The 47,968-nt window shown below is 72.7% G+C and carries 40 protein-coding genes; 17 read left to right on the forward strand and 23 right to left on the reverse strand.

The features are described 5' to 3' along the window. The first annotated feature begins 167 nt into the window (after positions 1–167). Positions 168–2,645, forward strand: coding sequence for a tetratricopeptide repeat protein (locus ACZ4IF_RS43215; RefSeq protein ID WP_467574372.1), 2,478 nt, complete (start codon positions 168–170; stop codon positions 2,643–2,645). Positions 2,646–2,820: 175 nt separating this feature from the next. On the opposite strand, the gene ACZ4IF_RS43220 is transcribed toward ACZ4IF_RS43215, so the two are convergent. The 7 genes from ACZ4IF_RS43220 to ltnD all read right to left on the reverse strand — a co-directional run bounded on the left by ACZ4IF_RS43220 (position 2,821) and on the right by ltnD (position 9,767). Continuing rightward, the gene (locus ACZ4IF_RS43220) at positions 2,821–3,573 is read right to left on the reverse strand and encodes a FadR/GntR family transcriptional regulator (RefSeq protein WP_467574375.1); all 753 of its coding nucleotides are present in this window, start codon (positions 3,571–3,573) and stop codon (positions 2,821–2,823) included. 10 nt (positions 3,574–3,583) lie between these two features. Beyond that, positions 3,584–4,630, reverse strand: a complete 1,047-nt coding sequence (gene denD, locus ACZ4IF_RS43225; RefSeq protein ID WP_467574378.1) for a D-erythronate dehydrogenase — start codon at positions 4,628–4,630, stop codon at positions 3,584–3,586. Beyond that, the gene (otnI, locus tag ACZ4IF_RS43230; RefSeq protein ID WP_467574381.1) at positions 4,627–5,430 is read right to left on the reverse strand and encodes a 2-oxo-tetronate isomerase; all 804 of its coding nucleotides are present in this window, start codon (positions 5,428–5,430) and stop codon (positions 4,627–4,629) included. The genes denD and otnI overlap by 4 nt, the downstream gene beginning before the upstream one ends. A 62-nt stretch (positions 5,431–5,492) precedes the next feature. Further along, positions 5,493–6,800 (reverse strand): MFS transporter, encoded by a 1,308-nt coding sequence (locus ACZ4IF_RS43235; protein WP_467574384.1) that lies wholly within the window; start codon positions 6,798–6,800, stop codon positions 5,493–5,495. Between the two features lie 60 nt (positions 6,801–6,860). Continuing rightward, a complete protein-coding gene (locus ACZ4IF_RS43240; RefSeq protein WP_467574386.1) occupies positions 6,861–7,559 on the reverse strand; it encodes a class II aldolase/adducin family protein in 699 nt (232 codons plus the stop codon). Then, the gene (gene otnK / locus ACZ4IF_RS43245) at positions 7,556–8,848 is read right to left on the reverse strand and encodes a 3-oxo-tetronate kinase (RefSeq protein ID WP_467574389.1); all 1,293 of its coding nucleotides are present in this window, start codon (positions 8,846–8,848) and stop codon (positions 7,556–7,558) included. Before otnK ends, ACZ4IF_RS43240 begins: the two co-directional genes overlap by 4 nt. 1 nt (position 8,849) lies before the next feature. Then, complete coding sequence (gene ltnD, locus ACZ4IF_RS43250) at positions 8,850–9,767, reverse strand: L-threonate dehydrogenase (RefSeq protein WP_467574391.1); 918 nt, start codon at positions 9,765–9,767, stop codon at positions 8,850–8,852. 460 nt (positions 9,768–10,227) lie between these two features. Here ltnD and ACZ4IF_RS43255 point away from each other — a divergent pair, with 460 nt between their 5' ends. Genes ACZ4IF_RS43255 through ACZ4IF_RS43270 form a run of 4 tightly spaced genes read left to right on the forward strand, consistent with a single transcriptional unit; the run spans position 10,228 to position 14,243 of the window. Continuing rightward, entirely contained in the window at positions 10,228–11,289 is a 1,062-nt protein-coding gene (locus ACZ4IF_RS43255; protein ID WP_467574394.1) for an ABC transporter substrate-binding protein, read from the forward strand. Positions 11,290–11,311: 22 nt separating this feature from the next. Continuing rightward, positions 11,312–12,316, forward strand: a complete 1,005-nt coding sequence (locus ACZ4IF_RS43260; protein ID WP_467574397.1) for a FecCD family ABC transporter permease — start codon at positions 11,312–11,314, stop codon at positions 12,314–12,316. Then, the gene (locus ACZ4IF_RS43265; RefSeq protein ID WP_467574400.1) at positions 12,313–13,395 is read left to right on the forward strand and encodes a FecCD family ABC transporter permease; all 1,083 of its coding nucleotides are present in this window, start codon (positions 12,313–12,315) and stop codon (positions 13,393–13,395) included. Before ACZ4IF_RS43260 ends, ACZ4IF_RS43265 begins: the two co-directional genes overlap by 4 nt. Continuing rightward, positions 13,392–14,243: an ABC transporter ATP-binding protein gene (locus ACZ4IF_RS43270; protein ID WP_467574403.1), complete on the forward strand. Its 852-nt coding sequence runs from the start codon at positions 13,392–13,394 to the stop codon at positions 14,241–14,243. The genes ACZ4IF_RS43265 and ACZ4IF_RS43270 overlap by 4 nt, the downstream gene beginning before the upstream one ends. Here ACZ4IF_RS43270 and ACZ4IF_RS43275 read toward each other — a convergent pair. Further along, positions 14,149–14,757: an SMI1/KNR4 family protein gene (locus ACZ4IF_RS43275; protein ID WP_467574405.1), complete on the reverse strand. Its 609-nt coding sequence runs from the start codon at positions 14,755–14,757 to the stop codon at positions 14,149–14,151. The two genes, ACZ4IF_RS43270 and ACZ4IF_RS43275, sit on opposite strands and share 95 nt — an antisense overlap. Positions 14,758–15,067: 310 nt before the next feature. Here ACZ4IF_RS43275 and ACZ4IF_RS43280 point away from each other — a divergent pair, with 310 nt between their 5' ends. Together ACZ4IF_RS43280 and ACZ4IF_RS43285 are read left to right on the forward strand one after the other, a co-directional pair. Further along, on the forward strand, positions 15,068–15,607 hold the full coding sequence (locus tag ACZ4IF_RS43280) for a DoxX family protein (RefSeq protein ID WP_467574408.1): 540 nt from the start codon (positions 15,068–15,070) through the stop codon (positions 15,605–15,607). A 179-nt stretch (positions 15,608–15,786) separates the two neighbouring features. Next, positions 15,787–16,209 carry a hypothetical protein gene (locus ACZ4IF_RS43285; RefSeq protein ID WP_467574411.1) on the forward strand — a complete coding sequence of 141 codons (423 nt, stop codon included), beginning with the start codon at positions 15,787–15,789 and terminating at the stop codon, positions 16,207–16,209. A 145-nt stretch (positions 16,210–16,354) separates the two neighbouring features. On the opposite strand, the gene ACZ4IF_RS43290 is transcribed toward ACZ4IF_RS43285, so the two are convergent. Continuing rightward, positions 16,355–17,344, reverse strand: coding sequence for a GlxA family transcriptional regulator (locus ACZ4IF_RS43290; RefSeq protein WP_467574414.1), 990 nt, complete (start codon positions 17,342–17,344; stop codon positions 16,355–16,357). Positions 17,345–17,445: 101 nt separating this feature from the next. Here ACZ4IF_RS43290 and ACZ4IF_RS43295 point away from each other — a divergent pair, with 101 nt between their 5' ends. After that, on the forward strand, positions 17,446–18,270 hold the full coding sequence (locus ACZ4IF_RS43295; RefSeq protein WP_467574418.1) for a dienelactone hydrolase family protein: 825 nt from the start codon (positions 17,446–17,448) through the stop codon (positions 18,268–18,270). An 82-nt stretch (positions 18,271–18,352) separates the two neighbouring features. After that, positions 18,353–18,946 carry a DinB family protein gene (locus ACZ4IF_RS43300; protein ID WP_467574421.1) on the forward strand — a complete coding sequence of 198 codons (594 nt, stop codon included), beginning with the start codon at positions 18,353–18,355 and terminating at the stop codon, positions 18,944–18,946. Positions 18,947–18,998: 52 nt separating this feature from the next. On the opposite strand, the gene ACZ4IF_RS43305 is transcribed toward ACZ4IF_RS43300, so the two are convergent. Both ACZ4IF_RS43305 and ACZ4IF_RS43310 read right to left on the reverse strand, forming a co-directional pair. Beyond that, positions 18,999–20,384 carry a Fic family protein gene (locus ACZ4IF_RS43305; protein ID WP_467574423.1) on the reverse strand — a complete coding sequence of 462 codons (1,386 nt, stop codon included), beginning with the start codon at positions 20,382–20,384 and terminating at the stop codon, positions 18,999–19,001. Positions 20,385–20,705: 321 nt separating this feature from the next. Beyond that, complete coding sequence (locus ACZ4IF_RS43310; protein WP_467574426.1) at positions 20,706–21,053, reverse strand: DUF6479 family protein; 348 nt, start codon at positions 21,051–21,053, stop codon at positions 20,706–20,708. Between the two features lie 325 nt (positions 21,054–21,378). On the opposite strand from ACZ4IF_RS43310, the gene ACZ4IF_RS43315 reads away from it, so the two are divergent. After that, entirely contained in the window at positions 21,379–21,705 is a 327-nt protein-coding gene (locus ACZ4IF_RS43315; RefSeq protein ID WP_467574431.1) for a plasmid stabilization protein, read from the forward strand. 100 nt (positions 21,706–21,805) lie between these two features. On the opposite strand, the gene ACZ4IF_RS43320 is transcribed toward ACZ4IF_RS43315, so the two are convergent. After that, positions 21,806–22,369 (reverse strand): hemerythrin domain-containing protein, encoded by a 564-nt coding sequence (locus ACZ4IF_RS43320; protein ID WP_467574434.1) that lies wholly within the window; start codon positions 22,367–22,369, stop codon positions 21,806–21,808. Between the two features lie 286 nt (positions 22,370–22,655). Between ACZ4IF_RS43320 and ACZ4IF_RS43325 the strand changes: the two genes are divergently transcribed. From ACZ4IF_RS43325 to ACZ4IF_RS43335, 3 genes are read left to right on the forward strand one after another with little or no spacing between them, the layout of a single operon-like run. Further along, positions 22,656–23,327: a HemK2/MTQ2 family protein methyltransferase gene (locus tag ACZ4IF_RS43325; protein WP_467574436.1), complete on the forward strand. Its 672-nt coding sequence runs from the start codon at positions 22,656–22,658 to the stop codon at positions 23,325–23,327. Between the two features lie 37 nt (positions 23,328–23,364). Beyond that, positions 23,365–23,547, forward strand: coding sequence for a CDGSH iron-sulfur domain-containing protein (locus ACZ4IF_RS43330; RefSeq protein WP_467574519.1), 183 nt, complete (start codon positions 23,365–23,367; stop codon positions 23,545–23,547). Then, complete coding sequence (locus ACZ4IF_RS43335) at positions 23,544–24,542, forward strand: iron-containing redox enzyme family protein (RefSeq protein ID WP_467574439.1); 999 nt, start codon at positions 23,544–23,546, stop codon at positions 24,540–24,542. The genes ACZ4IF_RS43330 and ACZ4IF_RS43335 overlap by 4 nt, the downstream gene beginning before the upstream one ends. A gap of 35 nt (positions 24,543–24,577) precedes the next feature. Here ACZ4IF_RS43335 and ACZ4IF_RS43340 read toward each other — a convergent pair whose 3' ends face one another. Continuing rightward, positions 24,578–25,093 carry a DUF6328 family protein gene (locus ACZ4IF_RS43340; RefSeq protein ID WP_467574441.1) on the reverse strand — a complete coding sequence of 172 codons (516 nt, stop codon included), beginning with the start codon at positions 25,091–25,093 and terminating at the stop codon, positions 24,578–24,580. A gap of 552 nt (positions 25,094–25,645) precedes the next feature. On the opposite strand from ACZ4IF_RS43340, the gene ACZ4IF_RS43345 reads away from it, so the two are divergent. Then, positions 25,646–28,285, forward strand: a complete 2,640-nt coding sequence (locus ACZ4IF_RS43345; RefSeq protein WP_467574444.1) for an alpha-L-rhamnosidase-related protein — start codon at positions 25,646–25,648, stop codon at positions 28,283–28,285. Between the two features lie 108 nt (positions 28,286–28,393). Here the strand turns inward: ACZ4IF_RS43345 and ACZ4IF_RS43350 are convergent, their stop codons facing one another. Further along, positions 28,394–29,734 carry an amidohydrolase gene (locus ACZ4IF_RS43350; RefSeq protein ID WP_467574447.1) on the reverse strand — a complete coding sequence of 447 codons (1,341 nt, stop codon included), beginning with the start codon at positions 29,732–29,734 and terminating at the stop codon, positions 28,394–28,396. Positions 29,735–29,919: 185 nt separating this feature from the next. On the opposite strand from ACZ4IF_RS43350, the gene ACZ4IF_RS43355 reads away from it, so the two are divergent. Then, complete coding sequence (locus ACZ4IF_RS43355; RefSeq protein ID WP_028801243.1) at positions 29,920–30,093, forward strand: thiazolylpeptide-type bacteriocin; 174 nt, start codon at positions 29,920–29,922, stop codon at positions 30,091–30,093. Between the two features lie 125 nt (positions 30,094–30,218). Here ACZ4IF_RS43355 and ACZ4IF_RS43360 read toward each other — a convergent pair whose 3' ends face one another. The 9 genes from ACZ4IF_RS43360 to ACZ4IF_RS43400 form a co-directional block, all read right to left on the reverse strand. Next, positions 30,219–32,177: a TOMM precursor leader peptide-binding protein gene (locus tag ACZ4IF_RS43360; RefSeq protein ID WP_467574452.1), complete on the reverse strand. Its 1,959-nt coding sequence runs from the start codon at positions 32,175–32,177 to the stop codon at positions 30,219–30,221. Continuing rightward, complete coding sequence (locus ACZ4IF_RS43365) at positions 32,174–32,926, reverse strand: ABC transporter permease (RefSeq protein WP_467574455.1); 753 nt, start codon at positions 32,924–32,926, stop codon at positions 32,174–32,176. The genes ACZ4IF_RS43360 and ACZ4IF_RS43365 overlap by 4 nt, the downstream gene beginning before the upstream one ends. After that, entirely contained in the window at positions 32,923–33,879 is a 957-nt protein-coding gene (locus ACZ4IF_RS43370; RefSeq protein WP_467574522.1) for an ABC transporter ATP-binding protein, read from the reverse strand. Before ACZ4IF_RS43370 ends, ACZ4IF_RS43365 begins: the two co-directional genes overlap by 4 nt. Before the next feature lie 1,361 nt (positions 33,880–35,240). Continuing rightward, complete coding sequence (locus ACZ4IF_RS43375) at positions 35,241–36,320, reverse strand: lantibiotic dehydratase C-terminal domain-containing protein (RefSeq protein WP_467574458.1); 1,080 nt, start codon at positions 36,318–36,320, stop codon at positions 35,241–35,243. Further along, positions 36,317–39,217: a lantibiotic dehydratase gene (locus tag ACZ4IF_RS43380; RefSeq protein WP_467574463.1), complete on the reverse strand. Its 2,901-nt coding sequence runs from the start codon at positions 39,215–39,217 to the stop codon at positions 36,317–36,319. The genes ACZ4IF_RS43375 and ACZ4IF_RS43380 overlap by 4 nt, the downstream gene beginning before the upstream one ends. Positions 39,218–39,299: 82 nt before the next feature. Then, a complete protein-coding gene (locus ACZ4IF_RS43385; protein ID WP_467574468.1) occupies positions 39,300–40,889 on the reverse strand; it encodes a SagB/ThcOx family dehydrogenase in 1,590 nt (529 codons plus the stop codon). A 158-nt stretch (positions 40,890–41,047) separates the two neighbouring features. Then, on the reverse strand, positions 41,048–43,000 hold the full coding sequence (locus ACZ4IF_RS43390) for a TOMM precursor leader peptide-binding protein (protein ID WP_467574470.1): 1,953 nt from the start codon (positions 42,998–43,000) through the stop codon (positions 41,048–41,050). Continuing rightward, positions 42,990–45,266 (reverse strand): TOMM precursor leader peptide-binding protein, encoded by a 2,277-nt coding sequence (locus ACZ4IF_RS43395; RefSeq protein WP_467574473.1) that lies wholly within the window; start codon positions 45,264–45,266, stop codon positions 42,990–42,992. Before ACZ4IF_RS43395 ends, ACZ4IF_RS43390 begins: the two co-directional genes overlap by 11 nt. A 33-nt stretch (positions 45,267–45,299) precedes the next feature. Then, positions 45,300–46,379, reverse strand: coding sequence for an AfsR/SARP family transcriptional regulator (locus ACZ4IF_RS43400; RefSeq protein ID WP_467574476.1), 1,080 nt, complete (start codon positions 46,377–46,379; stop codon positions 45,300–45,302). Between the two features lie 278 nt (positions 46,380–46,657). On the opposite strand from ACZ4IF_RS43400, the gene ACZ4IF_RS43405 reads away from it, so the two are divergent. Both ACZ4IF_RS43405 and ACZ4IF_RS43410 read left to right on the forward strand, forming a co-directional pair. Then, positions 46,658–46,858 carry a hypothetical protein gene (locus ACZ4IF_RS43405; protein WP_467574479.1) on the forward strand — a complete coding sequence of 67 codons (201 nt, stop codon included), beginning with the start codon at positions 46,658–46,660 and terminating at the stop codon, positions 46,856–46,858. A 73-nt stretch (positions 46,859–46,931) separates the two neighbouring features. Continuing rightward, the gene (locus ACZ4IF_RS43410) at positions 46,932–47,786 is read left to right on the forward strand and encodes a maleylpyruvate isomerase family mycothiol-dependent enzyme (RefSeq protein ID WP_467574482.1); all 855 of its coding nucleotides are present in this window, start codon (positions 46,932–46,934) and stop codon (positions 47,784–47,786) included. Positions 47,787–47,968: the final 182 nt, after the last annotated feature.

Raw genomic sequence — 47,968 nt, forward strand, 5'->3', positions numbered from 1 at the left:
ACCGGTGGTGCCCCGTTCGCCCGGGGCGTGACTCCATGACAGCCGTACGGGCTTGCCATGACGACGCCCGTGGGACACCGTGGGACAGCCGAAACGGCTTTCGACAGCGACGACTCGGCCCGGGATTCTCTGCCGGGACGGGACAGTGAGGCGGGGGACGGGTGGTTGTGGAACAGCGGGCGGCGAAGGCCGACGCACCGGACGAGTTGGCGGCCAGACTGCGGCTGCTCCAGGAGCTGTCCGGGCGCGGCGTACGGGCTCTCGCGCGGGACACGGGCCTCAGCTCGTCGTCCCTGTCGCGCTACCTCGGCGGGCAGACGGTGCCGCCGTGGCCCGCGGTGATCGCGCTCTGCCGTCTCGTCAAGCGCGACCCCCGCCCGCTGCGCCCGCTGTGGGAGCGGGCCTCGAACCCCCTGCCGGCGCCGCCGAAGTCGAGCCGTCAGGTCCAGCCCCCGTCGCCGCCCGCCGGCGCCCCGCGCCCGCCCCGCAACGATCTGCCGCGCGACATGCCGGACTTCACGGGGCGGGAGGCCGAACTGACCGCCGTACTCGCGGGTGTGCGCAGCAGTCGGGTGGTCGCCGTCGACGGCATGGCCGGCGTCGGCAAGACCTGTCTCGCGGTGCACGCCGCGCACCGGCTCGCCGACGACTACCCGGACGCCCAGCTCTATGTGGACCTGCACGGGTTCACCGACGGGCGCCGGCCGCTGGATCCGGACCCCGCGCTGCGCACACTGCTGGCCGCGCTCGACGTCCCCTCCGAGAAGGTCCCGCAGGACGGCGGTGTCGAGCAGCTGGCCGCCTGCTGGCGCTCGGAACTGGCCCACCGCCGGGCCGTCGTGGTCCTCGACAACGCGGCCGACGCCGACCAGGTCCGCCCGCTGCTGCCCGGCGCCGGTCCCTCCGTCGCCCTGATCACCAGCCGCAACCGGCTGCTGGGCCTCGACGAGGTGCCCCCGGTGTCGCTGGACGTGCTGACTCCCGAGGAGAGTGCGGAGCTGCTGGTCCGTGCCAGCGGCGACCCCCGCGGGCCCGACGGGCGGCTGGCCCGCGACCCGGAGTCCGCGGCGGAGGTGCTCCGGCTGTGCGGTCATCTGCCGCTGGCCCTGCGGCTGGCCGCGGCCCGGTTGCGGCACCGGCCGGGCTGGACCGTGGGCATCCTCGTGGAACGGATGGCGGAGGGCGTGGACGAGTTCGACACCGCGTTCGCCATGTCCGTGCGGCAGTTGGACCGAAACCAGCGGCGCCTGTTCCGGCTGCTCGGTCTGCTGCCGGGGTCGTCCTTCGACGAGTACGTCGCGGCGGGCCTCGCCGACATGCCGCTGCGCAGCGCCCGCACGATGCTGGAGGATCTGTTCGACGCGCATCTCGTCCAGCAGCCGGCGGCCGGCCGTTACCGGTTGCACGACCTGGTCCACCAGCACGCGCGCCGTGCCTGCGTGGAGCAGGACGCACCTGTGGAACAGGAGCGGGCACTCGGCCGGGTGCTCGACTACTACGTGCACGCGGCGGCCGCCGCGGACGCCGCGATGCCGTTCGTGTCGCCCGGCCGGGCGGCCTCCGCGGGCCGGGCTCCGGCGGAGTTGCCGCGGTTCACCGACAAGAACGCGGCCCTCGGCTGGTTCGTCACGGAGTACGCGAACCTGATGGCGGTCTTCGAGGCCGCGGTGGCCGCGGGGGCGGACGCGCATGTGTGCGAACTGCCGCGCTTCATGCGGACGTTCTTCGCGCGGCGCTGCGGCACGACACATCTGAACGCTCTCTTCGAGAGGTCCCTCGCGGCGGCGGAGCGTCTCGGTGATCCGCTGCAACTGGCCGAGGCACACAGCGACTTGGGCTTCGCGCGCTACAACGCGGGACGGATGCCGGAGGCAGGCGCGGCCTACGAGGCGGCGGCACCGCTGGTATCGCGGGCGGGGGACACCCGGTCGGAGGCCGAACTGACCATGCGGCGCGGCTATTTGAGGTGGGACGAGGGATACGTCGAGGAGCCGTTGGAGTTCTTCCGGCTGGCCGGGAAACTCTACGAGAAGGCCGACTGCCCGATGGGCGCGGCCCACGCGGTCGGCTACGAGGCCTGGGCGATGCTGCAACTGGGACACCGTGAGGAGGCGGCGCGACTGGCCCGTCAGGCGCTCGACGTCCCGCACGCCGACCCCGCGTGGCCGCCCACGCTGACGGCCCGGATCACGCTCGGCGTGGCCATCGCGGGGGAGGAACCCGACGAGGCCGCCGAGCATCTGCGGCAGGCGCTGGAGCTGGCCCGTGAGGACGGGCACAAGCACAACGAGGCATGGTGCCTGAACTGCCTGGGGGTCGCGCTGCGGACGATGGGCCGGTACGAGGAGGCCCTGGACAGCCACCGGCAGGCCTTCGCCCTGCTGGACGAACTGTTCGAGGAGCACTGGAAGATCCATTTCCTCAACGGCTACGCGGAGACCTGCCGGCTGGCGGGCCTGCCCGAGGAGGCCCTGCGGCTGCACCGTGAGGCACTGGAGCTGGCGCCGAGACTGGGGTACCGGTACGCGGAGGTGCTGGCCCACGAGGGCATCGCGGCGGTGCTCGACCAGACGGATCCGCCGGCGGCGGCCGAGCACCGCGCTGCGGGGCAGGCCGTGCTGGAGGAACTCAGGCCGGGGGCCTGACCGGGCGCCACCTCCGGGCACGGCCCGCCGCCGACGGCGCCACCCGCAGGACAGCGCGCGACCAGGTCACCATCGGTCGGGCGAGCGACAGTTGTCTCCACGGGAGAGCCCCCCGAGACAGGCATCTGGGGGAGCGCGCCCGACGGGCCCTGCCCCGCGCGGTCGTGACCGTACGTCAGGTGGCCGTGCCGAGGTCCACGTCGAGGTCCTCGGTCTCGTTCCAGAACCTGTCGTCGGCGTCCTGGAGACGGGACGCCGCATGCTTCATGTGGCGGCGGGCGGCGGCGTGGGCCGCCTCGCCGTCGCCCGCCTCGATGGCGGCCAGGATGGCGTGGTGCTCCTGGTGCACCGCCTCGATGAAGTCGCCGCGACGGGCTTCGTTGGCCCGGGTGACGCGGATGCCGCCGCGCGCCACCTCGCCGAGGTACCCCACGGTCGAGACCAGCACGGCGTTCCCGGTCGACTCGGCGATCGACCGGTGGAAGGCGAGATCCTCGTCCACGCCGTCGCCGCCGGACGAGACCGCCGCGTCGATCGCGTCCAGGGCCTGACGCATCCCGGCGAGGGCGGCAGGCGTGGCGCGGGTGGCCGCGAGGGCGGCCGCCTCGCCCTCCAGGGCGGAGCGGACCTCCACGATCTGCAGCACCTTGGCCTTGGTGCGTGCGGACTCGGCCTCAAGGTCGAGCGGCCGCGCGCGCCTGGGGAGGACGAACACGCCACGGCCCTGCCGCGGTTCGACCAGGCCCGCGTTGCGGAGCCGTGACACGGCCTCGCGCACGACGGTGCGGCTCACCCCGAGCTGCTTGACCAGCTCCACCTCGGTCGGAAGCTTGTCGCCCTCGGCCAGCCGCCCGGACTCGATCTCCTCCGCGAGAATCGCGGCGACCCGGTCCGCGAGCCGCACGGGACCGCTCACCTTGGAAAACATGTTCTTCAGTCTATCGGCCCGAGTCCGGCCGTCCCGCTGCGAGCCGGGTGCCGGCCGCGCCCGCTTCGGCATGATCGCCGAGGAAGTCGCGTACCACCGACGCGAAGGTCGGGTCGGGTTCCAGACCGAGCGCGGCGGCTCGTGCGTTGTCGAAGGCCGCGGGCCAGGAACCCACGATGGCCTCGACGGCGGGGTCCGGTGTGATCGTCACCAGATCGGCGACGGCGTCCCCGGCCAGCTGCCGCAGGGTGTCCAGCATCTCGGCGACCGAGACCGTGAGGGCCGGAAGGTTGACCGGGATCAGGCCGTCGAGGCAGCCCGGCCCGGTGCCCCGGTCGAGCTCCGCGACACGGAGGATGCCCTCGACCGTGCGCCGCGGCGAGGCCAGCGCCACCCGGAGGCCGGGGTCGACGGGGCAGACGGCCGGCAGACCGGCCAGCGGCTCGCGGACGATGCCGGACAGGAAGCCGGACGCGGCGGCGTTCGGCTTGCCCGGACGGACCGACACCGTCATCAGACGGGCCACGCGCCCGTCCACGAAGCCTCGGCGGGTGTACTCCGCGACCAGCTGTTCGCAGACGAACTTCTCGGCGCCGTAGCTCGACCGGGGCGTGGGCAGAGTCGCCTCGCTCACCACGGCCGGCAGCGGCAGCGCCGGGTCGGAGCCGTAGACCGCGACACTGCTGGAGAACAGCAGCCGCGCCGTCGGCCCGCCGGCGGCGGACTGGGCCCGAGCCGCTTCGAGCAGCGCGCGGGTGGTGTCCACGTTCGCGCTCATGCCGAGGTCGAAGTCGGCCTCGCACTCGGCCGAGACCGCCGAGGCGAGGTGGATCACCACGTCGACCGGCGTCGCGAACAGTTCGTCGAGCCGTTCGGTCAGGTCGCCGCGCACGATGTCCACGAGCGGGTCGCGCGCCACCTCCGGCTCGTCGGGCACGAACCGGTCGGCGAGCGCCAGCCGGTCGATCGGCGTACCGCGGAACGTCCGCGTCGTCAGCAGCCGGTCGGCGACCTGCCGGCCGAGGAAGCCGAAGCCACCGGTGATGACGATCCTCATGCGTGTACTCCTCGACAGTCGTTCAGCCAGCCGAGACCTTCGCTCGTGCCGGCGCGCGGGTGGTATTCGCAGCCGATCCATCCGTCGAAGCCGAGTACGTCGACGACGTCGAACAGGTGCCGGACGTGGAGCTCGCCCTCGTCCGGTTCGTGGCGGTCGGGTACGCCCGCGATCTGCAGATGGCCGACCCGGCCGGTCGGCAGGTCGCGGCGCAGTGTGGTGGTGAGGTCGCCCTCGACGATCTGGCAGTGGTAGAGGTCGAGCTGGACCTTGAGGTTCGCGGCGCCCACCTCCCGGACGACCTCGTGCGCTTCGGCCTGCCGGCTCAGGAAGTAGCCCGGCATGTCACGCTGGTTGATGGGTTCGACGAGGATGTCGACGCCCGCCGCGGCGGCCCGTTCCGCGGCCCAGGAGAGGTTGGCCAGGTAGGTGTCGCGGTACCGGGCCCGGTCGGAGGGCGTCGTGGCCGTAGGCGTCAGCCCTGCCATCACATGGACCCGTGGACAGCCCAGCGCCGCGGCGTACTCGAGCGCCAGGTCGATGCCCGTGCGCGTCTCCGTCTCGCGTCCGGGCAGCGCGGCGATCCCGCGCTCTCCCGAGTCCCACGCCCCGGGAGGCGCGTTGAACAGCACCTGCCGCAGGCCGTGGTCGTCGAGCCGGCGACGCAGCCCGGAGGCGTCGTGGTCGTAGGGGAAGAGGTACTCGACGGCTTCGAAGCCGTCCGCCGAGGCCGCGGCGAAGCGGTCGAGGAAGTCGTGTTCCGTGTACATCATGGACAGGTTCGCTGCGAACCTCGGCATGGTGGCTCCTGTGATTCCGGTGATTCCTGTGTTCGGTCCGGGCCCGGATCCGGCGGATCCGGTCAGCGGTTGACGACGCTCTTCTTCGTGGTGAGCACCGCGGCGGCGCCGACGACGAGGCTGAGCGCGAGGACGTACATCGGTATGGCCGTCGAGCCCGTGGCGTCCTTGAGCGCGCCGATCATGTACGGGCTGACGAAGCCCGCGAGATTGCCCACGGAGTTGATCGCGGCGAGGCCCGCCGCGGCAGCGGTGCCGCCGAGGAACGCGGTGGGCAGCGACCAGAACAGCGGTGCGCAGGTCAGCACGCCGGCCGCGGCGAAGGACAGCGCGATCAGGGACAGCGCGGTCGAGCCGGACCAGGCGGCGGCCAGCGAGAAGCCGACAGCGCCCATGAGACTCGGGACGACCAGGTGCCAGCGGCGCTCACGGCGCTTGTCCGCCGAGCGTCCGAACAGGTTCATCGCGACCAGGGCGGCGACGAACGGCACGGCGCTGAGCACCCCGATCGCGAGGTTGCCCTTGATGCCGGTGGACTCGACGAACGTGGGCATCCAGAAGGTCAGCGCGTACTGGCCCATCACGAAGCAGAAGTAGACGAGGCACATCAGCCATACCTTCGGGTCGCGGAAGGCGTCCAGGACCCGGCCGTGCACCGTCTGGTGCACGGTGTCCTCGGCGATGGCCCGCTCGACGACGCTCTTCTCCTCGTCGGTGAGCCACTTCGCGTCGCGCACGCCGTTGTCGAGGTAGAACAGGGTCGCCACGCCGACGGCCAGGGCCGGGATCGCCTCCAGCAGGAACATCCACTGCCAGCCCTGCCATCCGCTCACCCCGTGGAACCGGTCCAGGATCCAGCCGGAGAGCGGGTTGCCGAAGATGCCGGCGACGGGGATGGCCGACATGAACAGCGCGATGACGCGGGCACGGCGGTGCGAGGGGAACCAGTACGTGCAGTAGAGGATCACCCCGGGGTAGAAGCCGGCTTCCGCGGCGCCGAGGAGGAAGCGGAGCACGTAGAACGTCGCCTCGTCGGTGACGAAGACGAACGCGGCCGAGACCAGGCCCCAGCTGATCATGATCCGGGCGATCCAGGTGCGGGCTCCGACCCGCTGCAGCATCAGGTTCGAGGGGACCTCGAAGAGGAAGTAGCCGATGAAGAACAGACCGGCGCCGAGGCCGTAGGCGGCCTCACTGAACCCGAGCTCCTCGGACATCTGCAGCTTGGCGAAGCCGACGTTGACCCGGTCGAGGTAGGAGACGATGTAGCACAGGACGAGGAAGGGGACGATGCGGCGTACGACCTTGCGGAAGACGGCGTTCTCGCGGACGAGGCCGTGGACCTCGGGGGTGACTACGGGTGTGGACATGGCGAATCCTTTGAGCGGCTCAGGGGGATTCTCTGACAGGGACGAGCGGGGACGTGCAGGTCACCACGCCGCGCCGAACGAGGACCGCAGTTCGGCGAGGGCGGGAGCGGGAAGCGGCTCGGGACGACGGTCGGTCAGGAGCCAGAGACGTGCCGTCTCCTCGAGTTCTTCGAGGACGGCGAGGGCGGAGGCCGCGTCGGGCCCCCAGACCACAGGGCCGAGCCGGTCGAGCAGGACGGCCCTGATCGGCGTCCCGCCCGCCGCGCGGTCGGCGATGCGGGCGGTCACCAGGTCGGCCACGCGCGGGTCGCCGGGCCGGTGGTACGGGATGAGCGGGACGTGCCCCACCTTCATCACGTAGTACGGGGTGATGGGCGGCAGCACGTCGTCCCGGCTCCACACGCCGGCCAGGGTCAGGCCGACCAGGTGTGTGGAGTGGGTGTGCACGACGAACCGGGCCGTGGGGTCGGCCTGGTAGATACGTCGGTGGAGGGTGAGGGTCTTGCTGGCGCGGTCGCCCGCGCGCCGCTCGCCCCGGGCGTCGACGAGCGCGAGCCGTTCGGGGTCGAGGAAGCCGAGGGCGGCGTCGGTGGGCGTGATCAGATGACGGTCGCCGATCCGGGCGCTGATGTTGCCGGCGCCGGCGTGCACATAGCCCCGGGCGAACAGACTCGTCCCCACCCGGACGATCTCCCGGCGTGCCGCGTCGACGGCCTCGTCGCACTCCGCGCCGGGCGCGATGTCCGTGTGTCCGGTCATGCGGACGCCTCGTCGAGCACGGCGAACGAGGAGGCGAAGAAGTCGGGGCCGCCGAAGTTGCCGGACTTCAGAGTGATGTGCAGGGTCTCCCCGCCGGGGAGGACGGCGGCGCACCACGGCACTCCGGGGTCGATCTGCGGTCCGATCCGCAGTCCGGTGATGCCGAGCGCCTGGACGACCGCGCCGGAGGTCTCGCCACCCGCGACGACGAGTTGCCGCACACCGCGTGCCACGAGTCCCTGCGCGACGCGGGCGAGGGTCCGCTCCACAAGCGCACCGGCCTCGGCGGCGCCGAGCCGGCCCTGGACGGTCTGGACGGCGTCGGGCGACTCGGTGGAGTAGACGAGGACCGGACCGTCGTCCAGGTGCGCCTCGGCGAAGGCCAGTGCCTCGGCGGCCACGTCCGCGCCGTCCGCGATGCGCAGCGGATCCACGCTGAACGCGGGCCGCCCGCCGCGCAGGAACTCCCGCACCTGGCCGTTCGTGGCGACGGACACCGACCCGGACACGACGGCCCGACGTCCGGTGGGCGACGGCAGCCGGGCGGCGGCCGGGGACGGCTCGAACCCCCAGTTCGCGGGCAGACCGATCGCCAGACCGGATCCCGCGGTCACCAGCGGGAGCCCGCTGACCGCGTCGCCCAGGCGCACGAGATCGTCGTTGGAGACCGCGTCGGCGACGGCGATGCCGAAGCCCTGCGCGCGCAACTCGTCGATACGGGCGCGGACGGCGTCGGCACCGGCGGCGACGACCCGGTGGTCGATGAGCCCGACCGGGCGCTTGCTCTGCGCGCCGAGGACGGAGACCAGATCGGGATCGGTCATCGGTGTGAGCGGGTGGTGGCGCATGCCGCTCTCGCTGAGCAGTACGTCGCCGACGAAGAGGTGTCCCTTGAAGACCGTGCGTCCGTTGTCGGGGAAAGCCGGGGTCGCGATCGTGAAGTCGGTGCCCAGCGCGTCCATCAGTGCCTCGGCGACCGGGCCGATGTTGCCGGCGGGCGTCGAGTCGAAGGTCGAGCAGTACTTGAAGTAGATCTGCTCGGCGCCCGTCGACCCGAGCCAGGCCAGCGCCCGCAGCGACACCTCGACGGCCTCGGCGGCCGGCACGGTACGCGACTTGAGCGCGATCACCACGGCGTCCGCGTCGGCGGCCTGCTCGGCCGCCTGCCGGTCGTCGTGCGTGGGGACGTCGATCAGCTGGACCACGCGCATGCCCGCGCGCACCAGGTTGTTCGCCAGGTCCGTGGCGCCGGTGAAGTCGTCGGCGATGCAGCCGAGTCGGATGCCCATGTCAGCCCTCCACCGGCTGCGGAAGGTCGATCCCCGGGAAGATCTTGATGACCGCGCTGTCGTCCTCGGCGCCCAGGCCGGACGCCGACGCCTGAAGGAACATCTGGTGCGCGGTTGCGGCGAGGGGCAGCGGGAACCGCTCCGGCCGGGCGGAGTCGAGCACGAGCCCCAGGTCCTTGACGAAGATGTCGACGGCGGACAGCGGCGTGTAGTCACCGGCCAGCACATGTGCCATGCGGTTCTCGAACATCCACGAATTGCCCGCGCTGTGCGTGATCACCTCGTACAGCGCCTCGGCCGGTACGCCGGCCCTGATGCCCAGGGCCATCGCCTCGGCCGCCGCGGCGATGTGCACGCCCGCGAGCAGCTGATTGACGATCTTGACCTTGGAGCCGAGTCCGGCCTTCTCGCCCAGGCGGTAGACCGTGCTGCTCATGGCGTCGAGCACCGGGTCGGCGACTGCGTACGCGGCGGCCGGGCCCGAGGTCATCATGGTGAGCCCGCCTGCCGCCGCACGTGCGGCGCCGCCGGAGATGGGGGCGTCCAGGTACAGCACGCCCCGCTCGGCCAGCCGCCCTTCCAGCCGGGCCGACCAACTCGGGTCGGCGGTGGAGCACATGACGAAGACGGCACCCGGGCGGAGTCCCTCGGCGGCGCCGTCGGCGCCGAACAGGACGGACTCGACCTGGGCCGCGTTGACCACCACGCACACCAGAACGTCCGCGTCGGCCGCCAGTTCGGCGGGGGAGGCGAAGGCGGTGCCGCCGTCACGGGCGAAGCCGGCGGCCACATCCGGCCGCAGGTCGTGCACCCCTACGTCGTACCCCGCGGCCCGCAGACTGCGGGCCATGCCGAGACCCATGGCTCCAAGCCCCACCACGCCCACGCGGGGCCGGGCGGACCGGTCCTGGTCGTTCATGCGCAACATCCTTGTCTCGCTGTGCTGTTCGGGGGCCGAGCGCGGCTCGGGTCGCACGCCTTCCCGTCAGTGGTCAGGTCATATGATGACCTGAGGACTCCGCATCATTCACTGTGATGTCGGTCACGTTGTGGCCGGGTGAATTCCCGCGACGGGTTCGCGTCGACGGCCGGCCGTGAGGCGAGTCGCCGCGCGCGGTGGTGCGGTCGACGTGGGGTGGACCCCAACGCCCATGCGCATACGGCGACTTGGGCTCGCGTCTCGACGGGGGAAGTTCCCGCGTGGCCGTGACCGCCCGGAGGGATGGGGTGCCGATGGGCGACGCATGAGTGCGGTCCGGCGGGAGGTGATCGGTGCATTCGGGCCGCCGGCTGGGCCCGCTTGCACTCTGCACACAGTCAGCGCATAAGGTAAGCCTCACCTAATGGTTCAAAGGTAAAGCACAGCTAGGAGCCGTCCTATGTCCCTTCGGCGCCGCGGCACGGCCGCAGTCGCTCTCGCCGTCGCCGCAGCACTGTCCCTCGCGGCGTGCGGCAGTGACTCCTCCGGAAACGGCAAGGAGGGCACCGGCGTCTCCGCCGACAGCGGGCCGGGCGCGAAGGACTCCAAGTCGGTGGCGAAGGGCGGAGCGGGCTTCGCGGACGCCGCGAAGAAGACGGCCGCGCTCGGCACGGACGCCGAGCCGGGCCAGTGGCCGCGCACGATCAAGCATGCGATGGGCAGCACCGAGATCAAGTCGCAGCCCAAGCGCGTGGTCGTGCTCGACGTCGGCGAGCTCGATAACGTTGTCTCCCTCGGAGTGAAGCCGGTCGGTCTGGCCCCGACCGAGGGCTCGCCGGAGCTGCCGTCCTACCTGAAGAAGGACGCGGGCACGCCGAAGAACGTCGGCACCATCAACAGCCTCAACCTGGAGGCGATCGCCGCCCTCAAGCCGGACCTGATCCTGGGCAGCCAGCTGCGCGCCGCCGCCTCGTACGACGAGCTGTCGCAGATCGCGCCGACCGTCTTCTCGATCCGCCCGGGCTTCACGTGGAAGGAGAACTACCTCCTCAACGCGGCCGCGCTGGACAGGACCGCGCAGGCCAAGGCGAACCTCGCCGCGTACGAGAAGCGGGCGAAGGACCTCGGCACGAAGCTCGGCGACCACAAGCCGACCGTGTCCATGGTCCGTTACCTGCCCGACGGCCTCATCCGGCTCTACGCCAACGACTCCTTCATCGGCACGATCCTCAAGGACGTCGGCATCCCGCGCCCGAAGAACCAGGACATCGCGGACCTGGCCGCCGAGATCAGCGCCGAGAACATCGACCAGGCGGACGCCGACTGGATCTTCACCGGCGTCTACGGCGACCCGAAGGCCACGGACAAGACCAAGGCCCAGAGCAACCCGCTGTGGAAGAACCTCAAGGCGGTCAAGGACGGCCACGCCTACGACGTGCCGGACGAGACCTGGTACCTGGGGCTCGGCGTCACCGCCGCCGACGCGGTGCTTGACGACCTCCAGAAGCACCTGGCCGCCTGAGAAGAGGGAACGAGTGCGGCACATGTCGCCACCCACCCGCCGACGGGCCGGCTGGTTGCTGGCCGGCACGGCGATGCTGCTGATCGCCGTTCTGCTGAGCCTCGCCGTGGGCAGCCGGCAGATCGCGCCGGGCGAGGTCGTCCAGGCACTGGTGCACGGCGGCACCAGTGACGACGCCCAGGTGGTGCGGGCGCTGCGGGTCCCGCGCACCGTCATCGGTGTGCTGGCCGGCGCCGCCCTGGCACTCGCCGGGACCGTGATGCAGGGCATCACCCGCAACCCCATCGCGGAGCCGGGGATCCTCGGGGTCAGCCAGGGCGCGTCGGTGGGCGTGGTGTGCGCGATCGCGTTCTGCGGCGTGCACACGCTGAACGGCTACGTGTGGTTCGCGTTCGCGGGCGCGGCGCTGGCCGCGGTCGGCGTGTACGCCGTCGCCAGCGGCGGCCGCGGCGGGGCGTCGCCGGTCAAGCTCGCGCTCGCGGGCGCCGCCACCAACGCCTTCCTGGCCTCGCTCGTCTCCGGCATCACCACCGTCAACGCCCGTGCCCTGGACGAGTTCCGCTTCTGGCAGGTCGGCTCGATCGGCGGGCGCGACAGCGAGATCATCGGCGAGATAGCCCCCTTCCTGCTGGCCGGCCTGGTGCTGGTCGCGGCGATGGCGCGAGGGCTGGACGCGCTCGCGCTCGGCGACGACGCGGCCAGGGGGCTCGGGCACAACGTCGGCCTGCTGCGTGTGATCGGCGCGCTCGGCGCGACCGTGCTGACGGGTGCCGCGGTGGCCGCGGTCGGCCCGATCGCCTTCACCGGCCTCGCCGTCCCGCACATCGCCCGCGCCCTGGTCGGCACCGCGCACCGCTGGGTCCTGCCGCTGGCCGCCCTCCTCGGACCGGTGATGATCCTCGGCTCCGACGTGCTCGGCCGCATCGTCTTCCCGCCCTCGGAGGTCCCGGTGGCCGTCATGACCGCCCTGATCGGTGTGCCGTTCCTGATCGCGCTCGTCCGGCGCCGGACGGTGGTGGCCGCATGAGCCGCACCACGGCCGACGTCCCCCGGCCGGTCCTCCGCCCGGCCGGTCACACCGTCCTGCGCGGGGGCCGCGCCAGCTTCCTCGTGCACCGGAGAACCGTCGTCGTGGCGGCGGTGCTCGCGGTGCTGCTGGCCTGCGCGGTGGTGGCATACCTGTGCGTCGGCGAGTCCTTCGTCCCGCCGACGGAGGTCGTCCGCGTGCTGCTGGGCCGCCCCAGCGCCGACGAGCTGGTGGTGGGCACGCTGCGTCTGCCCCGGCTGGTCGTCGGGCTCCTGGCAGGTGCGGCGTTCGGCGTCGCCGGCGCGCTGGTGCAGACCGTCGCCCGCAACCCGCTGGCCAGCCCCGACGTCATCGGCGTCACACACGGCGCGGGCGCGGCCACGGTCGCCGCGCTCAGCTTCGACGCGGTGGCCCAGGACACGCTGCCGTACGTGTCCGTCGCCGGAGGCCTCGCCGCGGCCCTGCTGGTCTACCTCTTCGCATGGCGGGGCGGGCTGCGGTCCTCCCGCTTCGTGCTGATCGGCATCGGCGTGTCCGTCGCACTCGGCTCGCTGACCCAGTTGCTCCTCACCAAGGGCGACTACCTGGTGGCCCAGCAGGCGAAGGTCTGGCTGACCGGCTCCCTCAACGGCCGCGGCTACGAGGAGGCCGGCCCCCTCGCGCTCGTACTGCTGATCGGCGTCCCGGCGACCCTGTGGGCAGCACGGGCCCAGCGCAGCGCGGCCTTCGACGACGACACCGCGACCGCCCTCGGCGTGCCCCTGGACCGGGTCCGGCTCGGTCTGACCGTGCTGGGCGTGGTGCTGGCGTCGGTGGCGACCGGCGCCGCCGGCCCCGTCGACTTCGTGGCGCTGCTCGCGCCACAGATCGCACGCCGGCTCACGCGCACCGCGCAGACTCCGCTGCTGTCCTCGGCGTTGACCGGCGCGCTGGTCGTCGTCGTCGCGGACCTGCTGGCCCGCCGTCTGTTCTCCCCGATCGAGCTGCCGGTCGGCGTCCTCACCGCCGCGGTGGGCGCCCCCTACCTGATGTGGCTCATCGTCCGCACCCGCAGCCGCTCCGGAGGAATCTCCTCATGAACCGTCCGCCCACCGGTCGCCTCTCGGCGCGGGACCTCACCCTGGCCTACGAGGACCGCACCATCGTCGAGGGCCTGGACCTGGAGATCCCCGACGGGCAGGTCACCGTCGTCGTCGGCCCCAACGCCTGCGGCAAGTCGACCCTCCTGCGGGCGCTGGGGCGCCTCCTCAAGCCGCGCCGTGGCGCGGTACTGCTGGACGGCACCGAACTCGCCCGCGTCCCGGGCCGGCAGATCGCCCGGACCATCGGCGTCCTGCCGCAGTCGCCCACACCACCGGACGGGATCACCGTCGCCGACCTCGTCGCCCGTGGCCGTCAGCCGCACCAGAAGTGGTGGCAGCAGTGGTCCGAGGCCGACGAACGGGCCGTCACCGAGGCGCTGGAGCACACCGACACCGCCGATCTCGCCGACCGGCCGGTGGACGAGCTGTCCGGCGGCCAGCGCCAGCGGGTGTGGATCGCCATGGCGCTGGCCCAGGACACGGACCTGCTCCTTCTCGACGAGCCCACGACCTACCTGGACGTCGCCCACCAGGTGGAGGTCCTGGACCTGGTCCGCCGGCTCAACCACGAACGAGGCCGCACGGTCGTCGCCGTCCTCCACGACCTCAACCAGGCCGCTCGCTACGGCGATCACCTGGTCGCCATGAAGGCCGGCCGTATCGTCGCCCAGGGCCCGCCGCGGCAGATCGTCACCGCCGAGCTCGTCCACGACGTGTTCGGCCTCTCCGCCGTGGTCATTCCCGACCCCGTCACCGGTGGCCCGCTCGTCGTCCCCGCAGGGGCCTGGCGGCCGGCCTCCGTGGAGGAGGACCGGCTCGGCCGGGCGCCCTCGCCCAGGCCTTGACGGGCGGCGTGATCCGCGACCGGTTCAGCTCGCCGGTGTCCGACCCGATGTCCGGTCGACGGCGGTACCCGGCGGACGGTGTCCCGCGCTCGGCCCGCTCCAGCCAGTCGCGGTACCAGCGCCCGAAGGTCACCGGCTGTCCCTCGCCGTCGAGCAGCGGCGTCAGGTCCTGCTCGTCGACCCGGTCGTCGGACCAGATCCGTCCCCGCTCCGGGCCGCTGATGATCAGCCACTGCCGCAGCGCGCAGCCGAGGTGATTGATCACGACCGCGCCGACCGTGCGCTCGGGCGCCCACATCAGCGCCTCCCACCGTGCGTCCCAGGCCTCCATGGCGTCGTCGAAGTCGTCGATCTCCTCGAAGTCCTCCTCCGGATGTTCGGACAGGAGCGCTTCGACGTCCTTGGGGTCGGGGCCCCGTCGGGGGAACGGCCCGGCGAGCCCGGAGAGTTCGGCGAGGTCGGCCCCGTCCCCTTCCCACAGCCAGAGGCCCTCGGACGGTCCCGCCGACCGCACCGCGTGTCCCGGTTCGGTGACGCGTCAACGGGTCGACACGAAAATCCACGACGCGGAGATATCGAGAGTGGCATCGAACCGTCCCATCCCGGTTGTCGGCGCCGGGGCAGGTCGCTCCCGTGGCGGCCATGTGGCTCGTGGGGGCGCCGATGTGCGAGTCCGCTCGTGTTGCGGAAGTATCTGTATGGGTGGTACGTGCCCAGTGTCGAAGCGAGGGCCCCTGTCGCCCACTGGACCCAGCCCTTCGCGGGCAGGGGGCGGCGCACCAACCGGTGCACCCTGCCGGACCGTTCGGATGGCGCAGCACAGCATGCATTCCTCTCAGACCTCCACGCGACCGGAGACGAGACAGTCCCCATGGACGGGAGTGACCGCCGGTGACGTGGGACTCCTGCTGGTCAGGCTGACCTTCGGGCTGTTCATGGCAGGGCATGGTGCACAGAAGGTCTTCGGGCTGTTCGGTGGACCGGGCTTGACCGCCACCGGCAAGGGATTCGAGTCCCTGGGCTACCGCCCGGGCAAGGTCTTCGCCGTGATCGGCGGTCTCTCCGAGTTCCTCGGCGGTCTCGGACTCGCCGCCGGACTGCTCACCCCTCTCGCGGCCGCCGCCCTGATCGGCGTGATGATCAACGCCATGGCGACGGTCACCGGAGCCCACGGGCTGTGGGAGTCGGACGGCGGAGTGGAGTACAACGTCGCCGTCACCGTCATCGCCATCGCCGTCGCGGCCCTCGGTCCGGGCCGGCTGGCCCTCGACCGGCTCTTCCCCTGGGGCAACGGAGGCTGGGCCGAAGCCGCCCTCGCCCTCGGCCTGGGCGGCATCGGTGCCGCGATCGCACTGACCCTGTGAGATGAGGTCCGTCCTGGCGCAGGGCCCCTCGGTGACCGGGCCCTCACATCCTGCACGCGGGCGCACGAACCGTGGTTCCGCGTGTTCGCCGGGTACGGTCGCCCCGCAGGGCCGGACTGTCAGTGGCATCTCCTACGCTGCCTCCACATCGATCGGACAACAGAGGGAGAGGCGTACCCATGGGCGGCAACGGCTGGATGCACACGGGCCCCTACCAGCGGGATCTGGCGGCGGCGTTCCGCCAGGCGCAGGGGGAGCAACTGGCCGAGGACGATCACGGTTTCCCCGGCCGGACGATCGACGAACTGTGGGAGGACCCCGCCTGGCACGAGTACATCTTCACCGGCGGTACGGGGACGGTCCTGGACCAGCCCATGCTCATCGAGGCCACGAACCCCGACGACGGCCCCTACATGCGCCCGCTGACGGACGAGGAGGTCAGGGTCTGGGCCCCCGACGGCCGCCCCACCTACGACGACTGGGACGCGGCCCTGGACTCGGAGCAACTGGACTTCCCCGACCGCGCACAGGGCAGATGCACCGTGCTCTACACCGACGGGCAGCCGACACAGATCGGCTACTGGGGCGTCACCGCCGACTGACGACCGGCTCGCCACGACACCTGGGGCAGGGGTGACGACAGGTACTTCCTCACCGGCAACGCCCAGGCGCTCGCACCACGTCTCGGCGGCAGGCCCGCGGTCGGATTCGAACTCTTCACCCGCTGAGACCCGGCGGGCACCCCACTCACCCGGCGGTCGCGCCGCGACGGCGGAACATCGCCCGGTACTCCCTCGGCCGACGACCGGTGTGCCTGGCGAAGACGCCGCTGAACGTCCCGGGATCGCGGTACCCGACCTCGGCGGCGATGCTCGCGACGGTCCTGTCGGTCGTCTCCAGCAGGTGCTCGGCGCGACGCACCCGCGCCGTCTGCAGGTACGCGAGGGGCGTCTCGCCCGTCTCGTCTCCGAAGCGGCGGAGCATGGTTCTCGTGCTCACGTGGAACTCCCGGGCGAGGGTGGGCAGTTCGTAGCGCGAGGTGAGGTTCTGGTCGAGCCATCGCTTGACGGCGAGCGAGAACTCCCGGCCCACGGTGGGGACGAGTCGTGAGTCGACATAGGGGGCCTGGGTGGAACGCGCGTCGTCGACGAGCGCGATCCGGGCGGTGCTCCGGGCGACACGTGGGCCGTCGTGCTGCCGGATGAACTGCAGCGCGAAGTCGTACATGGCGCTGAAGGCCGCAGTGGTCGTGACCCCTCCGTCGGTCACGACCAGGCTGTCCGGACGCAGGCGTACGTCGGCGTACCGGCGGGCGAACCGATCCGCGAACAACCAGGACGTGGTGGCCTCGTGTCCGGCGAGCAGGCCGGCCTCGGCGACCAGGAAGGCACCCACGCAGATCGACACGACGGCGGTCCCCGCGGCGGACTGCGTCCGGATCGTGGCGACTTCCGGGCCGAGGCCCGCGAGGGTCGCGTCGAGATCGAGGGAGGGGGAGAGTTCGAAACCCGGCACGATCAGGACGTCCACCGGGCGCACGGCCGAGACGTCCAGGGCCGTGCCGCCGGACGCGATCACGCGTCGGCGGGGCGAGACGACCGAGGTCTCATAGGCCGGCGGGCCGGACCGCTGCGCCGCGGCGACGTGCGTGGACATCGCCAGGAGGTCGGGGACCCCGTACACCTCCGACGCGAAGCACCCGGGATAGGCCAGCACACCGATGCGCAGCGGACTCATGCGGCCCCCTCCGGCGGCTCTCAACGGGTGGCGATATTACCGGGATTCATGGCGATGTCGCCGCTTCCGGGAAGGGCGGGCCGCTCGGCATCATCCCGGTCATGACCATCGAGCGAGGACAGAGCGACCCCCTGGACGACTTCTCACGCAGAACCGTCGGGGTCGACGACGTCGACAAGACCGTCTACGTCACCGGGTCGGGACCCGCCGTCGTCCTGATGCCGGAGATGCCGGGCATCAGCCCGGACGTGGCGCGGTTCGCGCGGTGGGTGCGGGACGCCGGCTTCTCCGTGTACCTGCCTTCCCTCTTCGGCGTCGACGGCGCCTATCCGCTCGCCGAGGCACGGGACACCGTCGTCCGACGCGCCTGCGTCAGCGCCGAGTTCAGGGCGTTCGCCGGGGGCGGCACCAGCCCCGTCGTCACCTGGCTGCGCGGCCTCGCCCGCCTGGCGCACGCCGAGTGCGGCGGACCCGGCGTCGGCGCCGTCGGCCTGTGCTTCACCGGCAACTTCGCCCTGACCATGGCGCTGGAACCCGCTGTCGTCGCACCCGTGGTCAACCATCCGTCACTCCCGCTGGACGACCCCGCAGGTCTGGAGATCGGTGACGAGGACGCCGCCGCCGTGGCCGAACGCGTGGCGCGCGACGGCCTGAAGGTGCTGGCCTACCGCTTCGAGAACGACGCGTGGTGCACCGGCCGGCGGTTCGCGGCCTACCGGGCGTTGCTCGGCGACGCGTTCGACGGCCGAGTCCTCGAAGCGGAGTCGGCGAACGCGAACCCTCCGCCCTTCTTCCGTGACGTCGTCGGCTGCGCCCACAGCGTCGTCACGGCGCACCTCGTCGATCAGGAGGGCCACCCCACCGTGCGGGCACGGGACGAGATCATCGCCTTCCTGAGCGAGCGGCTCCGGACGGCGTCTTTGTGAGTCGGTGAGTGCCGCCGCGGCGGGAGCGGGAGCGTGGACCGAAGCGGGTGGACAAGGACCGCATCGGCGGCAGACTGATCCCATGACCGAAAAGGATCTGAAGGCTGATCTCCACCGCTACCTGCAGTCCGCCCGCGACGCCGTGCTGTGGAAGCTCGAAGGCCTGTCGGAGTACGACGTCCGCCGCCCGATGACACCGACCGGCACCAACCTCCTGGGCTTGGTCAAGCATCTGGCCGGAGTCGAACTGGGCTACCTCGGCGACACGTTCGGACGTCCGTCCGGCGAGGACCTGCCCTGGTTCGACGAGGCCGGCGAGACCAACGGGGACATGTGGGCGACCGCGGAAGAGTCACGCGAGTACGTCACAGGGCTCTACCGCCGGGCGTGGGCACACTCGGACGCGACGATCGACGCGCTGGCGCTGGACACCGTCGGCAAGGTGCCGTGGTGGCCCGACGGCAAGGACGAGGTCACGCTGCATCACGCCGTGGTGCGCGTGACCGCGGACACGCAGCGCCATGCCGGGCAGGCCGACATCCTCCGGGAACTCATGGACGGGGCCGTCGGCATGACCAAGGACAACGACAGCGTGATGCCCGGCGACGCGGCCTGGTGGGAGGCCTACCGCGCCCGGCTGGAGCACGCGGCCCGGGAAGCCGAACGAGGCGTGTGACCGCGGCTCCCCGGGGGCCTGCGTCGCGTGAAGGGGACGCCCGCGGCACGTCCTACGAACCGGCGGAGCAGGACCTGCGCCGGGTCTCCGCCAGATGGACGGTCACGAACCGGGCGAGGGCCAGAGCGTCCTTCGGGTCGTCCGCCCGGAACGTGACACGGCGCAGCAGGGTCACCGCGTCGAGCGCGACACCCTCGCGGGCGAGGACGAAGACGAGGGTGAGGAACGCGGAACGGGCGTTGCCGTCGTCGAAGGGGTGGAAGAAGCACACGTCGAGATACGCGCGTGCGGCACGGACGTTCAAGGGGAGACGTCGTCCGGCATCCGCCGAGCTCTCGGCCAGGCAGGCGTCGAGGCGGCCGCGGGTCTCCGGGCCGATGCCGTAGCGTTCCCTGCCCTCCTTGGCGAAGGCGGGGAGACTGCGGAAGGGCGGCAGCCGCGACGTGTTCAGGACGTGCTGCTGCCAGCCTCGCAGCAGTTCGAAGTCGAGCGGGGCACCGCGCGCAGCGTCGGCCCGCACCCGCTCCAGGGCGGCGAGCAGGCCCTCGGCACGAGCGGAGTCCACGGCGCCGTCGAAGGCGAGGATGTCGTCCGCCGCGCCGTCACGCGACGGGATCACCGGTCCGTCCACGCCACCGTCGGGGTCGCCGTCCGCGAGGTCCTGCCACGGCACGGTCCCGCGCACGGCGAGCCAGTGCTGGAGGTGGTCCGGCGCGGGTCCGGCGGGCGGCTGCGCACGGTCGCCGGGCCGCAGCGACAGCGCGAGCCGTTCCGCGACATCGTCCACCAGCACCCTGTCGGGACCGGTCCAGCTCCGGAACCGGCCGCCGATCGCCTGGTCGACCAGTTCCTCCGCGGCATCGGGTGCGACTCCCCAGCGGCTCAGGAACCAGGTCAGCACCTGACGGCAGTGCCCCTGCCATCCGCTGCCGCAGCCGGTGCGGTCGGTCACCTGCTGGATCAGATGGCGGGCGGCGCACTCCCACAGGACGCGCTGGTCCTCGACGGCGGCAAGGTCCAGCGGATGCGCCTCGAACCGTCCGGCGAGGCTCTCCAGCCACTCGCGCCACTCGCACAGCGCCGCGACGACCCGGGGGAGCGTCTCCTCGGAGGTGGTGATCGAGTCCCGCGGGCAGCACCAGTTCCCGACCGGCCCGCCGTCGAAGTCCCCTTCGTCGTGCGACCAACGCCAGCCGACGACCCAGCGTCCGTAGTGCCGGACGAGCGCGTCCGACATGGCGTCGGCCCAGGGATCGGCCTCGTGCCGACTCCAGGCGTTCATCGCCGGGTCGGCGAAGGGGACGTCGGGGCGGCGCGGCACATGTCGGGCCGGCCCGAGAGAACGCACCACCTGCGGCGCCGACGCGCTGTCGAAGGGATGACGGGCGGGATCCACCTGGTCCCAGTCGAGCTGGCCGGGGGACAGGTCGAAATTCACCGCGTCAGCCTGCCACGCCCACCCGGCCCGAGTCCAAGTGGATTTCCGCGGGCCGCCCGGCGTCGTCGTGCCGTCGGGGCCCGGCGTACGGCGTCCGGCACACGCTCGCCGCACTCGGCGGGCTTTCCAGGCATCCCGGGCTTCCGCGAGAAGGCCCCGAGTGCCCTGTGCCCTACGCGCTGTGAGCCGTTCCTGTGGTCACGTGCGCCGCGTCGAGGACGCTCACGCGTGGGGCGCCGCGCCTGTCCGGTCGCGCCGCTCGCGCTGGGGGACCACCGTGTACCGGGGGTCTCGCGCGGAGGCGATGCCGGCGGCGAACTGTCACGAGTCGGACCGCTCCCCGCCGGATCCCGAATCCCACCGGGGGCGCCTCTGGTCGTCGCTTCGCCGGCTTGCGGAGTGCCTGAGCTCGTGCGGAGTGAGCCGCTCGCCCTCGCCGTGCGCGCGCGGCACTTCGTTCGCCTCGCGCATTTCCCTGGATTCGTGGACGGGCCCGGACTCCGGCAGCGTCGGATGCTGTCCCCGCCGGGGCACCGCCGATTCACTGCGGCGCACCTTGATCCCGAACCGTACGGCCCAGATCAGCGCGCCGACGACGATCAGGCCACCGACGAGCACGGCGAGCGCGCCGGCGGTGGCCGCCGACGCCGTCGTTTCCGTGGAGATCATGTACATCGTCCCCGGGTACCCACCGCGCGGCCTTCTCCACCCGGGCGCGGGACGTCGGCGTCGAGGCGGCCACCCGTCGAAGGTCCCGGATGCGATCAGTGCCCCACCGGGGTCCGATGGAGTCCTCGTCGGCCCCGCACACGCTGTACCGGGCCGACGAGGACCGGGACCCCGGCGAGGAGATCGGCTCACCGCCGGGCAAGCGCCGGGCGTGCGACCTGCTCCCGCTTCCGGCGTGCATGCCGTGGCTTGCGGGTCCTGTGGGGTACCCGACGGGTTGTCCGGTCGACGCACCACTCGACCACCTGAAGGAAGGCGGCGCATCATGCCGGCAGGATCGAGCAAGAAGCGTGAGCGGCAGTACGAGCACATCAAGGAGAGCGCGGAGGAACGCGGCGAGTCGACCAGCCGGGCCAAGGAGATCGCGGCACGCACGGTGAACAAGGAGCGGGCACGGGCCGGCGAGTCGAAGACGGCGAGCAGGACGTCCCTCCGGGACCCCAAGTCCGCACCGGAGCGCGGTGGACAGCGGTCACACTCCGGGGCACAGGGGCCGACCAAGGATCAGCTGTACGAGGAGGCCAGGAAGCGCGAGGTGCACGGCCGCTCGTCGATGAGCAAGCAGCAGCTGAAGAACGCACTCGGGCGCTGACGCGGAGCGTCTGCGGCCACGGGCCGAGCAGGGCCGACGCGCCTCCGCCGCGGGGCGAAGCGCGGGAGGCGCGTCGACATTCGCTGTCGGTCGTGCTCGGTCAGTCGTGCTTGCCGCGGCCCGTCAGCGTGTCGCGCAACCGGTCGACCAGCCCGAGGCCCGGCGCGACGAGCTTGTCGGCCGGGGGAGTGTCCGGAGCGGACGGGTGGGGCCGGGTCGGCGCCACCTTCTTGGCCCGACGGACCTTGTCGCCGAGCTCGTCGAGAGTCTCCGGGGAGCAGGCACTGCGCAGCATCGGGAAGAGAATCTCCTCCTCCTCGGCCATGTGGGCGCGGATCTCGCGCATCAACGCGCCGATGAGCCGGTCGAATTCGGGATCGTCCGCGTCGTGGCTCTCCAGGTCCTTCATGATCTGCTCGGCCTCGGAGTGGTCCTCGATCTCCTTGTCGGCCAGTTCGTCACCGTGCGCCAGATGCTCGCGCACGGCCGGGTAGAGGTAGGCCTCCTCGGCGACCGAGTGCCGTACGAGCTCCATCGTCGCCTGGTCGGCGTAGATCTTGCGGTCCTTCTCGCCTTTGGGGCAGGCCTCGATGCGTCCGAAGAACTCCTCGACCTCACGATGGTCGGTCATCAGTTCGTCCAGGACGTTTCCGCCATGGCCCATGTCCTTCACCTCCGGTGGAGTGACGTTGTGATCGGTCGGTCCTCGCCTCCGGGTGCCCGTCGACCCCTGTTCGACACGACGATGTGCGGCACGCGCCAGGAGGCCGGTGAAACGGCTGCGCCGGACGGCGCGCGGACCGCCGGACCGGTCACATCTCGGCTTGTCTTCCGAGCCGGATCCGGTCTCAGGGATCACGTGTGAACCTCCTGCCACGGGGGACCCAGAACCACGGGATCGCAAAATGGGAAGTTCTCTGACAAACCGATACCTCGACGGGAGGTGGCACATGGGTAGGTTCGGCGGCAGCCCGCTCGTGACACCTCCGGGTGTGTACGCGCCTCAGCAGGACACGGAGCTGCTGGTCCGTGCCTTGCTGCGGGAAGAGATCAGCGTCCGCACGGACGTGCTCGACCTGGGGACGGGGAGTGGCGTCCTGGCCCTGAAGGCCGCCCGCCTGGGAGCACGCGTCACAGCGGTCGACATCGACTGGCGCTCCGTGCTCACCACCCGCGTGAACGCCCTGCTCGCCCGCCGTCGCGTGACCGTCCGCCACGGCGACCTGACCGCTGCCGTGGCGGGCCGGGCGTACGACCTCGTGGTGAGCAATCCGCCCTACGTGCCCTCGCCCACCCCACGGCTGCCCCGCAGGGGCCCCGCACGCGCCTGGGACGCCGGACTCGACGGCCGGGCGGTGCTGGACCGTCTGTGCGACGAAGTTCCTGCCGCCCTGCGGCCCCGGGGTGTCCTGCTGATCGTGCACTCCGCGCTCTGCGGGACCCGGCGGACACTGGAGCGGCTCGCCGGCGCCGGACTCGACGCCTCGGTCAGCGACCGTGCCGTCATTCCCTTCGGCCCCGTCCTGCGTGCGCGCCGGTCGTGGCTGAGCCGACAGGGCCTGCTGAGCGAGGAGAACCCCGACAGGGAAGAGCTGGTGGTCATCCGTGCCCGACACACCTGAGCGACCGCGCCGCATCTGGGTGGACCGCACCGGACCGATGCTCGTCGAGGGCCCGGTCGAAGTCGTTCTCGAAGACGGCACCACGGTCGTCTCACGGCGCTTCGCGGCAGCGATCTGCACGTGCCGGCGCAGCCGTACGTATCCCTGGTGCGACACCAGCCACCGTCGGCGGACCTGCGAGACCAGCCACCGCCGGCCGACCGGGGGAGACGCGACATGACCGGCCCTTCTCTCCCCGCGCCGCGAGGTGACGTGTCGCGGTCCCTCGCCTCGACCCTGCGCTACTCGACGCCCCTGGCTGTCTCGCCCCGCGCCGGAGAAGAGGCCGACCCCTACGGCGACGATCTTCAGCTCGCTCTGTACATGCTGTACGAGCTCCACTACCGGGGGTTCGTCGAAGCGGCCGACGAACGGGAGTGGGACCCCGGGCTGCTCGCTCTGCGCCGCTCGTTGGAAGCCCGCTTCGCACAGGCCCTGCGGCGGGACGTACCTGCCGACCTGAGCGCCGCCGACGCGCTGGAAGCCGCCGTGCTCGAACCCGTCGGCCACGTCGACTCGAGTGTCAGCCACCACCTCCAGCGCGACGGCGAGCTGTGGCAGATCCGGGAATACGCGGCACTCCGCTCGCTGTACCACCTCAAGGAGGCCGATCCGCACGCCTGGGTCATCCCCCGTCTGTCCGGCCGGGCCAAGGCCGCGATGGTCGCCGTCGAATTCGACGAGTTCGGAGCCGGCCGTGAGGACGAGATCCACGCCAGGCTCTTCGCGGACCTGATGGCCGATCTGGGACTGCGCACCGAATACGGCTACTACGTCGACGCGGCGCCCGCCGAAGCGCTCGCCACCGTCAATCTGATGTCCTTGCTCGGACTGCACCGTGCCTTGCGCGGAGCCCTCGTCGGGCACTTCGCCGCCGTCGAGGTCACCTCCTCCCCGGGCTCCCGGCGGCTGGCCGAGGCCATGCGCCGGGTCGGGGCGGGAGCCGCCGCGCAACGGTTCTACGACGAGCACGTGGAGGCGGACGCCGTGCACGAACAGGTGGTACGCCGCGACGTCGTCGGTGGTCTGCTCGAAAGCGAACCGGAACTCGACGCCGACGTCGCTTTCGGCGTGCAGGTCACCGGCTTCCTGGAGGACCGGCTCGCGGCGAGGCTGCTGTCCGCCTGGCGACAGCACCGCAGTGCGTTGCGGTCCCCGCTCGGGCCGGCCGGCTGAACCTGCGGCGAGGCGGCACCGGCATTCGAGTCGCCTCAGCCCTCCGGTCCGTCGCGGCCGCGCGAGTCCCGCCGGACGCGGCAGGCGGCGGGGATGACGAACCACCACAGGACGTACAGCGCCGCGACACCGGCCACGATCCACGGGACGTAGCTGTCGTCCTGCGTGGCGACGCGCAGCACGAGCAGAAGCGACGCGGCCATGGTGACCAGCAGGAGGAAGAGGCCCAGCACGGTCAGCCGGGAGGCCCACACGACGGCCCGGGGCTTGATGAGGCGGCCGGAGACGATGCGGTGGAACGACACCGGTGCCACCAACGCGCCCGTGGCGGTGGCACCCAGGACGATGATGACCACGTAGAGCGTCCGATCCGCATCCGAGAGCTGCCGGAACGTCGGCTGGAACACCACCGTGAGCAGGAATCCGAAGAGGATCTGGACTCCGGTCTGGGCGACCCGGATTTCCTGGAGGAGGTCGTTCCACATACGGTCCGCGCGCTCCGAGGGGGACTCGTTGCGTCCGGTCACGTCTTCCTGGCTGCCGCGCTCCATCGAAACGCTTTCCTTTCCGGGCGCGCGATCCCGTGCCGGTCGGCGCCTCGAAGCCATCTGTGACAGACATGTACCCGGTGGCATCGTTCCTTCACGCGAACGTGGCTCTCGTGCGTGCTCCGCACGCCCCGGTCTCCTGCCGGCGTGTCCGCCGCCACCCGCAGGTCAGAGACGAGACCGGCACGGCGGCAGCTCTCCGGATCCCGGAAGTCCGGCCCGACGGCTCGGCAGGTACGGGGTGGTGTCGTAGCCTCGCCCCCGTTCCTCGGATCCAGTGCCCACGGGCCGTCAGCTCCCGCCGTCACCAGGCCGGCTGATGCCCGGCCGCCTGTCACCTCATGCCACCCTGCGGCCCGGCCGCGGGTGGCGCAATGCGGCGCGGGGAGGCCTCCCGCGGGCCACGAAAACCCGGCAGCCATCCGTTCCGCGCGCGGCGGCCGGCGCTCCGAATTCTCCTGTCCGAACCCTGTACGGGCCGCGGGTGTTCGGGATAACTTCTCCTCGCCGTCGCGACTTGAAACGATTCAATCCATTGTTGCCCAGGGAGGCACCATGACGTCGAGCGACACACCGGACAAGAGCATCGGCATTCCCAGGCGAACCCTCGTCACCACGGCAGGCGCCCTCGGACTCTCGGCGGCTTCCCTCTCCGCCGGACTTCCCGCGGCGGCGGCACCCGCGGCCCGGGAGGCGGGCGCCGCCGCCACCGGCGCCCCGGCGCGTCGCGCCAACGGGTGGCACCCCTACGTCCAGGCACCCTCCTCGCGCACGGTCCGCCCCGTGCGCGTCGTCGAGACGAACGGGGACGTGCGGCGTCCCGACGCGCTGCTCGAACCCGGCGGTGCCAGAACGCTCCTGCGTCGCCCGCGCCCCGAGGCGGCGCCCCGCTGGCCCGACGGCACCAAGGCCGAGGCCTCGTCCACGCATGCCGGCAACAACGGCAACGACGGGCGCCCGCGCACGTATGACGCCGCCAACGCCATCGACGGCGACCCCGACACCTTCTGGAACGACGACACCCAGGGTGCGTTCCCCGACGTCCTCACCGTCACCCTGCCGCAGCCTGCGCGACTGCCCGGCATCACGGTGATCTCCAACAGCGACGGCGTACCGACCGACTTCACCGTCGACGTGTGGCGCGACGGCGCGTGGACCACGGCCGCCACGGTCTCCGACAACGATGTCATCCAGAAAGCGGTCCCCTTCCCGGAAGACATCACCACGGACCGTGTACGCATCACCGTGACCGGTGTGCAGGACACTCCGCACGGTGCCTTCACGCGCGTCAACGAAGTGTGGCCCGCGCCGGTCGAGCCCATACCCGCGCCCAGCGTCACCGTGGACTTCGGCAAGGTCGTCGTCGGATACCCGCGGATCCGGTTCACCTCCGCCTCGGACAACGCCCCCGGCGTCCGTCTCGCGTTCTCCGAGACCCGTCAATTCCTCACGAACCGCTCGGACTTCACCCGTTCCGACCAGGCGGGTGGCGCCGGGCAGGGCACCGACCAGTTCGCCGTGCCGGCGCGCGGTGCCGACTGGACCGACCACAAGGGCTTCCAGTCGGGCGACAAGGTGTTCGCCGACGGACTGCACGGATTCCGCTACGTCAAGATCACACTGGACGCCCTGGCCTCGGACGCGCCCGCCGCCCAGCCCTGGGGAGAGGTGGAAATCGACTCCGTCGCCCTGCAGTTCACCGGCTATCTCGGCACGCCGGGCACCTACCGGGGCTGGTTCCTGTGCTCCGACGACGAGTTGAACCGCTACTGGTACGGCGCCTCGTACACCAACGAGATCGTCACCGACACCTTCCGTCAGGACGACGTGGATCCCCGCGGCGCGTGGTCCGCCTCCCTGGAAGGGAAGTTGGTCCTGCACGACGGAGCCAAGCGCGACCGGGACCCGTACGTCGGCGACCTCGCCGTCTCCGCGCGCACCCTGTACCTGACGCACGACGACGCGGCCGAGGCGGCCCGCAACGTACTGGCCGACCTGGCGGAGCACCAGCGCGCCGACGGCTGGATCCCGCCCGCCTCCATCTCGGGCTACACCCTGCCTCTCTTCGACTATCCGCTCTACTGGGTCACCTGCAGCTGGGACTACGTCCTGTACACCGGCGACCGCGCCTACGCCGCCCGGTATCACCCCCATCTGGTCAAGGTGCTCGACACCTGGTACCCCAGCGTCACCGACGACGTGGGGCTGCTCAGCAAGGGCCTCAACGGCACCGGCGGATACGGCGACTACGCGTTCCTGGGCCGTACGGGCCGGGTCACCTACTACAACGCCCTCTACGTCCAGGCCCTGCGCGACGGAGCCCGGCTCGCCCGCCTGCTGGGCCGTGGCGCCGACGCCACGCGCTGGCAGGCCAGGGCGGACAAGGTCGGGCAGGCCGTCAACTCGCTGTTGTGGGACGCCGACGCCGGCGCCTACCTGGACTCCGCGACCGGCCCCGTGCGGCACGCCCAGGACGGCAACGCCCTCGCCGTCGTCACCGGCATCGCCGACGCGGACCGCGCGGCATCGGCGCTCACCCACCTCGACACGACCACGAAGCGGGCGTACGGCAACGCCTTCATGGACAACGACACCCTCTTCGACCAGGCCTCGCAGCGGGTCTACGCCTTCACGTCCTACCCGGAGATCCAGGCCCGCTTCCTGACGGGCGGCGCCGCGTCGGCGCTCGACCAGATCCGCCGCACCTACGTATGGATGGACCGGCACGACCCCGGCATCACCCACTGGGAGGGCATCGGCCCCGACGGGTCCCTGTACGAGGACGCCTACACGAGCATGGCGCACGGCTGGTCCACCGGGGTGCTGCCGGCGCTGACCCACCACCTGCTGGGTGCCCGGCCGACGTCACCCGGGTACGCCACCTGGGAGGTGGCTCCACAGCCCGGCGACGTCGACTGGGCGACGGGCCAACTGCCGACACCGCACGGGCCGTTGCGGGTCGAGTGGGAGAACGGCGCTCATGAGTTCCGGCTCGCCGTCCATGTCCCGGACGGCACCCGGGGCTCGGTGGCCGTCCCCGGTGACGCGCGCCGACTGCGCGTGCGTGCGGGCGGCCGGACGCTCTGGGACGGCAGGCGCGCGGCCACCCGTGACGTGACCGTGGCCGACCGGACCGTCACCGTGTCGAACCTGGGGCCCGGCAGCCACAGTCTCGTCTGCGAGCGACAGGCATGAGGCACGCACCTGCGTGACCGGCAGGGCCGGCAGGCCGGCCTTCCGGCACCCGGCTCTGCGTGAAAGCGGGGTGCGGGCGGGCGGCACAAGTGTGCCCGCCCGCACCCTTCACCCCTCGGCCGTCCCCAGCCGGGCCAAGGCCGCCGTCACCAGGGCCGCCGTGCCGGTCTCCAGGGTGAGGCGGACACTGGGCAGGTAACGGGGCGAGTGATTGGCGGGCAGGACGCGGAGCTTCTCGGCGGCCCCGCTGCCGGGCGCCGCCGCCCACTGGGCGGGACCGGTCGCGCCGAGCATCCAGTAACCCCCGCGAATGCCGGGCCGACCGTGCAGAGCGGCGCCCGCACCGGTGAGGAGCGGGAAGTCCTCGGTGGCCGTGGCACCCGGCCACCCCGTGACACGAGCGGCACCGAACTGCCCCTCGTGGGCGGCGCGGACGGCCGCGGTGACCTCCGGATCGGCGAGAGTGACACCGGAACGGGACAGGACCGTCACGGTCACGCGGGGCGGACGTGCGGCGGCAGCGGCCTCGGCCCGGACGACGCGCTCCACCGCGGTGACGGCACGATCGAGGGCGGGCTCGGAGAAGGCGCGGACGGTGACATGGAGCACCGCCGTCGAGGCGATCACGTTCCCGGTGCTCCCCGTGTCGCCCGCCCGCAGGGAAGACGCGGTGACGACGAGCCGCTCGGCCGGATCGGACTCGCGGGCCGCGACGGCGGAGAGCCGTACCACGGAACCGGCCGCTGCCAACAGGGGGTCGGCGGTCAGATGAGGCGTGGCGGCATGACCTCCTTCGCCTTCGAAGCGCGCCTCCAGGAGGACACTGCCGGCCATCACCGGCCCGTCCGCGTGCGCCACCATGCCCGCGGGGAACGGCGCCGTGTGCTGCGCGAGGACGTCGTCCGGCGGGGTGATCCGCTCGTACAGACCGTCCTCCAGCATGGCGCGGGCACCGCTGAGGGTCTCCTCGGCCGGCTGGCCCACGACGAGGAGGGTGCCGCGCCACAGTTCGCGACGGGCGGCGAGCCACCGGGCGGCCGCCGCCGCACAGGCCAGATGGGCGTCGTGACCACAGGCGTGCATCACCGGCACGGGCCGTCCGTCCGGTCCCGGAGCGGTGGCCGTGCTGGCGTAGGGCGCGCCGGTGTCCTCGGCCACCGGCAGGGCGTCGAGTTCGGCGCGCAGGAGGACGGCGGGACCGTCGCCGTTGCGGAGTTCGGCGGCCACGCCGTGACCGCCGATCCCGCGCAGCACACGGAAGCCGTCGGCGTCGAGCCAGCCGGCGAACCGGGCGGCGGTACGGCGTTCGTCGCCGGAGAGCTCGGGATGGCGGTGCAGGTCCAGATACAGCTCTGCGGTGGGCACCGACAGGGCGTCCAGACCGGGCAGGGCGGGAGCGGGCCGGTCGTGGCGCGTGGTGGTGCCCGGTCTGCGGCTACGGGTGCTCATGGGCGGGACTCCTGGGGGCGGGTGTCAGTGAGGTGACAGCGGACGGCAAGGGCGGTGACGGAGGCGCCGCGTAGAAAGGGAGGTGCCGAAGGCCCGGAACACTTCGGCAGGTTCAGCACACGCACCACCGGACGGGACTGTGCTGCCCCGTCCGGGTCCATGTCCTCGGACCAGAAGGAGTCGTCATGGCCGACAGCCCCCTTGCCTCTCTCGCCCAGGAGATCCTGGACCTGGAGTCGGAGACCTTCGAGATCACCGACTACTCGGACGCCAGCGAGGTCATGCTCGGCTCGTCCACGAGCTGTTCGTCGACCAGCACGTGTTCCAGCACCACCAGCACCACCTCCTGCACCGCCTGACGTCCGTCGTCGGCATCGAAGGCCCCCGGCACGCGCGTAGGCGCCGGGGGCCTTCGGCGCGCACGGGCCGGACGCGCGGGGTCTGCGGGGTGCACCCTGCGCGTCCGGGCGGGACCCGTCGCCGGTCACGGGAACGGATGGGGCACGCGTCGCAGGTCCTCTTCCCGCAGCGGTGCCGGGACCAGCCCGGCACGGTACGGCGCGGTCCGCAACCGCCGCATGGTCAGGGCGCGTTGCCGCGACCAGCCGAAGTCGATCGGCAGCATCCCGGGCGCCAGCGTGGCCACCGTACGCAGCCCCATCCGGCGCTGTTCCGGGGTGGTCTGGTCGACGGCGATGACATCGCATCCCGCGCCGGCGATCAGGTCGCGCAGCAGCATCACGTCGTCGCGGAGGTCCCCGGTGCGGGGACGGAGCTCCTCCCATCCGGCGAACAGCTCGGCCGAAGGGGCGACCCGGGAGGGGGTGAGGTAGCCGTGCGCGTGGCGGCGCATCGCCGGCAGACCGAACAGTGCCGCGTGGTCCGGCAGCCGCTCGACGAGGCCGAAGTCGTCGACCATGGCGGTGAGTTGGGCCGGACGTTCGGCGACCTGGCGGGGCAGGTGCGGAATGTAGGTGAGGATCTCGGAGATCGCGGACTCCACCGCCGTCTCCGGGTCGAACGACGCGCCCGCGGCGAACGCCAGCGTGCCGAGCCCGTCGTCGCGGCGCACGGCGAGGCCGGTGACGACGGGCAACGGAAGGTCCACCCGGTTGTCGAAGACATGGACGTCGTAGCCCTGGAGGGCGGCGCGGGCCACCATTGCCCGCACCTGTGGTGCACGCACCGAGTCCAGGTCGATCTCCGGCAGGGTCAGACCGCCGTACCAGCCCAGCAGGAAGGCGTCCCGCTCGACGAGCTCCATCAGGCCGAACAGGACGGCCTCCTCCGGACTGCCGCCGGTGGCACAGCCGTTGGAGCATTCGAAGACGAAGTTGTCCTCCCGGGTGCCCGCGCTGTAGTACACGAGCCGGGCCGGGACGAGGACCGGGCGCTCGTCGCGCAGCGACCATCCGGTGACCCACGGGATGGGCCTGGCCGGATCGAACGGCGCGACCATCGGGTCCTCCGCGTACGTACGCGGCGCGTAGAGCCCGCAGTCACGCGGGTCCAGGGCACGGTCGCCCAGCTCGTCGAGGGAGGCCGTGACGACGGGTGCGCGATGACGGCGGTGCGTGCCCGCATAGCGTTCCAGCCCCTCCAGGAACGCCAGATCGCGGCTCCGGGCGAAGGAGTTGGCCTGGCCGCTCCATGTGACGTCGGTCAGCCCGGCGTATCCGCGCATGAAGACGCTGCCCGCGACCGGCGCGGTGGTGGGCGAGGTGACATCGATCCAGGTGCCGCCGCCGAGCACCCCGCACACCGGATTGGCGAGACCCTTCACCGGCAGCGGGTGGTCGGCGGGGCTGCACAGCCGGTAGGCGTCGGGACGCGGCTTGGGCCGGGACACCGGTGCCGTCAGGGCGGACTCCACGGCGGCCCGGCGTGTGGCTTCCTCCGTGAACGGCCGGCAGTGCGGGCACATCGGCTCCGGCACCAGTGGGAAGGTGCGCACCCGCAGTGATTCCAGGTCGAGTTCCGTGACCCGGGGCAGGACGGCGTCGGCGTCCTTTGCGGCGTGGCGGGCGGCCCCCGAGGCGATGAGGCGGTGCAGGGACCACACGGCGTCCACCGCGTGGTCGGGCAACGCGGGCCAGCGGCCCGCCGCGGTGGTCTCGACGCCCGTCTCCAGCGCCTCGCGCTCGGTGCGGGTACGCAGCCGCTGGCGCCGCATGGCCAGACAGGTGCCGCACGCGGGCCCGGCACCGGGGGAGCCGCCCCACGGGCCCAACAGCACGGCCTGGGCGGTGAGATGGACGGCCGTCTCGTGCGGGGACACGGACTGCCCGGGCGTCTCGCCGAGGACATTGACGTCGCCGATCCGGGAGACGGCAGGAGCGGGCAGGCGGGCCGCGGCGGCCCGGACCGCCAGGCGGTCCTGGAGATCCGCGCGGGCCGCCTCCAGGGGCGACGTGGCCGGTGCGGGCGCGGTGACGGTGGTCATGGCCGGTTGCTCCAGCGGAAGTTCCGGACGGCGACGAGTCCGAAGACCAGGGCGAACACGACGAGCCCCACACAGTCCACGGCGATGTCGCCGAGGTCTCCGCGGCCGCCCATGGCGTCGGTCAGCCCGTCGTTGAGGTAGTGCAGCGGCAGCACCTTGGCGACCGTGCGCAGCCAGCCCGGCATGAGGTCGTCGGGGAAGAACGAGCCGGAGAGGAAGGCCATCGGCACCATCACGATGTTGGCGATGGCCGCGACCGCCTCCGGGGTGTCGGCGACACTGCCGACGACCAGACCCATGGCGAGGAACGCCGTGACGCCCAGCGCGAGCAACGGCAGTGCCGTCCACCACGGCCCGTCCAGGCGCAGGCCGAAGAACGGCAGCAGGGCGACGGCGGTGAAGAGGACCGTCTGCACACCGGCGACGCCCAGCGCCACGGTCCAGCGGGAGGCGAGCAGGGTGCGCAGGGGGGTCGGCGTACGCCAGATGAGACGCAGCAGGTCGTCCCGGCGCCACTGCATGAGGGCGAAGCCGACGGAGAACACGGCGGCGTTGCCCACACCCCACGAGAGCACGCCGGGGGCGATGTAGTTGATGGACGACAGCCCGCCGTCGACCTCCTGGTCGTGGAAGATGAGGCCGAAGAGGACGAGGAAGGCCAGCGGAAAGGCGAAGGTGAAGAACAGGGTCGTCTTGTCGCGCACGCTCGCGACGTAGGTGGCCCTGGTCAGTGCGGAGTAGGCGCTCAACGGAGGTGTTCCTTTCCGGTACCGGTCAGGGACAGGTAGGCGTCCTCCAGCGTGGCGGTGCGCACGGTGACCGACTCGATGTCGACGAGGTCGCCGAGCGCGGTGAGGACGCGGTTGGCGGCGGTCGTCTCGATGACGAGTTCGTCGCCTTCGACGGTGGCCCGGTCCACTCCCTCCAGGGCGAGGGCGGCCTTGGGGGAGAGTCCGGCGGCGGGGAGCAGCAGCCGGGCGGGGGCGGCGAGGGAGCGGATGAGGTTGCGGGGTGTGTCGAGTGCGACGACGCGTCCGCGGGCGATGATCGCCACCCGGTCGCAGAGGGCTTCGGCCTCGTCCAGGTAGTGGGTGGTGCAGATGATGGTGCGGCCTTCGGAGCGCAACGAGCGCAGCAGTTCCCACAGTTCGCGCCGGGCCTCGGGATCGAGCGCGGCGGTCGGTTCGTCGAGGAAGATGAGTTCGGGTTCGTGGAGCAGGGCGGTGGCGACGGCGAGGCGCTGGCGCTGGCCACCGGACAGGTGGTCGACGCGGGCGTTCTCCTTGTCCGTCAGGCCGACGCGTTCCAGGGCCGTGCGCGCCGTGGCCTCGTCCATCCCGTAGAGCGCGGCGACGGTGCGCAGGTGTTCGCCTGCGGTGAGGCGGGCGAAGAAGGCCGAGGCCTGGGTCTGTACGCCGATCCGCGCCAGCAGGTCGGTGTCGCGCGGCCAGGGGCTCCGGCCGAGGACGGTGACCGTACCGGAATCGGCCTCGCGCAGACCCTCGACGATCTCCACGAGGGTGGTCTTGCCGGCGCCGTTGGGGCCGAGGATGCCGAAGAACTCTCCCCGGCGTACGTCGAGGCCGACGCCGTCGAGGGCCGTCACCTCCCCGTACCGTTTGGTCACGCCGTCCAGGGCGACGACCGTCTCGGACGCGGCGCGGACCTGGGCCACGCGTGTCTCGCTGTCTGGTGCGCTCATCTCGCCTTTCCTTGTCTGAGCCGACGGGTCCGGGACCTGCCCGGGTCCCGTCCCCGCGCGGGAGAGGTGCCCCGCCGGATCGATGGGGGGTGTGACCGGCGGGCGTTCCGGGGCAGTGGCCGACGGCGTTGCGGGAGCCGCCTCCTGGCGTCGTGCGCGCAGGGAGCGGCCGAGCACGCCGAGCGCCCACAGCAGCAGGACGGCGGCCAGGGTCGCGGGCGGCAGCCACCAGGACAGGGCCGCCAGGTCGTCCGGAAGGACAGCGCGCAGCGTGGCGCCCGCCGCCACGAGCAGGGCGACGCTCTGCACGGCCGTCAGCAGGGCGAAACCGCCGTACACGAGTCGCAGCCGGGGCGGGTACGCGGCGAGGCCCGGGCCGCGGCGGAAGGCCGCTCGGGCGGCGAGCGCCACGAACGTACGGCTGCCGTCCGCGAGGCCCGTGACGCCGACGGCGTGGCCGAGTGCCTTGTAGCCGTCCAGGGGCGGCAGCGGCAGGAGGTTGGCGATCGCGCAGACGGTTCCGAGGAGCAGCAGCGCGCCGAGTGCGGGGCGGGCCTGGGCGTCGGACGGGAGCAGCGCCCACACCGGGTAGAAGGGCACCAGGAACAGGAGGTTGGCGAAGGCCCCGGCGCAGGCGGTGGCGACCTTGCGGGCCCGGCTGCCGAGGAACTGGACGTCCTCGACCCGGCAGTAGAGGTAGCTGGCGCCGAGCACCCAGCGGAGCCCGATCTCCGTGACACGGCCGCCCCAGGCACGCGCGAACAGGCCGTGGGCCAGTTCGTGGAGCGCGAGGCTGCACCACAGGACGCAGCCGACGGCGAGCAGCACCACGGGCCGCCCGGTGGTCTGCCCGGTCTGCCGCCACAGTGTGCCCGCCTGTACGGCGACGGCGGCGAGCAGCGCGACGGCCAGTGCGCTGAGCAGCGTCAGCGCGACGGGCCGGCGGACGGGGGCGGTGGCGCGGTGCAGGCGGTCCATGAGGGCCGGTGCGTCGGCGACCAGCCTGGTGCGGCCGGCGAGGATGCCGCTGGGCCGGTCCTGCGGCACGGCGGCGGGCGGTGCGGCGGGTTCGGGGCCGCCGTCGAGAAGGCTGCGACTGTGCAGCAGCCCGAGCATCTGCCCCCACTGGGCCTCTCCGAGGCGGGTGCCGAACTCACCCGTGTACTCCCTGCCGATCTCGGCGAGGGTGCGCGTGCCGTCCAGCCGCGTGATCAGGAAGTGCTCCTTGGGGCCGACCTCCAGCCGGCTCCCGGTGCGCGGGTCCTTGAGCAGGTGGATGCGGGCGGCGCCGCGCACGAGGCTCGGGCCGAGGACCACGTCGGCCCGCACGCGCGGCCGGGCGGCGAGGAAGGCGTCCGCGGTCACTCCGCCTCCCGCGGTGCGCCGTCACGGAGGGCGCGGGCGAGGACGTAGGAGAGGAAGGCTTCGTCGCGGATCGTCATGCTCAGCCGGTTGTTGGTCATGTGCATGTACGGGGAGAGCAGCATGGGCAGGGCGTGTGCGGGATCGGTGGCGTGGATGTCGCGGGTGCCGTCCCAGGCACGGAAGGTGAGTTCGCCGCGGCGGGCCAGGTCCCCGGCCCGGTCGCGGAGTTCGGCGCAGTGGGCCGCCCAGCCGCGCAGGAAGGCGGGCAGCCGTTCCGGCTCGCCCTTGGCCACCGCGTCCCGGATGTGCCGAAAGCGTGCGGGGAGGCTGGCGCCCATGGCGTCGTAGGCGCGTTCGTAGCCCTTGTCGGCGGTGTAGTCGGTGCCGCTGAAGGCCGCGTTCCAGAAGGCGTGGTAGCGGTCGAGGAAGGCGAGCAGTGCCTCGTCGTCGGAGAGGAAGGTGCCCGACATGACCATCATCAGCTGCGCGGACAGGCCGAGGAGCACCGTGCGCAGGTGCAGGTTCATGCTCCGGTTCGCCTCGACCACCAGGTCGCTGGAGTGCTGGAAGTGCCACTCGGCGAGTTCGATCCCGGCGGCCCCGCCGTACTTGCCGTACTCGGGTTCGTAAGGGCGGTCCTCGAAGGTGTTGTTGGGGCGCAGCCGCATGCGTCCGTCGGGGCCGAGCAGCCGGGCGCGCTCCTCCTCCGAGTACTCCAGGGTGAAGAGGGTCTCGTAGAGGTCGGCGAGGAAGCCCTCCTTGACCTCGTAGAGCGCGGGGCGTTCGCGCAGGAACGCGGTGAGCGCCGCGTGCGTCCGCTCGCGGACGGCGGGTGCGTCCGCGGCCCGGGCGGGTTTGAGGCGCAGCCGCAGATGAGGGCCTTCCAGCCAGTAGTTGATGAAGAAGTACCCGGCAAGCAGGCCTTCTTCGGTGAGCGCGTCCACCAGGGGTTCGACGCACTGGAGGAGCAGCGGGCGGGGGCTGGCCGCATAGAAGACGTGGACGGCCTGCCACGCGCCGGTGGCGTCGTCGGGCGGCTCTGCGGGGACGGCGGAGGGCGCGGTGGGTGCGGTCACTGTGTTCCGTCCTCTTCGGGCAGGCGGGCTTCGGGCAGCGCGGTCGCGGACAGGGGAGCTTCGGGCAGGCCGGTCGTGGGCAGGGGAGGTTCGGTCGGGCCGCCCCCGGGTGTGCGGGCCTCGGCGCGGTCGCCTTCTGGGCGGTCGGCTGCCGGCGTGCTCACCGGACCGGGCAGCATCTCGACAGCCAGTTCGGCGACGTGCCGGCCGCGAGGCGAGGTGACGTGGAGTTCCTCCTCCCCAGGGAGCATCTCCTCGAAGACCGTGCGGGCGCGGGCACCGGCGAGGAGTCCTTCGAGGGCCATGAGCGACAGCGGGCTGTCGAAGTCGACGTACTGGGGCTTGGAGCCGCCGAACAGGCCGCTGTCCCCGCCGTCCGCGGTCAGGTGACGGACCGTCGCGAAGACCCGCGCGGGCAGGTGGTGCCGGGTGCGCCAGCGCTGCCAGCCGAGGTACCAGTCGCCGTCGCCGGTGTTCGGGGCGCGCAGCGGGAGGCTGCCGTCGGCGGCCGTCCACGAGCGCCGTTGGAGGACGAGGGCGTGGTGGCGGACACGGGGCCGGGCGGTGACGCCCTGGTCCTCTGGCCCGGCGGGGACGCCGCGCCACACGTCCAGCACGGAGCGGGCGGTGGGGGAGAACAGCAGGAGGGTCCGCGGGATCTCGGGCAGCACCATGGGGACGAGGTAGCCGAGGTAGAGCGGGACGACCTCGCGGGCGAGGCGGGCGGAGCGCAGGACGAGCCGGTCCGTGGCGACATCGTGCACGGCGTGCAGGTCGTCGAGGTGGATCCGGGCCTCCTCGGGGGCGGTGCTGTGCTCGCCGGGGCAGACGATCTCGTAGTCCGTGAGCCGGCCGTGGAGGTTGAGGTTGGTGGTGGCGGCACCGGCGGTGATCTCGGCGAACACCGCGCCGGGCGGCAGCAGTCCGCGCAGGTCCTCGCGCAGCGCGGTGGTGAGGTCGGTCCCGTCCTCGCCGTCGAAGCAGTGGGTGAAGCGGGTGAAGGGGAAGCAGAGGCCGCCGAAGGAGTTGTTGAGGACGACGAGGGGGTCGCCGTCGCGGCGGGCCAGTTGGAGGAAGTGGCTCTGCGGCTGGAAGGCGGGTGCGGCGCCGGCGAGCGCGTCCGCCACCTCGTCGACGGTGGCGTCGTCGAGGACGAACTCCTCGGCGTCGGACGGCAGTACGGACCAGTCGGCGCGGACCCGGGCGGTGAGGGCGGCGCGGGCCCGGTCGACGGCGGAAATCTCCGGCATGCCGAGCCAGTTCTCCTCGGGGGCGTGGCTGCCGTCCGGGAGGAAATCGTCCTTGGTGGCGGTGAACTGGACGTACTGCCGGAAGATGTCCTCGTGGAAGTCGTGGACCAGCCGCAGTACGTCCGCGCAGCGCCCGCCGCGTCCGAAGCGGGCGAGGAAGAAGCCCTTGAGCGTGAGCCGTTGAGGGAGGGCCACGTCGAAGGCGGGCAGGACACGCCCGATGGAGCGGAGCGGACCGGCGGCGAGCGTGGTCCACTCCGTGAGGCCGGCCGTGGTGGTGCCGGCGGACACGTCCTCGTAGACCAGGGTCTGCGGCAGCGTGGGGTGTTCGGCGCCCAACTCCGCCTGGAGGGCGAGGAGATCGCCGCGCAGGCCGGCGAGCAGGACGCGGCGGGTCGGCAGGTCGGCGTGAGGGTAGCGCGCGAGGGCGTCGGCCGGGCCGTCCAGCCGGGCGGCCAGCGCATCGGCCCAGGGACGCCGGAGGGCGCGCAGCGAACGCTGGAAGGCGGCCAGCGGGTCTCCGCTGTGCACGCCCGTGTCCAGATCGGGGAGTTGGAGCATCCCCAGGTCGCGCAGGGCGGTGAGGTACCGCTCGGCCTCCTCGTCACCTGCTCCGGTGGTGGTGGCCAGCCAGCGCGCCAGATCGGCGTGGCGCAGGACGCGGTCCTGGTCCCGCAGCAGGGCGAGCATGCCGTCGAGGGCGCCTTGGCGGCGCAGGAAGAAGAGGCGGTCCTGGGCGGCGTCGAAGCTGATGGGCGCGCTGTCGTCACCGGCCGTGACCGCCCGCTGGACATAGCGGACGCGATCCTCGTCCAGCTTCCAGCCGGAGGCCAGGGTCACCGGGAGGTCGGCCCGGCGCCGCGGATCGGCGGCGACGAGTTCGGCGAGGCGGCTGAGGACGACGACATTGAGCCGGGGATGCCCCGTCCAGTCGTCGCGGACACGGGTGGGGGCCGGGCCGTTCGCCGCGCCGGTGTCGAATGCGCCGAGGGCGACGCCGGTGAGGGTGCTGAAGGGACTCGTCTTGCAGGCGGTGCGGTACAGGTAGGAGAGCAGTGAACGCTCCATCTTGCGGGCCCGCTTGCCCGGTACGGGCGCGGGGTCGGCGGCGAACGCGTCGAGCCGCTCCTCCAGGGTGGGGGAGGCGAGGAGCAGGCCGCGCCGCAGCCGGTCGTCGCGGGCCAGTTCGCGCAGGGCGGCGCGGGTGCGGGCGAGCCCGGCGGCCAGGACGGTGTCGCCCTCACGGCGCAGTCGCTCCCAGCGGACCCGGGCGTCGAGCCAGGCCGCGAGGTCGGTTCCAGCGGTCCCGCCGAGGTCCGCGGCGAGGGTGCGGGCCGCGGCGGGATCGGCGGGAAGCCGGTTGTTGAACACCTGCCTGCGCAGGGCGAGCAGGCGACGGCGCAGCCCGGCGTCCTCGGTCCCGCCGACCGCTTCGGACAGCGGGTCGCTGAGGCGGCCGCCCAGCTCGACGAGCCGGTCCTCCTCGGCGGCGGTCCGGACGGCCCAGTCGGCGGCCTCGGGGGCGCGCAGCGCGAGGACGGTGTCGGCCGGCAGGCCCGCCACGCGGAGCATGAACCGGCTGTGCAGGCCCACTGGTTCGCCGGTGAGAGCGGTGTCCTGGGCCGGGGTGGTGGCGGTCGGGCTCACGCCCTCCCCCTTTCATGTGGGGTGTGCTGCCGCTCGGGAACGGCACGTCGGGCTCCCCGTGGGTCCGGGGCGGGGCTCGCGGTCACGGGGCGACGATGTCGTAGCGGTAGTCGGCGGGGTGAGGACGCTCATGGCCGATCATCATGATCAGCAAGGGGATCTCCCCCCGTTCGGCCAGACCGAGCTCCTCCTCGAACGAGACGCTGTCGAAGCCGAGTGCGACGCCGCAGGCGGTGCCCGCGGCGGAGGCGGCGGTGTAGACGGCCTGGGCGGTGGCCCCGACAGCGGCGTTGACGAGGCGGTATCCGCGGTCGCCGACGGCGTCCAGGACGGCGTGCGTGCGGGCGACGGGCACCAGGACGGCGGCGGCCTGCTCCACGTTGTAGTTGGCGAGGAAGTAGTTCTCCTGGAGGAAGGCTCCGAAGTCCCCGGCCTTCATCAGCACCAGCCCGCCGGTGTCCCGGTCGTACTCGTAGAGCCCGGCGGGCACGTCCCGCACGTGGTTGACGAAGACGTACAGCCGGATCAGGGGTGCGCCGCCGGGCGTCTCGGTGTCGCTGTCCAGGGTGCCCGCGGAGACGGCGGCGGCGAGCGCGGCGGCGAGCCGGTCGGCGGCGAGCGGTTCGGCGGCGGCGAACCGGCCGAAGCTGCTGCGCCGTTCGCGCAGCGCGCGGCGCACGGGTGTGTCCAGCGGCGCGGGGGTGGGCAGCGGGTTGCGCTCGCCGGGTCCGGCGGGCGCGGCGAGGGCGGTGTCCAGGATGCCGGGGGCGGGCCGGTCGGCGGCGCCCTCCAGCGTGGCGGCGTGGATGCGGTGCAGGGTCGGGAAGGACAGCACCCGGCGGGACTTCTCGTCGGGTGTGCGGCGCACGCGCGCGCCGGGCGCCGGCGGGGCGGGTGCCGCCGGGCCGGTGCCCGTCCAGCGCAGCGGGACGACGGCGAACACGCCGTCCTCGTCGGCGTCGAGTCCGAGCAGCCCGCCCAGGCGGGGTTCGTCGAACCAGAGGGCGCTGCCCAGACGGAGGCCGTGGGCGCGGGCCCACATCCGCCAGGTCTGGAGGAGGGCTCCGACGTCCATCGTGACGGCGTGGTAGCAGAAACTGTTGTACTTGAACGCGTTCTGCCAGAACGTCACCCCGAGGACGAGGAACTGGTCGGTTCCGGCGGCCTCCTCCCAGCCGCCGAGGGCCGCGCGGACCTCGCCGGTGACGTCGCCCGCGAGGAGCCGGGTGACGCGGTGGCGCGGCGTGTCGTAGTAGTACACGCCCGGTGTCAGCGGGCCGCTCGCGCCGGTGACCCAGTGGATGCCGACAGGGTAGAGGCCGCCCCCGGAGGCGGTGCCGCGCGACCAGTTGGCGTGGGAGTGGAAGGGCAGCGAGCCCAGGTCGGTGTTGGCCTGGACGGCGAGGCGGCGCCCGGTCAGACCGTAGGAGTCGCGGAGCATCGCGCCGAGCAGGGGCAGCGTGAACTCCCCCGTGCCGCGCTGCCCGAACAGTCCCCGGTCCAGGGTGGCGTCGTCCGCGCAGCCGCCGTCGGGCAGCGGGAAGGACGGGGCGCCGGGGAAGAACTTGCCCTTGCGCGGGCGGTCCGACCAGTCGGGGACGAAGTCGGCCGGCTCCATGGGGATCCTGCCCCGCCGCATCACCGCGGTCGCGTACTCGTGGGCGTATCCCATGCTCACTCCCTGTTCTGCTCGTCTGTACGGGGCGTCGGCGGTGGCCGCCGCGGGCTCGTGCCGGTGTGCTGGACGGCCCTGCGCGGGCACTTCCTCGAACGGATGGCGGCGGCGGGCCGGAGACCGGGTGCCGCGGGCGGGTGGTGCGGGGTGACCGGTCAAGGGAAGGGATGCGGCGCGGGGTTGAGGTCCTGCGGTGTCAAGTCGGCGTCACGGAGACCGGCTTCGCGGAGTGCGGAACGGACCCGGGGCATCGTGGGCCCGCGCTGCCTGCGCCACCCGAAGTCGATCGGGACGAGACCGGGCACCAGGACCTTGACCGTGCGGAAGCCGAGGGCGCGCTGTTCGGCCGAGGTCTGGTCGACCACCACCACGTCGAAGCCCCGCGCCGTCACGGCGGCGACGCAGGACTCCACGTCCTCCCGCAGGTCCGCGGACGGGCGCGGCGAAGCAGGTCCGGAGGCCAGCGAGTCGAGCGGAACCCGGTCGGCGTCCGCCCGCCCCTTCAGCAGGAAGTCGGTGTACGGGCCCATCTCGGGCAGCCCGTACAGCAGAGGGTGGTCGTGCAGGACGCGCACCTCGTCGAAGTCGCGCGTCATGCGCCGCAGCCGTTTCTCCTCGCGGGCCACCCGGCGACGCAGGTTGACGGAGTCGGTGGCGATCTCGCAGAGTCCGGCGGCGAGCGCCGCCTCGGGGTCGAGGGAGGCTCCCGCGCCGAAGCAGAGCAACCCCGGTCCTCCGTCGAGGCGTTCGGCGACGGCGGTCACCACCGGCACCGGAAAGGTGATGCGGGTGTCGAAGAACCTGGCCCGGTAGCCGTACATCGCCAGCCGGTCGACCATGGCGCGGGTCGCGGCCCGGGTACTGGTCGACGGATCGATCTCGGGCAGCCGCGCCCGGCCGAACCAGGCCAGCAGGAACGCGTCGCGTTCCAGTGTCTCCAGCAGCCCGTGGTGGACGGCCTCCGTGAGCGAGCCGCCCGACGCGCAGCCGTTGGAACTCTCCTGCACGAAGCGCCGCCGGATGCCGCCGGGCGCGTGGTAGTACGCCACCACCTCCGGTACGAGGACGGGCCGGGCGTCCCGCAGCGACCAGCCCCACACCCAGTCCACGGGGCGGTCGGGCGCGAAGCGCGGTGCGTCCGGTTCCGCGGCGTGGAAGGCGTCGCAGTACAGGCCCGTGACGCGCGGGTCGACGGCGGTGTCGCCGAGCTCGTCGAGGGCGGCGGTGACGACGGTCCTCCTCGCGCGGGCCCGCATCCCGGCGTAGCGCTCCAGGCCCTCCAGCAGGCCGACGCGGACACTCGTCGCGTAGGCGTCGGTGTGGCCGCCCCAGTAGCAGTCGCGCAGGTAGGCACCCGAGCGGGTGGTGAACGCGCCGACCGCGGAGGAGGTCGAGGCGGACGTCAGGTCGGGGGCGACGGACGCGCCCAGCATCCCGGTGACGGGGTTGGCGAACGCCTCCAGCGCGAGGTCGTAGGCGTCCAGAGGGCGCAGCCGGAAGCTGCCCGGAGCGTGCTTCGGGGTGGGTTCGAGCGCGATCCGGGCGGCTTCGGCGGTGTCGTCGGGGCGTGTCGCGCAGGACGGGCACTCGCCGTCGGGCACCAGCGGGAACCGGGACACGTGCAGGGTTTCGAGGTCCAGCAACCAGACCCACGGGTGACGTTCCGAGGGCGTCCGACGGGCCGCCGACGCGACGAGCGCGGCGAGAGCGTCCACCACGAAGGCGGCCTGCCACGGCGGGGTCCCGGTGACACGGGGATCCCCGCCGCATTCCAGGGCGTCGCGGACGAACCCGGCGCGCACCGCCTGCCAGCGGCGGGCCAGGCACTGCGGGCAGCCGGTGGCCCCGGCCGTGGCGCGGGGGCCGACCACGGCGTGATGCCCGTACAGGCCGACCGGCACGGTTCCTGGCGTGAACTCGCCAGGGTCGACGGCGAGTTCATCGCGCACACCGAGCGAGGTCACGAGTGTCGGCGGCATGCCGGGGTGACGCCCCGCGCGGTCCGTGAGGGCGGCGGTGAGTGCTTCGCACAGCGCGCTCCACGGCGCGGTGGACCCGGGTTGCGCCACGGCATCGGCACGCGGTGCCGGCGCGGTCTCAGTGGGCACGGTGCTCCCCGCGGGTCAGCAGGACGCGCACCGCGTGCACATGGCCGGCGGCCAGGTCGGGTGCGGCCACGGGCACCGCGTACGCGTCCCGTCCGGCGGCGGCGAGACCCTCCAGCACGGCCGCCCAGGTGGTGGTCGTCCCGGGGAGCGGCACGGGGTCCTCGACGACGAGGGTGGCGGCGTCCAGATCGGCCCAGAGCGGGTCGCCGGTGTCCGGCCGCCCCGCGGCGCGGGCCGCCTGTTCGGCCCCGAGCAGGTCGCGCAGCGCTTCCAGCACGGCGTCGCGCAGCCGCAGGCCGCAGCCGGTGGCCCAGCGCACCGCACCGGTCTCCGCGTCGGTGAGACGGGCCATGGCGACGGGCAGCGTGTTCCCGCCGGCGGCGGTGAGGTCGAGGACCTCCGCGGTGAGCCCGAGGTGCTCCGCCGAGCGGAGCAGGAACAGCAGCTCCGGGTCGTCGGTGCGCACAGCCGGGTCCACGACACGCACCGGCGCGCTGCGGTGCACGGCGCCGCGCAGCGCGTCGTGGGCGAGCGCGGTGCCCAGGGCGCGGACGAGCGCGGCGCGCGGGCTGCCGGCGGCGCCGGTACCGGCCGAGGAGCGTTCGAAGAGGCCCTGGTCGTTCCAGCCACCGAAGGTGCGTACCGCCCCGGCGGGCACCAGGACGGTCCGGCCGTCGAGCAGCGAAGTGGCCTCGGTCCAGTGGACGATCGCGTCGGCGGGCACGTCGAGGCCGCTGGAGACGGTGAGCTCGGCGGGCGTCACGCGTGCCCACTTGCCGACCGCGGCCTCCAGGGCGGTGGCGTCCAGGACCCGCGGCGGGACGACGTGCTCGGCGTACACCTCGGCGGCGCGGAACAGGGCGGTGAGGCGGGCACCGGCGACGTGGTGGACGTCGACCGCGGAGATCCGGCGCACACGGCCGGGTTCGAGGCCCAGGCGGACGGTGCTGATCTTGAGCGGGGTCTGCTCCCAGTCGTCGTCGGCGTAACCGGTGAAGACCCCGGCCCTCTCGTGGACGAGGACGTCCCGCTGCTCCAGGGAGGTGAGGGCGGCGCGGGCCGCGTCCTCGTCGGCGGCGCCGTCGGCGGGCAGGGCGGCGGGCGCGTCGTCCGCGTGCGGTGTGCGCAGTGCGTCGCCGGTGACGGGGAGCGGATCGTCCGCGCCGCCGCAGAACCGGCAGCGCGGGTGCGGCAACAGCGGTTCGGTCAGTACGTCGAGGGAGTCGAGGTCCTGCACGACGACCTGGTTGCGTGTCTCAGCCGGCAGTGCCTCGGTGACGAGGCGGAACACCTCGAAGGCGAGGAGATTGCCGAGCATGCCGGCGAGCGGGCCGCCGAGGGCGGCCGGGGGAGTGCCGAGGGGTGCGGCGGGGCCGACCGAGGCCCACAGGTGGGCACTGTCGGCAGGGTCGGCGCCGGCCCCGAGCCGCAGGGCGGCACAGGACCAGCAGCCGGGAGCGTCGCCGGTCGTCACGGGGCCGATGACGGCGCGGTTGCCGAAGGTCCAGGCACCGAGCAGCCGACGGCCGGCCGGTACGCCCTCGGTGAGCAGACGGATCATCTGGCGAGGTCCGGCCGCGCCGGTGACCAGGACGGTGTCCCAGCCGTCGAGTTCGTCCCAGCCGTACGTCTGCGCGGTCGGGGCGGGCAGCCGGGTGACGCGCGGGGCGCAGCCCGCGCCGTCCAGTTCGGCGGCCTCGGCGTCGAGGTCGGCGGTGCCCTCCACGCCGTGCAGTTCACGGCGCAGGACGCCGTGCGAGGAGTCCGGCTCGGTGACGGCGACGGCGGCGCAGCCGTTGCGCAGCAGACCGAGTGCGGCCCAGCGGGCCAGCGCGTCGTCGCCGAGCACGGCGACGGGGGTGGAACGGAATCCCAGGAACCGTCCGGGTGCGTCGTCGGCGTAGTGGTCGAGATAGTCGAGCTGATGCGCGAAACGCGCTGCGACCTGCGGCGGAAGGACGTCCGACGGTGGTTCGGGCGCGGCGTCCCGGGCGAAACCACGCGCGTAGAGCGCGCCCACGAGTTGGACCACCATGTCGCGCTGCTTGTCCCCCAGGCCGTCACACAGCTCCTCGACCCGTCGTCGGCCGTCGAGGTGAGGCACGATCAGCGCGGCGAACCGGTAGGCGGACCGGGTGACGACGTTGAACCCGCCGTGGGCGTTGTGGAAGAGCACACCGGACGGGGTGCGGGTGAACAGCACGTCCCTGCGGATGCGGGGCCGGGACCGCGCGATCTCCTCGTACGAGGCGGGAGTGTGAGCCATGAGTTCTGAAACCTCCGATGGGGGCGGGGGCGGTCAATCGGCCGGCGGCGGGGTCATGTCCGCCGGGATGTGCTGGGCGGCGACCGGGGGAGCGGTGCCGGCGGCCTGGACGAACAGGCGTAACAGGTCGTGGACGCGGTACCGGCCGGGCGGGCCCTCCTCCAGCAGTCCGGCGTCGACCAGGGAGCGCAGTACGGCGGTTCCGGGAGCCGCGGGGGAGGCCCGCCCGCGGGCCGCGGGCGCCTCGGCGAGCGCCGCTGCGGGCGGGGTGCCTGCCGGGGGAAGCGCGGGGTGTCCGTCGGGCGGTTCGCCGCGCAGTACGGCGAGTTGGAGGCGGCGCAGCGCCGGACCGGGTTCCACACCGAGTTCCGTGTCGAGGTGCGTGTGGATCCTGCGGTACTCGGCGAGCGCCTCGGCGCGCATCCCGGAGCGGTACAACGCCTCGATGAGCAGGACGGAGAGGCCTTCGTGCCCCGGGTGGGCCTCGACGGCCCTGCGGGCCTCGCCGATCATCTCGCGGTGCCGTCCCAGGCGCAGTTCGCCGTCGAAGACCCGCTCGACGGCGAGCAGACGTTCCTCGGAGAGACGCGGGACCTGGTCGCGGTGGAGCTCGTCGGAGTGGACGTTGCCGAGGAGCGGGTCCTTCCAGAGGCTCAGCGCGGCCCGTGCCAGGCGCAGCGCGGTCTCCGGGTCCGCGCAGGCCTGCGCCCGGGAGAGCAGGTCGCGGAAGTGGAGGAGGTCGAGGGTGTCGGCGTCGGCGTGTAATCGGTAGCCGCCGGCGACGGCCTCGATGGTCTGGTTCGCGACGCCGTACTTGGCGAACAGCCTGCGCAGCCGCAGCACACAGGTGTGCAGAGCGGCCTTGCCTCCCGCGGGCGGTGTGCCGCCCCAGACCACGCGCTGGAGGAAGCCCGGGGAGACGACGGCGCCGGGATGGAGCAGCAGCGCGGCGAGCAACGACGCGGGGCGGGAGGGCTGCAGAACGACCGTCTCGCACCCGTCGGTTATGGCTAACAGGCCCAGTACCAGGAACCGGGGGCGAGCGGGCGACGGTGCGGCGGCGAGCCGCTCGGGGAGCGCGCCCTCGGGCACGCGGGCATCGGTCTTCTCCACAGCCCCTCACATCGCACGGTAGGTGATGTATCAACGGCCTTGCGTGGAAGGGCCGTTGCACACGCTCGGGGTGCCGATCGTGGACATGACCGCTGCCGAGAGGCGAACTTAGATTGCGTATCGGACGCCCGTCCAGTGGTTGACGTCAAACATCTGGTAACACGTTAGGTAGGCAACGCCTCCCGGAGCACGCCCCGTTGGCGAGCGGGCCGACAGGGCATAGTCTGCGACGGGCGTTCCACGACAGCCCCCGGAACACCGCACTCAGGGGAGGACCCATGCCGTGGTGGGCGCTGATCCCGGTCGTCTCGATGATCACAGGGCCGGTGGCGCTGTACGTCATGACCCGCAACAAACGCCGGGCCGACGACACCGGCGAGCGGTACGACGAGCTCTCGCAGAAGTACACCGCGCTGCTGGAGGAGACCACCTCCGGCGAACTCCCGAACGGCCGGGGGCGCTACCCGGAGTCCCGCTGACCTGCGTCGGAGGACAGGAGCCGAGGAGGCCGTCCGCCGGCCGACCGCGGCGACGGGCGGCGGGGTGGCGACCATGAGCGTCCGGCCCGACGGCCCGCCCGACGACCGGTCCTGGCTGGGCAGGCCGATCGACGCCCGCCCTCTGTTCGGCCCGGAACTGGCCGCCCTGCTCGACCTGCTCCGCTCCCTGGGCCCGCGCGAATGGCACGGGACTCCGGTCCCGGGCTGGACCGTTCACGACCTCGCCGCCCACATCCTGGGCGACTACGAAGGGCGCCTCGGCCGGCGCACGGGCGAAAACCGGCCGACCTTCGCGCCCGGCGAGACGCTCGAAGCGTTCATCCACCGCACCAACCAGGAATGGGTCGACCTCCACACCGGCCACAGCCCGGCCGCGCTCATCGAAGCCCTGGAACAGGCCGGGACCGAGGTCACGGACCGATTCGCGGCCGCCGACCTGGATGCCACGGGCCTGGGCGTGTCCTGGGCCGGGGTCGACCCGGCACCCAACTGGCTCGATCTCGCGCGGGAGTTCACCGAGTACTGGACCCACCGTCAGCAGATCCGCCACGCCACCGGCCGCACGACGGACCCGGAGCCCCGGGCCCTCGCCCTGGTCCTGGACACGTTCATGCGCGCCCTGCCGCACACCCTGCGCGACAGCACCGCGCCCGTCGGGACGCAGGTCCAGGTGATCGTCGACGGGCGGGCCGGCGGCACCTGGACGGTGACCGCGACCCCGGACGGCTGGTCACTGGCCGAATCGCCGCTCGGCCCGCCGGCCGCTTCGCTGGGCATGGACGCGGAGACCGCCTGGCGCCTGTGCACACGCGGCATCGATCCGGGCACCGCGCTCGGCCGCTCCCGTACGCGAGGAGACCGGCGGCTCACCGAAGCCCTCTCCCGGATCGTGTCCATCGTCCGCTGAACGCGCCCTGCTGGCCGTCGTCCCCCACGTCGGGACGGACGCAGACGCGACTGAGCGCGCCCCGCCGGTGGGGGGGGGGGCCCCCCCCGGGGGGGGGGGGGCGGCGCGGGGGGGGGCCCCCCCCCCGGGGGGGGGGGGGGGGGGGCGCGGGGGGGGGGGGCGCGCCCGCCCCCCCCCCCCGG

The organism is Streptomyces sp. NPDC025784 (genome assembly GCF_055558435.1).

Excerpts from the sequence above, each read along its gene's own strand:
- ACZ4IF_RS43315 (WP_467574431.1), top strand. The coding sequence starts at position 21,379 with ATGCCGGCAGGATCGAGCAAGAAGCGTGAGCGGCAGTACGAGCACATC.
- ACZ4IF_RS43355 (WP_028801243.1), top strand. The coding sequence starts at position 29,920 with ATGGCCGACAGCCCCCTTGCCTCTCTCGCCCAGGAGATCCTGGACCTG.
- otnK (WP_467574389.1), bottom strand. The coding sequence starts at position 8,848 with ATGGGCATCCGACTCGGCTGCATCGCCGACGACTTCACCGGCGCCACG.
- ACZ4IF_RS43260 (WP_467574397.1), top strand. The coding sequence starts at position 11,312 with ATGTCGCCACCCACCCGCCGACGGGCCGGCTGGTTGCTGGCCGGCACG.
- ACZ4IF_RS43330 (WP_467574519.1), top strand. The coding sequence starts at position 23,365 with ATGCTCGTCGAGGGCCCGGTCGAAGTCGTTCTCGAAGACGGCACCACG.
- ACZ4IF_RS43220 (WP_467574375.1), bottom strand. The coding sequence starts at position 3,573 with ATGTTTTCCAAGGTGAGCGGTCCCGTGCGGCTCGCGGACCGGGTCGCC.
- ACZ4IF_RS43320 (WP_467574434.1), bottom strand. The coding sequence starts at position 22,369 with ATGGGCCATGGCGGAAACGTCCTGGACGAACTGATGACCGACCATCGT.
- ACZ4IF_RS43350 (WP_467574447.1), bottom strand. The coding sequence starts at position 29,734 with ATGAGCACCCGTAGCCGCAGACCGGGCACCACCACGCGCCACGACCGG.
- ACZ4IF_RS43370 (WP_467574522.1), bottom strand. The coding sequence starts at position 33,879 with ATGAGCGCACCAGACAGCGAGACACGCGTGGCCCAGGTCCGCGCCGCG.
- ACZ4IF_RS43395 (WP_467574473.1), bottom strand. The coding sequence starts at position 45,266 with ATGGCTCACACTCCCGCCTCGTACGAGGAGATCGCGCGGTCCCGGCCC.
- ACZ4IF_RS43360 (WP_467574452.1), bottom strand. The coding sequence starts at position 32,177 with ATGACCACCGTCACCGCGCCCGCACCGGCCACGTCGCCCCTGGAGGCG.
- ACZ4IF_RS43295 (WP_467574418.1), top strand. The coding sequence starts at position 17,446 with ATGACCATCGAGCGAGGACAGAGCGACCCCCTGGACGACTTCTCACGC.
- ACZ4IF_RS43410 (WP_467574482.1), top strand. The coding sequence starts at position 46,932 with ATGAGCGTCCGGCCCGACGGCCCGCCCGACGACCGGTCCTGGCTGGGC.
- ACZ4IF_RS43280 (WP_467574408.1), top strand. The coding sequence starts at position 15,068 with ATGCATTCCTCTCAGACCTCCACGCGACCGGAGACGAGACAGTCCCCA.
- ACZ4IF_RS43340 (WP_467574441.1), bottom strand. The coding sequence starts at position 25,093 with ATGGAGCGCGGCAGCCAGGAAGACGTGACCGGACGCAACGAGTCCCCC.
- ltnD (WP_467574391.1), bottom strand. The coding sequence starts at position 9,767 with ATGAACGACCAGGACCGGTCCGCCCGGCCCCGCGTGGGCGTGGTGGGG.
- ACZ4IF_RS43235 (WP_467574384.1), bottom strand. The coding sequence starts at position 6,800 with ATGTCCACACCCGTAGTCACCCCCGAGGTCCACGGCCTCGTCCGCGAG.
- ACZ4IF_RS43240 (WP_467574386.1), bottom strand. The coding sequence starts at position 7,559 with ATGACCGGACACACGGACATCGCGCCCGGCGCGGAGTGCGACGAGGCC.
- ACZ4IF_RS43310 (WP_467574426.1), bottom strand. The coding sequence starts at position 21,053 with ATGATCTCCACGGAAACGACGGCGTCGGCGGCCACCGCCGGCGCGCTC.
- ACZ4IF_RS43345 (WP_467574444.1), top strand. The coding sequence starts at position 25,646 with ATGACGTCGAGCGACACACCGGACAAGAGCATCGGCATTCCCAGGCGA.
- ACZ4IF_RS43300 (WP_467574421.1), top strand. The coding sequence starts at position 18,353 with ATGACCGAAAAGGATCTGAAGGCTGATCTCCACCGCTACCTGCAGTCC.
- ACZ4IF_RS43255 (WP_467574394.1), top strand. The coding sequence starts at position 10,228 with ATGTCCCTTCGGCGCCGCGGCACGGCCGCAGTCGCTCTCGCCGTCGCC.
- ACZ4IF_RS43385 (WP_467574468.1), bottom strand. The coding sequence starts at position 40,889 with ATGGGATACGCCCACGAGTACGCGACCGCGGTGATGCGGCGGGGCAGG.
- otnI (WP_467574381.1), bottom strand. The coding sequence starts at position 5,430 with ATGCCGAGGTTCGCAGCGAACCTGTCCATGATGTACACGGAACACGAC.
- ACZ4IF_RS43325 (WP_467574436.1), top strand. The coding sequence starts at position 22,656 with ATGGGTAGGTTCGGCGGCAGCCCGCTCGTGACACCTCCGGGTGTGTAC.
- ACZ4IF_RS43270 (WP_467574403.1), top strand. The coding sequence starts at position 13,392 with ATGAACCGTCCGCCCACCGGTCGCCTCTCGGCGCGGGACCTCACCCTG.
- ACZ4IF_RS43405 (WP_467574479.1), top strand. The coding sequence starts at position 46,658 with ATGCCGTGGTGGGCGCTGATCCCGGTCGTCTCGATGATCACAGGGCCG.
- denD (WP_467574378.1), bottom strand. The coding sequence starts at position 4,630 with ATGAGGATCGTCATCACCGGTGGCTTCGGCTTCCTCGGCCGGCAGGTC.
- ACZ4IF_RS43265 (WP_467574400.1), top strand. The coding sequence starts at position 12,313 with ATGAGCCGCACCACGGCCGACGTCCCCCGGCCGGTCCTCCGCCCGGCC.
- ACZ4IF_RS43290 (WP_467574414.1), bottom strand. The coding sequence starts at position 17,344 with ATGAGTCCGCTGCGCATCGGTGTGCTGGCCTATCCCGGGTGCTTCGCG.
- ACZ4IF_RS43335 (WP_467574439.1), top strand. The coding sequence starts at position 23,544 with ATGACCGGCCCTTCTCTCCCCGCGCCGCGAGGTGACGTGTCGCGGTCC.
- ACZ4IF_RS43285 (WP_467574411.1), top strand. The coding sequence starts at position 15,787 with ATGGGCGGCAACGGCTGGATGCACACGGGCCCCTACCAGCGGGATCTG.